The sequence below is a fragment of the Thiomicrorhabdus sp. genome, from assembly GCF_041583835.1.
Classification (GTDB): Bacteria; Pseudomonadota; Gammaproteobacteria; order Thiomicrospirales; family Thiomicrospiraceae; genus Thiomicrorhabdus.
The window spans coordinates 1-57,671 of record NZ_JBFHFC010000006.1 but is presented as its reverse complement, the minus strand read 5'-3'; the positions used below and the strand labels follow the sequence as shown (position 1 = coordinate 57,671).

Here is a 57,671-nt window from a genome sequence, read left to right as displayed (position 1 = left end):
GATGCGCAACGTCGATTCGGTAACGGTTATTGTTTGCCTGCCGGGCCATTGCGAGAACCGGCATCGAGATTGCAGCAGGTGGATTTCATCGTTTATAACGGAGACTTGCCTAAAACCATCGAGTATCCTCAAAAAAGCTTTGCAATGCAGCTGCAGCCGGTCTGTTTTCATCGCTTAAGCGATTATGAAGAGACTCTTCCGGCGGAGGCGTTTTCCGGACAGACGGTGAATGCACTTGCCGGAATAGGTAACCCCCAGCGGTTTTTTGATACTCTGAGCCGTTTACGGATTCACGTCGACGGGAAGGCTTTTGCCGATCATCATGCTTATCGTGCTTCGGACTTTGAGGGGTACGGCGATGAAAAACCTTTGCTTATGACCGAGAAAGATGCTGTAAAATGTAGCAAGTTCGCCCAAACCGGGCAAAAACAGAATTGGTGGTATTTGGAAGTGGCGCCGCAGGCTGATCAAGTTTTATTTGATTCGCTTTATGACAGAGTAAAATCGTTACGCCAAGCCCCGTAAAATAAGCGAAATTGAGAGAAGTATGGATCCTAAACTGTTAGAAATTCTAGTTTGCCCAGTCAGCAAAACCAAGTTGGTTTACGATAAAAAGAATCAGGAATTGATTTCAACGGCGGCGAATTTAGCTTATCCGGTTCGTGACGGAATTCCGATTTTATTGGAGGACGAGGCTCGCCAGATCAGTGCGGAAGAAGCGGAACAGTTCCGTGCTAAAAAGGCCTGATCGCCCAAACCGTTACAGTAACTTTGTATTAAATCTAGATTAAGAAAACATTTATGGCCTTTACCGTTATTATCCCTGCGCGTTTTGAATCGAGCCGTTTGCCCGGAAAACCTTTGATGGAGATCGAAGGTAAACCCATGATTGAATGGACCTGGTTACAGGCTAAGAAGTCGGGAGCGAACCGGGTGATCATCGCGACCGAATCGCGAGATGTACAGCATATTTGCGAAAGTTTCGGCGCTGAAGTTTGCTTAACGGCCGATCATCATCAATCGGGCACCGAACGCATTGCGGAAGTGATTGAAATTGCCGATATTCAAGGGGATGAGGTTATCGTCAACGTTCAGGGCGACGAGCCGATGTTGCCGCCGGAGTTGATTCATCAAGTAGCCGACGGACTGTTGGCGCATCCGGAAATTTCGATGGCGACGCTGTGCGAACCGATAGAAGATGTGGAGACGGTTTTCGATCCGAATGCAGTCAAGGTTAGCCGTGATGTCGCTAATCGAGCGATCAATTTCAGTCGGGCGCCGTTGCCATGGTCGAGAGATACCTTTTCACAAACAATCAAGACCCTTCCCGACAATCTGGCTTATAAGCGTCACATTGGATTGTATGCCTATCGTGCCGGTTTCGTAAAACAATATGTCTCATGGCCGGAATGCGCTTTGGAACAGGTTGAAAAACTCGAACAGTTGCGTGTCTTGTGGCATGGCGAGAAGATTCTGGTTTTAGATGCTTTTTGTGATGCCGGAGTCGGTGTCGATACCGAAGCAGACCTACAGCGAGTACGTTTGCTGATGCAACGCAAAAAATCGGCACTTTAAACGGTTTCGCCAATGCTGAAATATCTCACGCTCGCTGGAATCATTTATTTTTTTTACTGGCTAATCAAGTCTAAATTACGTGCCCGTAAATTAGCTCAGCAGGGAATTGTGATCGAGCAGAAAGGCTTGCGTCCAATCACGTTGCTGAGCATTGTGATGGTGGTTATGTACGGCGGTTACATGATTTATCATTTATTGACTCAGACTCATTAAGTTTTAATTTTTTATCTGCATTTTTTCGTGATCGGGGATGATGTTAAATCCTTGTCACTGTTCCGAACTTGTCTAGAATGTCGTTGAATCTCTTTTTAATCCTTGTTTTGGTTGGACATACGTCTTTAATTGCAAAAAATGGCATGGATTGGCCTAAACTTTCGTGTTCAAATGCCGTTTTTAGATTATATTAATCCTAGTTAATATAGATGAATGAACTACACCAATGAAAGCCGTTAACGCACCATTAAACATACTTTGTTTTTCTCACCAAGCGGCGGGTTGTTAAGCTATGCCGGGTACGCATTACGATAGTGATCACTCTTTTTTAGAGGCGTTGCCTTTCGAGTACAAGAAGATCGCGTATAAGATTCTGCGCAGCAGTTCGTTGGAAATTATGCTGATGGACTTGAGAAGTCAGTATTCCAAACACTTTGAAGAATTTAAAGTAACGGAACCGTTGGAAGTCGATTACATCGAAAAGACCATTTGCGCCTGTATCGTTGCAAAAATCACTTCATTTTCTAAAGGCCTCTATATTAATGAAATCCATTTCCAGTTTTTGTTGGAGGTGCTTTATAAGGCTCTGGGTGTTCTTGTCGAAAGACCGGGGGCAGAAAATAAGGTCATCGACGCAATTCTGGTCGATTCGCACCCGAAAACACTTCATTGGATTAATAAAGACAAAAGCGATCACGGCAAACATTCTTTAGCGATTCGCAGCCGTCGCGAGAATACACGCCGTTATTTCCGTTATCAAGCCAATATGAGTTACCACTTCATTCGTATCGGTAACCATGAAAAGGTTGAGGAATTACACGGGGACATCTATAGTTCCGGAGTCAAACACTTCAATAAAATCGTGAATGAAAAGCTCGATACCATTGTCGTTAACTACTCTAAAAACATTCAGGCATCCTTACAGGATAATTATCCGGAAGCCCACGATTTATTCATGGTGGTTTTGGAGAAGTTGGAATATCTTCGTGAAGTGCTTAACGGTATATCCAACGGGGTTTTGGATATTAAAACGGCGATGCGTTTTTTAACCGAAAATATCAATAACGAACTGGATTACGCTTCGTTAAACGGCAATATTCGAACCGAATCTATTTTGCGCGATTTTGAAGAGAAGCTTAACCAGATCAACCGCCATACCATCACGTTGTTGGAAAATTCGACGCCGCATAAGTTATACGAAGGGCCGGTACTGCAGAAGTTAAAGATCGATCACGATATTCGCGGTTATGTCGAAAAGAACAAAAAGAACGGCTCCAAGTTATTGAAAGCCTTTATTGATCTATATCACTACACCCTGCTGATGGAGAAGGTTTACAACAACATCTCCAGCAGTAACTACATCATTATCTTTCCTGAATATTGGTCACAGGAGTATCAAGATATTTCGCCCGGTGGTTTTGCTTTCTTGACGGAATTTCTGGTGGAGAAAAACGATATTCTTGAACTTTTCTTCAGAATTGACGTTTCCACTTCCAATGGTGTCGAGGATTTCGAAATTATTCACCAGAGAGCCAAGGTGGTGCGCATCGAACCCAGAGCGGATTTAGGCCGTTATTTAATCGCTTGCGAGTTTATGACTTGTCCTGAAGAGACGGTCATGTTGATTAGCCATGCGATTCAAGGTCAAGAGGTGAAAGACGCCTATAACTCTTCTGGACTGTTAGACGAAGACGATGCTTTCGGCATTTAAATAATCGTTAACAATCTATGTTTCACCGGCGGTTGTAAATCGCCTCGTACTTTGGATTTATTTGTCGTCGAAAACCGGAATTCGAGTGGTTAAACGTGCTTGATCGATCTTTTCGCATAGGCTATCCATGCTCTCAATCAAGCGAGCGGTCGCACGGTGAAAACGGTCGGCATTCAGTTGGTAAATTTGTCCGTTTTTTACGGCAGATAGCGTTTTCCATCTTTGCCAATTTTCGAACCATTGCTTTTGCATGGATTGCTCGCCCCCCATTAAAATCACTTGCGGATCACGCTGCAAAACCGCTTCGATATTTACTTCGGCCGCTAACAGTGGTAAATCCGAAAAAACATTTTCAGCACCGCAAAGCTGCATGGCCTGACTGATAAATTGTCGTTGGTTGACTGTCATAAGAGGGGCATCCCAGATTTGATAGAAGGCGCGGATTTTATGGCGGTCTTGGTAGGTTTGGCGCAATCGTTCAAGAATATTTCGTAAACGTTTGGCTTCTTTATCGGCAATGGTCTCGGTCTGCAACAGTTTGCCGAAACGTTCGATTTCATTAGGTATATCCGTCAGTATTTGAGATTCCGACAAAATTACGTTGAATCCCAGTTGCCGTAACCGTTCGATGTCGGCGGTACGCGTCCCCGATTGCCATGCGATGATGAGATCAGGATTAAGTTGAATGATTTTTTCGATGGCAATGGCGTTATAAGCACCGACTTCGGGAAGGCTGGTCGCTTGCGGAGGATAATCGGAGTAGCTGACGCGGCCGACCAGTTTGTCGCCTGCACCGGCACTGTAAATCAGTTCGGTCAGGTGGGGGGCTAAGCTGATGACTCGATGGTAAGTCGGGCTGGGTGTTTGTGACCAGACTTGTTGGAGAGGAAGCAGGAGAAAAATAGCCAGCAACCATGTTTTATTCGGCATTGAGAGTCCTATCGATATTAATTGAAAGTGTTCGAACGGCTTTGAATCAATCGGTTTGCATGAAGTTTAACCTTTAGATAATAAAAAAGGGCAAAGTTTTGTTTGCCCTTTTTTGTTTTTAGCGACTAATGATAATAGCGATTAAAATTCACCGCGTAATCCGAAGTAGTACTGTCTGCCGCCGTTGGCATAGACGTATTCCGGATCGTTGTTGGAATCGAAGCCGACGTATTGAGCGACCGCACGAGTGTAATCTTCATCGAACAGGTTGATCGCTTTGGCATACAAGCTAAGTTGTTTGTTTACCTGATAATTGAGAATCAAATCCGTGACGAAGTAATCGCCGATCTGCGCACCGCCTTGATTGGCTAGATCGTACATGGTGCCGACATACTGGGTTTGTACATCCACAACCAAATTTGCGAAGCCGTAATAGGACAAACCGATATTGGCTGTTTGTTCCGGACGGCGTGCCAGCCATTGGTCATTGTCGTCTTTGGCCGTACCTTGAGCGTAGTTGAAACTGAAATCGGTATCGATTGTTTTAAAGTCTCTTTGATAGGCAACTTCGATGCCTTCAAACGTCGAGGTGCCGTCTAGGTTTTCGTAATAGTCGTTCGGCCAAAAACCGGCATAGTTGATCAAGTCTTCGGTTTCGGTATGGTAGAAACTCAGACTGAAATTGTCGATACCGACTGTCAGGTCGTAGCCGTTAGTGGTTTCCGGTTTGAGATCGGCCGTGGCTCCGTAGGTTAATTCAAACAGAGTCGGGGCGTTATATGCCGTACCGTAGTTGGCGCTGAAGTAGATCGACGGTTGAATGTAATGTTTTACGCCGAATTTACCGGTGATTTTGTCTTCGAAATCGCTGTAGCGATCGCTGCGCAAGGATTCGGTCACCACCCAGGTTTTATCGGCAAATTGATTGGTATTGCTTAGCGCAAGAGCCTGGTTATCGTATCGATCCGAGCTGTTTCGTTTAATGAACTCTTTGTGAGTGGCTGCAAATCCTAACAATTGATCCGGGGCATAGGCATAACCGCCTTTGACACCCATTTCGGTGATGTTTGCCTGGTAGTATTGTTCGATCTCGTTATCGCTTAAAAATAGATCGACATTGAAGTTGGGCTGTTGAAAACGGTACTGAATTTTTTTCAGTGTATTGCGGTAATCGACGCTGGCAAAATCGGTTTGATCGGGGTTGTTGCTCCAATCGTAATCGGTGGTGCCGCTGGCGATTTTAACCAGTGTTTCAAGACGGTGCTCCGGAGTAAAGTTCACGCCTAATTTGAATAGGGCATCGGTCTGTGAAAAGCCGTCGCTTTCATAATCCTCAGCATCGCCATTGTATGCTTTCACCGCACTGAAACCGTCGGACTGAATGTCGGAAACGCTAAACAAAAAATCCGCTTGATCAGAGGCTGCGGAAAGGGTCGCGGAGAGTTTTTTTGTATTGAGGCTGCCACTTTCAATCGCTACTTTCGCCGATGGTTCGTAAGCTCTTTTGGTCAGAATGTTGATTACGCCCGCACTGGCGTTGGCACCCCATATTCCGGATTGAGGACCTTTGATGATTTCGATTCGGGCTACATCGGACAGTAATAGGTTTCCTAGTAAAGCGCCCCCGGTTCCCATCGGATTTGTCATTTCGACACCGTCGACCAATATCAATGTACTGCGGTTGCTTTGACCGCGCATATGGATGGAGGTGGTTTGACCAAGCCCGCCGTAGGTGACGAAATTGAATCCTGCCTCGTACTTTAAGGCGTCTTCCAAACTGGTATAACCTTTAGATTCAATCTCTTCTTGAGTGATGACTTGGAAATTGGAAGTGATCGCATGCGTCGTTTGTTGAGTATGATCGGCCGTGACCATAACCGTGTTCAACGAGCTGGATGACGAGTCTTCGGATTCGGCAAAAGCTTGAGTAGCGAAAGAGGAACTTAGGGCGCTAAGCAGTGCCAAAGTCAGTGGGTTGAGTTTCATGGTGTTTCCTTCAATTCATGTTGTCTATGAACGAAGGCAAATGGGTCGTTTGTTTGACAAGAGTTATAGCCGGATAGGGCGTCATACCTCCATGTGAAATTCACGCCGCATTGCCCTCCGCAATCGGTTTGAGGTGATATGCAAAAATCACCTGAATTTCTCTGGCCGGTATCCGGGCTTAAGAGCGATTTCAGATTGCCTTCTCGGAATACACCAATGGCATTTCAATCTGTCTTCTCTATCACCGTTGCGGGGGCAGCGGAGGAGTGGGTCCGGTAAAAGACTTCACCTCACTTCCCGTTTAACTCATTTAAATCTATGGAATGAGCACCAGAAAACGCGCATTGTAAGGGTTTAGCGACAAGCTTGCAAATGACAATGTGCAAACAGTTCCGGACAAGCATGTCGTGAATTTAATGGGTCATCAAGCCGTTATGAGTGTTTTTAATCGATTTTTCCTGAATGGCATCATGGAAGAAACGATAAGTATTACGCTGCTTTTTCGCGCAATACATGGCCATATCGGCTCGTTTAAGCAGGGTTTCGCTGTTTTCACCTTCTTCAGGGTAAAGAGCGATTCCTATACTGCATCCGATGTTGCGTTCATTGCCGTTCAGGTTGAATGGATCCGTGAGCGAATCGATGATTTTTTGTGCTACATTTGCCGCGCCTGAATTCGTTTTGATGTCGGTGATTACGACGGTGAATTCGTCACCGCCTATGCGTGCGACCGTGTCCATTTGGCGTACGCTGGCTTGTAGCCTTTTCGAGACTTCTTGAAGCAATAAGTCGCCCATGGCGTGTCCCAGGGTATCGTTGATTTCTTTGAAATGATCCAGATCGATGAATAGCAAAGCAAATTGGAGTTGTTCTCGTTTAGCTCGAGCGAGCTCCTGATTGAGGCGATCCAAAAATAACGCTCGGTTCGGCAAGTTGGTGAGCGTATCGTAGTGAGCCATATGCTGTATCTGAAGTTCGGCTTGCTTGCGTTCGGTAATATCCCGATCGATGCCGCGGTAGCCCATGAATGCACCGTCGGCATCGAAATAAGGCACACCGCTGGTTTCCAGAACTTTTAGTCTGCCGTCTTTATGAGTGTTGGTGTTTTCTAACATCTGAATCGGCTGAAGTTTTTCGACGACTTTTAAGAACTCCTTGCCTGCATTTTCAGCTTCTTGCGGCGGCATAAATTCCAACGGGGATTTTCCTAATACTTCCTGAGGCGTATAGCCAAGCAGGGATTCAACTTGAGGGCTGACGTAAGTATAGATGCCTTGGCGGTTTATTTCCCATATCCAGTCGCTCGTGGATTCGAGCAGGGTGCGGAATTTTTCTTCGCTTTGCCGTAATGATTCTTGGGTTTTTTTACTGTCGGTGATGTCGAAAATAACACCGTCAATGTAGAGGAGTTTGCCGTCTTCACCGAAAACCGGCATGCCTTTTTCCTGCATCCAGCGAATTTCGCCGGTTTTTTGTTTTAGCCTGTATTCAACGGTAAAAGGGCTTTTTTCTATGATCGATTTTTCGACCAGGTTCAATACAGTAGGGCGGTCTTCATCGACAATGAGCGGATCAATAGAGCAAACTTCGCCGTTTGTCAGTTCTTCTACGGAATAGCCGGTCATTTGAAGCGGTAAGTCGTTGTAGAATTCCATGTGATAATTTTCGCGCACGAATACGCGATAGACTAAGCCGGGTAAATTTTGTGTCAACGTTCGATAGGCGAGTTCGCTTTCTTTGAGCTTTTGTTCCGCGATTTTTTGATCTGTGATGTCGCGGGCAATGCTGATCATATAAGGCTTGTCGAGTGCAACGACCGAGGCACGGACTTCAACCGGAAAGGTTGAACCGTCTTTACGGCGGTGTACTGTTTCGAATTGGGCGCTTCCGTTCCTTTTGATTTGACTTTCGATTTCAATAACCGTTTCTTTATTGAGGTGATGATCAATTTCAAATACTTCCATGGAAAGCATTTCTTCGCGGCTATAGCCCAAGTTTTGACATTCGGTTTCATTGACGTCCAAGAAATGAAAGGACTCTGGGTCAAGTACTTCAATGGCATCGCTGCTATGGTCTATCAGCGTGCGAAACAGTTTAAAACGCTCTTCGTTTTGTTTGCGTTCGGTAATGTCTCGAAAAACACCTAAAACATACGTTTTGCCGGCAAGTTGTATGGGCGCGGTGTTAATATCAGTATAGAAGGTCGAACCGTCTTTGCGCTGAACAGGCATGTCCGCAGCAAGTTTAATTTCACCCCGGGCCTGTTTGTCGAACTGTTCAAATACATACGGCCAATCGGCCTTGGGGTGAATGTCATGAACCTTGAGAGAGGTCAATTCTTCATGAGTGTACCCAAGCATTTCGCAGATCGCTGTGTTTCCGTCTATCAGTTGTTTGGTGTCGCTATTGGCTATGAGGATGCCGTCGAGGACACTGTCGTAAATGGCACGATGCTTTTTTTCCGATTCCTGCAAAAGGATTTCTACTTGTTTTCGTTGCGTAATGTCTTGAACGATGCCGTTGGAACGTATTGGTTTTCCGGATGCATCGAACTGATGATTGCAGCGTTCTTCGACGTATTTTATGCGCCCGTCTTTAAATAATAAGCGGTGTTCGGTCTGATAGCCTGTGTGGTTCTCCAGGGAGTCTTTGTACGCTTTATCAACCGCATCGCGATCGTCCGGATGGATTGCGTTTATAAACGCTTCATAAGAGGCTTCGAATTGTTTTGGATCGATTTCGAAAATACGGAAAATTTCATCGGACCACCATAACTTGTTACTGTTTAAATCAAGTTCCCAGCTTCCTAGACTCGCTAGATTTTCAGAGGCGTTCATTCGAATTGTCGACACATTGTTGAAGGAACGGTAGTCGGTTTCAGAATCCTGACATATTCGCTCTAAAATGTACTTTTTTCCGTTTAAATGCACCTTGTCAAATAGGACTTGCCTGGAAAACGTTGATCCGTCGGAAGTTTCAAAAGTCCAATCAAAAGCTTCGCTGTCATGTTTAAGGGTTTGGGTTAAACGGTATTCAAAGCGTTCGGATGAGTGTTCTCCGTTAGGTTGATGTCGGGGAGAAAAATCGGTCAGTGATTTGCCGATGACGTCTTGGCTTGATGTGAGTGAATAGAGCTCAAGCGTAGCCGGATTGCAGTCGATGTATAGACCGGTTTTCGGGTCGATAAGTGAAAGTGGTTGCCGGGTACCGTGAAACAGGACGTCAGATAATGATTTCTGCTGGGACGTTTCTGCTTGTTTTGGCATAACCTATTCAATCCTTGTAGGTTTTTGTTCGATCCGAATCGAGGGTGGGTAACTTTGCACAACTAATTAATTGGTCACCGACGGATTTTTACAAGATAAAACGTTGTCTCTAAATGGATGGTTAAGCTTATTTTGCCTTAAAGTGGAAAAAGTGCAAACTGGTATTTTTAATAGATGGATTAAGCGGATATTTTGATTTGTATTGCCTTTGATGGTTCCGTTCGATTGTAAGCAAGTTTAAAACGAACGGAACTGAGCAGGTTAAAAGTCGTGAATTTGATCGCCTTGCTTAGGAAGACGGTGGTGTGCACTGCGCCAGAATAATAGCCCGACTAGCCACAGAGCTAGCATCGCAATTGCCATTTCGGGAACCGAGGCATGGACGAAAGGAACCACCAGGAAGGAGACAAGCGCCATCATTCCCATTTGCATTAAACTTTGTAAAGAAGCCGCCATGCCGCGTTTTTCGGGTAAACAATCCAAGGCGAGTATGGCAAGTACCGGTAAACCGAAAGACAGGGCAAAGGCGTATAGGCTGAGAGTAGGAATAACGGTTAATATCTGCGGTGCCGTAAATAGCGCCAGAATCAAATTTATTACGACAGCGACCGCTCCGATGCTAAAGGATAAATGGAGCATTTTAGTCGGGGTTTGACGGTTGGATACGCGGTGCGAATAAAAGGAACCTAGCATCATGCCGCCGACCATAGGAACAAATTGCACCCAGAAGTCTTCGGCCCCGAGGTGAAGGTGATCGTATATCAGACTGGCGGAGCCTGCTATGTAGACGAACACGCCTCCGAATACGAACGATTGAGCGAGAACCAAGCGGATGAAAGTCGGGTGCTTTAAACTGTGTACGTAAGACGCATACAGCTTTTTCGGGGCGATTGATTGAACGTGTTCGGTTGACTGGGTTTCTTTTAGAAACAATCCGATCAGTAAGAAGGTGACAATGCCGTATGCAGTTAGAAACCAGAAGATACTTTCCCAGTCGTAATGATGTTGCAGAAAGCCTCCAAGGATTGGAGCGATGGCTGGTGCAATCGCAAACACCATCATAATCATGGCCATTGCTTTTTGTGCTTCCTGCGGGGGAAAAGTATCGCGGATCATCGCCCGTCCTGCAATGATTACTCCGCCGGCCAATACCCCTTGAAGCACACGGAAAACCATAAAGTAGTCAAATGTCGGTGCAAGAGCGCATCCGGCCGAGGCCAGTGCAAAACCTACTAGCGAGGTGATGGCAATGGCTTTGCGACCGAACTTGTCCGCTAGAGGGCCCCATACTAGGGTGGTAAGCGCAAAGGCGGCTAGGTAAGCTCCCATTGACGTCGACATCATTTCCCGGGAAACATGGTAATAGTTTTCGATTGCCGGAAACGAAGGTAGGTAAGTGTCGATTGAAAAAGGCGCAATCATATTACCTAAAGCGGCGAATAAAATAAGCAAGGTTTTGGTGTTGGATTTCAAGCGAATGCATCCTGTGTCGTCTACGGCTAATTCGTAGAGTTTTTATAAGTGTAATAATAATTACATCTTTTGATTTTACCATGCCTATTTAAATATTTTTCGACAAAGAGCGATTAAAAATAGCTTGGTGAAAGAAAGTAAGAGGGATGAATTTTTAAAATTGTAAAGCGGTAAGGCGTGACAATGGTTTTGTTACTTTATTTGATTGGGAGTATGTGAAAAGTTAATAAGAAAGGGGGAGCAGACAGGTCTTTTTTAGACCTGTCTGAAATTGCTCATGACTTAATTCAAGGGTAATTAGTCATTGTCAGGCGAAGAAGCGAGATTAAAAATCACTCCATTCATTGGACGATGGCTCTTCCTGTTTTCTAGTCGGGGCTGGAGCAGATTGCGATTTAACCGGTTTAGCCAGTGTTAAGGTCTCCGGTTTTGTCTCAATCGGTCTTTTTGTAGGCTGACTTGATGATTGATGCAAAACAACTCCGGTATTAAAGAACGACATATCATTACGTAATCCCGTAGCTTGTTCGCTCATACTTTCGGAAGCGGCGGAGGTTTGCTCGACCAATGCAGCGTTCTGTTGAGTGACGTGGTCAATCTGACTGATGGCCTGGTGAACCTGGCTGACACCGCGTGCTTGTTCGGCTGAAGCGGAGGCGATTTGTGAAATCATTTCCGCTACCGACGTAATGGAGCTATTAATGGTGTTAAGCATATCGCCGGATTGCGAGGCCAATTCGGTTCCTTCTCCGATTCGCGTCACGCTCTCTTCGATGAGCGATTTAATGTCCTTCGCCGCTTCGGCCGACTTTTGCGCCAAGGCTCTTACTTCACTGGCCACCACGGCAAATCCACGGCCGTGCTCGCCAGCTCGTGCCGCTTCAACTGCGGCATTCAAAGCGAGTAGGTTGGTCTGGAACGCAATGCCGTCGATCAAACTGACTATCTCGGATATTTTATGGCTCGATTCCTGAATAGCATTCATCGCCTCGATGGTTTTTTGCATGACCTGCACACCTTGGTTGGCTTTTCCTTGAACGTCTTCCGACAAATTCGCGGCTTCGGTGGCGTTTTCGGTGTTGTTTTGCACGGCAGTGTTCATTTCATCCATCGTGGCGGAGGTTTCTTCAAGCGAAGCCGCTTGTTCCTGAACACGCTGGCTTAAGTCAAGCGCGCCTTTGGTGACTTCCTGCGCTGCGTTGCTAACGACGTCGGAAGTGCTGACGGCTTCGGAAACGACTTCGATCAATTTTTCCGCAGTCTGGTTGATCGCTTCTTTCAATACCTGTAATTCGCCTTGGTATTCGGCGGTGATTTTTTGCGTCAGGTCGCCGTTTGATTGTCCGACCATAATACGGGTAATGTCTTGGATGGCATTTTCCAAAGAGTCCATCGAGTTGTTGACGCCATTCTTGAGTTTAAGCAGATCACCTCTGGCTTCAACCGTGATACGGTGCTGGAATTGACCTTGCTGCATTTGATCCATGACTTCAATGATGCCATTGATGGTCTGATTGATCGCGCCCAGTGCATTTTCGGTACGGGCTCTAAATTCACCGGCGACTTTTGGATCCATTTGGGCAGTGAAGTTTCCGTTATAAAGCGCATCCATGATTTTTCCAAGTTCGCTCATCATGAAGTCGACGCTTTCTGCGCTGCCGTTGACGCCTTCTTTCAGGGTGTGTAAATCGCCCTTAAGATCTGTGGTGACACGTTTATCGAATTCGCCGTTTGCAATGGCGCTGACAACCGTATTGGCTTCTTCAATAGCTTGTTGTGAGTTGATCAATAATGCATTGAATGCTTCGGCCATTTCGCCTAGTTCATCCTTTTGATGGATTTCCACGCGGTGTCTGAATTCACCTGTATCCGAAACGCGTCGCATGACTTCTGCTAATCGATGGATTGGGTTAACAATCAATCCGGTGATATATAAGCTGAATGCGATGGCAATGATACCGATGAGTACGAAGATGGTGATCATTGTAGCTTCAAGTTCGGCCTTGATTTCTTCGCGTTGTTGTTTTTGATCCGCTCGAATAGCGACAGCTTGATCAACCGCAGTACGCGCTTTATCTTTCATGGTTGCCGACAGTTGAATGGATTTTTCACGCAAGTCGAAATATTCGAAAAATGCCTTTTTGTATGCATTTACGCTGGTAGCGATGTCATCCATCATCTGCTTGTTTTCCGGACGGCTGAAATCTGCCTTTAGGTTCATAGCCGTTTTGTTGATATTGCCAATGAGTTGATTAATTTCATCGACATATTTTTGGTCTTTTCTGCGGATATAATTCTTTTCGGCAATTCGCATGTCTTTCAAGTCTTTAACGATGCGATTGGTCAAAGAGGCTTTTTCCATTTTGTTGACGATTTGATCGAGAGGGGCGTTGGCCTCGATTAAAGCTTGTCGTTGTTTCTTTTGTTCATCTCTGGCTCGATTGGATAGGTCTTCGATAATGCGCGCCTGAGTGACCATATCTTCTTCTGATTTTATCGATTGCTCTCTTACTTCGGTATAGTCTTTAAAGGCTTGAGCATATTCGTCAATGGCTTTATGGGTATTTATAGCCTGTTGCTTATTGGCGGGATCAGAAAAACGTGTTTCCAGATCGTTCGTGATTTCAATGTTGGTTTTTGCGAAGTTTTCGACTTCGGCCACATATTGGGGATCTTTTCTTCTGACATAGTTTTTCTCTGAAATACGTGAATCCAACATGTTTTTGATGATTTTATTCGCGGCACTGGCTTTATAAGCTTTGTCATCCAGATTGGTCATGCCTGATGTGATGGTAATGTATAAGATAACTAGAGAAATGGCGACAATCACTGGGATGAGCATCATTTTGTATTTTAGTTTTATATTTTTCACTTTAGTTCCTGGATTCGATCTAGCTTGGAGTGAGTTGTTAGGCTCGGGATTCATAATTTAATAAGAGAAGTGGTGTTTATTAATCACTAAGCATTTTTATGGCTATTCTATCGCTTTTTGGATAGTCAGAAAAAATAAACGGGAGAGGGGCACTTCGCTATATATTTGGATAGAAGTATATATTTATACACGTAGCTTTTTATGATTTTTTTATTAAACATTTTTTAAATTGATTGAATTAGCAAAATAGATTGCTTTCGAAGCCGGTGCCCGGAATCCTTTTTTATGAACAATGCGGGTGGTTTTAGAGTTGAGTGGTTTTTTATCGTTTTTTGAGGCCCTGAAACCCCGTGAGTTATTCTTGTCCCGTGTGGCTTTAGTGCTATAATTTGCCCTATTTCAATAGAGCCGCTTTGATTGCCGATTGTCATTGGCCGAAGTGATGTGGCTTGTTTTTTAAATTCAGTAGGTTTTTCCCCAAATGAGCAAAGTTGAAGCAACTGATCGTCCCGTAAATTTCATTCGTAACATTATTGATGAGGATTTGGCTAACCATAAGTACGAGTCGGTGCGCACGCGTTTTCCGCCCGAGCCGAACGGTTATTTGCACATCGGTCACGCGAAGTCGATCTGTTTGAATTTCGGGGTTGCTGAAGATTACAACGGTGAATGTAACTTACGTTTTGATGATACCAATCCGGCCAAAGAGGATATGGAATATGTCGATTCCATTCAAAAAGACGTCGCTTGGTTAGGTTTTAGTTGGCCGGGTACACCACGTTATTCGTCCGGTTATTTTGATCAGTTTTATAAGTATGCGGTGGAGTTGATCGGCAAAGGGTTGGCTTACGTCTGTTTCTTGAATGCCGAAGAGACCCGTGAATACCGAGGTACTTTAACCGAGCCGGGCAAGAACAGTCCTTACCGGGATACGTCGGTTGAAGAGAATTTAGCTTTGTTCGAGAAGATGAAGAACGGCGAATTCAAAGAGGGTGAGTGCGTATTGCGTGCCAAGATCGATATGGCTTCCTCTTTTATGTGTATGCGTGATCCGACGCTTTACCGTATTCGTTTCGAACACCACCATCAAACGGGCGACAAATGGTGCATCTATCCGATGTATGACTTTGCCCACTGTCTATCGGACGGAATTGAAGGGGTGACACACTCTTTATGCACGTTGGAATTCCAGGACAACCGTAGATTGTATGACTGGGTTTTGGATAATCTGGAAGATTTCCAGAAACCGGATCGTCCGTTTCAATACGAGTTCTCGCGTTTGAACTTGGAATACACGGTGATGTCGAAACGCAAGTTGCACCAGTTGGTTGGCGATAAGTTAGTCGAAGGTTGGAACGATCCGCGTATGCCGACGATTTCCGGAATGCGTCGCCGCGGTTATACACCGGCTGCAATTCGTGATTTTGCAGATCGTATCGGTATTTCCAAAGTCGACAGCATGACCGAAATGAATATTCTGGAAGCGGCGATTCGCGATGATTTGAATAAGGTAGCACCTCGCAGCATGGCGGTTATCGATCCGGTTAAGGTGATTATCGAGAACTATCCGGAAGATCAGGTTGAAGCTTTGATGGCGCCGGTACACCCTCAGAATGAAGCCATGGGCAAGCGTGAGATCTTTTTCAGCCGTGAATTGTATATTGATCGTGCGGATTTTATGGAAGTGGCGCCGAACGGCAAGTATCAGCGTTTGGCAATCGACAAGGAAGTGCGTTTGCGTAATGCTTATGTGATTAAGGCATTGCGTGCAGAACAGGATGCCGAAGGTAATTTCACTACAATTTATTGTAGCTACGACCCGGAAACACTGGGTAAAAACCCGGCAGACGGGCGTAAAGTGAAAGGGGTGATTCATTTTGTAGAGGCGACCAAAGCCTTACCGGCCGAATTCAGAATCTATGATCGTCTGTTCACGGTTGCCAACCCGGCAAAAGAAGCGGATTTCGAAGCGGTTATTAACCCGGAATCATTGGTGGTTAAAAACGGTTTCGTTGAACCTGGGCTGTTGAATGCCGAGCCTGAAAAAGCGTATCAATTCGAACGAGAAGGGTATTTCTGTCGCGATAATCAATCTGGCGATGCCATGGTGTTTAACCGCACGGTTGCTTTACGCGAAACTTGGAGCAGTTAATTCCGTTCAGTTATATTCTTTGTTCCGATAGGATGATGAAGGATTGAATATTAAAAAAGGCGTGTAACCCTATGGTTTCACGCCTTTTTATTTTAAATAATGGCTTGTGCCATAGTTCAATTCGGTTTTGTCGATTGTTCTTTACAGGCTTTTCACTCTGTCCAGCATCGCCTGTGCATGTCCCTCCGGACTGACTCCGTATATGGCTTCTTCAAGGATGCCTTGCTTATTGATGATAAATGTTGAACGGACGATTCCCATTTTGGAAACGCCGTTTTTTTCCTTTAGCTGCCAGACGCCGTAGTCTTCACAAATTTTTCCGTCGGTGTCCGCCAAAAGGTCGACTTCCAATCCGAACTTATCAATAAAGGCCTGATGACTTTCACAGGAATCTTTACTAACGCCTATCACGACTGAGTCTGCTGCGGCGAATTCGCTTGCAAGTTGAGTGAATTCGTTGGCTTCGATCGTGCAGCCCGGCGTATCGTCTTTAGGATAGAAATAAAGGACGATGTTTTTTTGTCCACTGAAATCGGCCGACGAGACCGTTTGGTCGTTTTGATTTGGCGCACTGAACTCGGGTGCGATTTGTTGAGTTTGGAGCATGGCCGGATACCTTTTATAGAATAAAAAAACAATCATACCCAATTCTATAAAGCTTGCGTAGAGGCAGGATAGGTTTTTCTGCGGGTTTGTTTTGAATACGCTAAAATGATTTTTCCCCTAAAATTCATTTCATATCGTTTCTAAATTAAAAAGGAATTTTGTGTGTCCTGGATTCTATCCAATAGACAGATTTATTTTTTTGCATTCGTTGTGTTATCAATTGGGTTGTCAATCAATGGATTACGCTATAGCTACCAACAGGACAAGCAAGAAGAGATTTTTCAGGAGCAGTTTCAAAAGAATGTTAATCAGTTCTTTTGGGCGATTCAACGTGGTATGTATACAGAAGTAAAACGATCAGACAGTTTGGCTTCTGTGTTTGAGTTAAACGACCGTCTTTCCCGTTCCGAATTTGAAAATTACGCCCGTGTATTAACGTCTACAAAACATTCAATTCAGTCGTTGGCCTGGCTGCCATTAATTAAGCGCGATCAGAGAGAGGCTTTTGAAGCTTCGGTTCGATTACAAGGATTTGAAGATTTTCAAATTAAACGTTTGCACAATGGAGTTTTGCAGTCCGCGCCGGTGGCCGAAGATTATGTTCCGGTCAAATACGTCTATCCGCTTGAGCATAATCGTAAAGCTTTGGGATTGGACATCTCATCGATTGAGGTAGAACGCGTTGCTTTAGACGCGGCTAAAGCTTTGAATCATGCCGTGCTTACGGCTCCTATTAATTTGATTCAAGACGAAAAGATAAAAATAACGACCATTCTTTTTAATCCTGTTTATGACTCATCTTCCGTAAAAACGTTGAAAGGTTATGTTGCGTTGGTATTGCGCATGGAAGATTTTATGAGTTTTCTTAAAAGGGATTTTAATTTGAATCCCAATGTCAAATATGCCATTAAGGACGTCACTGCCGAACCGACTGTTTTGATTGATGAAATCCTCCAAGGTCATAACTCTCCCGATCAGTATTTTAAGGCGACACGTCGATTTTTTATTGCAGGAAGGGCATGGCAGTTGAGCGCTACCATGGATCGTAAGCATTTTGAGGATTTAAGTGTCAGTGCGACATTGCCGGTCAAGCATCCATTGATAAACGGCATGATGATCAGCTTCATGTTAGCCTTGTTGGTTTTTGGCATATTACGTTATAAGCGGGAAACTTTTCGTAACGAAAAGAAATTTCAATTACAGAAGTGGCGTTACCAGCAGTTGATAGAGCAAAGTTCGGAAGGATTTTTCTTGACCGATGCCAATGCCCGAATAATGGGGGTCAACGAGACATCTTGTAATATGCTCGGATATTCGAGAGATGAACTGTTGAATATGGATCTCTCAATGTTGGATGCGAAGTACTCCCTAGAAGCAATACAAGAGATGATTGCAAAATTCAAGATCGGTGAGAAATTGCTGATAGAAAGCGTTCATAAGAGAAAAGATGGTACGGAATTCCCCATTGAAGTCAGTTCCAGTAAGTTGTTCTTGGACGATCAATATGTCGTGGTTTCATTTGTACGTGATATTTCAGAACGCGTCACTTATCGCGCTTTGTCGAGCGATAATACTCAATTACAAGCTGAACTGGAAAAGTATACTCAAGAATTACAGGAGCAGAAAAATGCTTTTGAAACCGTTTTCGAAAAATCGACGGACGGTATTTTCCTGACCGAAGGGCGCCATGTTATCGATTGTAACGAAGCGACTTTAAAAACTTTTGGTTATAGCAGTAAGGAAGAGTTCATCAAGCGTCCCAACCATCTCCTATCCCCGCCTTTTCAGCCGGATGGTGAAAGCTCTATGGTCAAGGGAAATCGCATGTTAAAAATTTGTTTAGAGCAAGGTTCGAATAATTTCGAATGGCTTAATATACGTGCTAATGGTGAAGTTTTCTGGACGGATGTGGTTTTGACGCGCTTGGAACTTTACGGCAGAACCATCATTCATGTGGCTTTCCGCGATATTTCAAAACGCAAGCAGTTGGAAGCGGAGCTCATTCAGGCGAAAGATTTTGCCGAGCGAGCCAACCAAACCAAGTCGGAGTTTTTGGCTAACATGTCCCATGAGATACGTACGCCTCTACACGGTATTTTAAGTTATGCCAATATGGGGGAAAGCCGGGCGGAAAATGTTCCAAGGCAAAAGTTAACGCGCTACTTCGAAATGATTGAGCGAAGTGCACAACGTTTGATGCACCTGTTGAACGAATTGTTGGATTCCACTAAATTGGAAACCGGTAAGATGGATTTTAATTTTTCTCGCCAGGACTTATTGAGTGTCATTGAATTAGCCGTCTCAGAGCAAGAATCGACACTTCAAGATAGACAGCTCACAGTCAGTTTGTCTACTAAACAGCTGGAGGCCTATTTTGATCGCCAGCGAATTGCGCAGGTGCTGGCAAATTTGCTGTCTAATGCAATTAAGTTCTCGAATGCGGGAGGGGGCGTCATTATTGAGCATAAGCCTTATAATGATGGTTTTGTTATAGTAGCGGTTTCCGATCAGGGGCCGGGTATTCCGGAAGAGGAATTGCTGTCCGTATTCGATAAGTTTGTGCAAAGCCGTCAGCACGATTCGTCTATCACGGGAAGCGGTTTGGGACTGTCTATCTGTAAAGAGATTGTCGAGGCCCATGGTGGAGAAATTTGGGCAGAAAATTTACCGGAAGGCGGGGCTGTTTTTAAGTTTACGTTACCCGTTTCCGAAGTTGTAATGAAGAATAAAATCGAATAAATCGATGAGCTATCCGAATGAATGAAAAACCGTATTTATTGGCAGTGGACGATGAGTTAATCAACCGTTATGTGTTGGAAGACTTATTGGAAGAACACTACGAATTTAGCTTGTTGCAAAGTGGGCAGGCGTGTCTGGATGCCGTTCAGCAGCGTAAGCCGGATTTGATTCTATTGGACATCGATATGCCGGGAATGGATGGATTCGAGGTCTGTTATCGTTTGCAGAATAATCCGGAAACGTGTGATATTCCGGTTATTTTTCTGACGGCAAAAATCGAAGTGGCGGATCAAAAAAAAGGTTTCGAAATCGGTGCGGTGGATTATATTACGAAGCCGTTTACCGAACCTTTGTTGCTTGCCCGTATCCGCACGCATTTAAGTTTGTCACGTTCCAAGAAACTGCTGGCGAATCAAAATTCCGAATTGAACAAAGAGCATACCTATATTGAAGATATCCTCTTGAATATGCGGGATGATGCTCAGTTTGTACATGAAAATTTACAGTTATTAATGACGCCGTTAAAGCGCACTAATGGTGATTTAGTGCTTTCTACCCGTGCTCCTGGCGGCAATCGTTACCTGTTAATTGGTGATTTTACGGGGCATGCATTGCCGGCGGCACTCGGTGGGCCTTTGGTGTCGGCTCTGTTTTATACGTTGGCCGAACAAAAGGTTCCGCTTCAGCAAATTCTTCAAGAGATTAATAATCAGTTACAGAAAAAAATGCCGGTGGAATTATTCATGGCCGCTTTGGTTATGGAGTGGCAAGTTGAAGAGAATCGTATTTTGACTTGGAATTGCGGTATGTCCGAGTTGTTTCATTATCGTAACGGGCAATTGATCGATTCGGTTGAATCGTCGAACATGGCGCTGGGCATTCTAAAGCATTCGGAACCTTTACCGCCTTCGGCGATTTTGGAATTGCAAAAGGACGATCGTTTGTTTGCCTATTCCGACGGAGTCATAGAAGCACGTTCGCAGGACGGCGAGATGTTCGGTAAAGAACGCCTAAAGAAGCTTTTGCATGCATTGCAACTTGAAGGCGGGAGTTCACTGGATTTTATTTGTGAAGAACTGAACCAATTTGCCGGAGAGCAGGGCTTGCACGATGATGTGACTTTGATTGATTTGAAAATCTGATCAAATTTTTGCCTTTAATGTGCTTAATCAAGACGTGTAAATACCTTTTTTGCAAACATTCCTTTAAAATGAACGGCTTGCCGGTTATTTATTCAAATCTCCCCTCACTTTAGTATTGTTTTGTAAAGTTGGTCGGATTATTGCTTTAACCGCTTTAAAAATACTAAAACGAAACAACTGAGATGCGTCATACGCAAAAAATCATAGGAACACTTGGTGATGGTCAAATTTGATTTTAGAGAACCTAGTATATTAAGGAATCTGTTTTGGGCCTTTATGGCTTTCGGATTTGTTATGGGAATTGCCTTTCCATTTTTTGCGGATTTTTTCGTCGAATGGAAAGAGGGGATGCTAATCTGGTTTATATTGTCCTGTATCATCGCGGGAACCAGTATCGGATTGTTTAACTTTTGGCTGGTCAATAAAATGCTGTTGAGACGTTTGAAGCGTATCGCAGATGTCGCTAACGCCATTAGTAACAACGATATTTCCCATACTTGCGTGATGCAAAGTAATGATTTTATTGGAGATATGGCGAAGAGCTTTAATTTGATGTCCCATAACTTACGCACCATGATTACGCGTATCTCCGATGTGACTCAGCAGCTTAATAATGCCTCTGGCGAAATGGTAACGGTAACCCAATCCACCCAGAGCGGCGTAGAAAAACAGAAGCAGGATACCCAGAGTGTCGCTAATGCGATGGAAAGCATGAATGATGCGGTAATGGAGATGTCCAATCAGGCTCAGGCGGCATTAAATTCCGCAAGTGAAGCGAGTTCGGCAACGGCCAAAGGGACTAAAGTGGTCGGTGATACGGTTTCTTCTATCGGCATGTTGGCGCAAGAGGTCGAGCAGGCTGCCGGTGTCATTAAGCGCCTTGAGCAGGACAGCGAAACCATTGGTACCGTATTGGATGTGATTAAGGATATCGCCGAGCAGACCAACTTGTTGGCGTTGAATGCGGCAATCGAAGCGGCGCGTGCCGGCGAGCATGGTCGAGGCTTTGCCGTGGTGGCGGATGAAGTCCGAATTCTGGCTAGTCGTACTCAAGAATCCACTAAAGAGATCGAGTCGACGATCGAGCGTCTACAAGTGGCGTCCCGTGAAGCGGTCGGAGTAATGAATCGCGGCCGCGAGCAGGCACATAAGAGTGTCAGTCAAGCGAATGAGGCGGGGAATTCGTTAAAAGCGATCGATATTGCCGTAAATACCATTAACCAGATGAATAGTCACATTGCTTCGGCATCGGACAATCAACGTCGTCAAGCGGCTGTCGTTAATGAAAATGTTGAACATATCAGCGAAGTGGCTCAAGATGTTGCCGCCGGAGCGGCAAAAACGTACGATTGCAGTTCTCAGGTTGGCCAGTTAGCGGTACAGCTGAGTAAGCTGATCGGTCAATTCAAGACGAAATAAATGTAATCGATCTTCTCTGAACTGAAAAAAGGGAATCTATATAGATTCCCTTTTTTTATGTCTATTGAATCATGTCGATTAAATCATCTCGATGAAACGGAACCGTGGTGATTGTATAGATTCCCACTTTTAAATATAGCGAATACGAAAGGATCGGCCTTTGAGTTTGCCTTGCGCTAATTTATCCATTGCCGCTTTGACGGCATCGCGTCTGACGGCCACATAAGAACGGTTATCGAAGATCTGAATTTTGCCGACTTTGCTACCGGCAATGCCTTTCTCTCCGGTTAAGGCACCCAATATATCTCCCGGGCGCACTTTCTGTTTTTTCCCACCGTCAATTTGTAACGTCGCCATAAGCGGTTTGCTTGGAGGATTGCCTAAAATTTTATTTGAAGGCAACGCTTCCGGTTCGATTGACTGTCCCAGATACTCGCTCAGTAGCGCCATTTTATAGCTTTCCTTGTCACTGTACAGCGAGCAGGCAATTCCTTTGCTTCCGGCGCGTCCGGTACGACCGATACGGTGCACATGCACTTCGGTATCACGTGCGATATGGTAGTTGATCACCGCATCCAGGTTGTCGATGTCCAGGCCGCGTGCAGCCACATCGGTGGCGACCAGTATCGAGACACTCTTATTGGCAAACTGTACCAGAGTTTGATCGCGGTCTCTTTGTTCCAAGTCGCCATGCAAGGCAAGCGCACTGAAACCATAACCCACTAATTCATCCGCTACTTCTTGAGCTTCGCGTTTGGTGTTGCAGAAAATAACGCTGGATTCCGGAGTGTGATGTAAAAGCAGCAAGCGGATGGCCGTCATACGTTGTTCATCATCGTCTACTTTATAAAAGTGTTGGCGAATACTGGTGTTGTCGTGGGTGGACGCCGCTTGCGCCATGACCGGATCGTTCATGATGCGTTCGGAAATCGCCTGTATCTGTTCCGGATAAGTTGCGCTGAAGAGCAGCGTTTGGCGATTTTTCGGCGTGAGTTCGATAATGGCGTCCAGTGCCGATTGAAAGCCCATTTCCAACATACGATCGGCTTCATCCAATACCAACATGTTCAGGTTGTCTAGTTTCAATGTCCCTTTACGCAAATGCTCTTCAACGCGTCCGGGCGTACCGACAATAATATGGGCGCCGTGTTCCAGTGAGCCGATCTGAGGACCGAAAGGCATGCCGCCGCATAAGGTTAGTACCTTGATGTTGTGAATGGTTCGGGCAAGTCGACGGATCTCTTTAGCAACTTGGTCGGCGAGCTCCCGGGTAGGGCAGAGTACCAGTGACTGTACCTGGAAACGTTTGACATCCAATTTGGAGAGTAAGCCTAAAGAGAATGCGGCTGTTTTACCGGAACCTGTTTTTCCTTGAGCGATCACGTCTTTTCCCGCCAAAATGGGCGGTAGACTTTGAGCCTGAATCGGAGTCATGCTGTCATAACCCAAGGAAGTCAGGTTCTTAATCAGATCGGCATGCAGTTTAAGGGAAGAAAAAGCGTTATCGCTCATAGGGGAATCCTTGTGGTAACGGCTAACGTGCAATGAGCCGTAGAAACTATTTAGCGCTATTTTGTCATTTAAAAGCCCAGCGCAAAAGCACTAATAAAAAAGGCGAGACCAAAATGGCCTCGCCTTTTAAATTCCCTCAATCCCCGCAATGTGGTTGAGGCCGGCCTGTGATATCAGGCCAAATAGCGTCTTAAATTAAAGCGCTACGATGTTCTCTGCCTGAGGACCTTTTTGACCCTGAGTAACAGTGAATTCAACTTTTTGACCTTCAGTCAAAGTTTTGAATCCAGTACCAGTGATTGCATTGAAATGTGCAAAAACATCTGGTCCATTTTCTTGTTCGATGAAACCGAAACCTTTTGTTTCGTTGAACCATTTAACGGTGCCTGTAGTTGTATTAGACATAGTAGTATCCTATAAAAATTTTAAAAAGTAATTGGCCTTCAAAAAGGCTTACGGATGGAAATGTGGTTATTACTTATGAAGAACAGGACTAGACTAAAAAGACATCGAAATGGAACGCATAAATAGAAGACAAACTTCCAACTCGATTGACTATACTCTGATTCCCAATTAAGTCAAGGACTTTGTCAGATATAAAAGTTATTTATCGTGACGGTTCGTACGGCGTTCTAAAATTTGAGTAGCGCGTTCTTTAAATTAAACCGAACAAGACCGTTCGGTTTAATTATCGTTTTGTTTGTTCAGACGGTTGGTGTTAGATGTACCCCAGCAGGTCATGGAATATGGTGACCAGGATTTCGAATGCGATCAACCAGATAATGATCCACTCAAGCAGGGATGAGTGTTTATGTTTCTGTTCTTCGGCCATCATATCGAACAGTTCATGGATCGTTTCCAGTTTTTTACTGAGCACCTCAATCCGTTGTTTGATTTCCAGATAATCCGAAACCATAACGTATAAATGATCCAGTTCCGGATATTCCCAGAAGAAATCGGGAACGTCCAACAGGTCGTAGTTGAGCATGATGTTGCTTTTGGTGATAAACAAACGGCCTCTAAGTTTCGCTAATTGGTTTCCAGTGAGTTTGGATGCTCCGGTATCGGCGATGTTCTTGGGAATATAGGCGGTGTCGTTGATAGTTTGCTGAACCAGGTATTCGAACTGTGCCAGTTTAGTGGACTGGGCGATACCGTGTGAGATTGCCAAGCGCGTCATGGTTTCATCGTCGCATAACGAGATATGATCGTCTTTGATGGTAAGTTTTTCCGAGTTAAGCGAATAGGTGAACTCGTCTTCGACCAAGTAGTCCAATGTATTGACGGCGTAGGGTTCGAGTTTATGCAACAATGCCAAACGATCGGAGGCTTCCACGTTGAAAAAAACCACGACGCCGTAATCGAAAATGAAGACGTCTCCTTGTTTCCAGTCGATATTCAGTACTTTGCGATAAGCGGTGCAACGCAGGTTTTCAAGCAGGTGCTGTTGCAACGCTTCAAAATTGAAGTTGGCGCAGTAGCTTAAAGCGTAGATGTCGTGATTCACACTCATGTTTTGTATCCTTTGGATTTCATGGGTTGTGTTAGGTTAACGGCCTTTAGTTTCCAGGCGGCGTAAAAATTCTTTCATTATTTCGGTATACAGTTCATCGCCGAGGTATTTATCTTCGACGTCATATTCGATACTGGGGTTGTCGTTCACTTCAATAACGACCACTCGATCGCCGGACTGTTTCAGGTCGACGCCGTAAAAACCGTCTCCTATTAGTTTAGTCGCCTTTGAGGCGACGTCCAGTACTTGTTTAGGCGTTTCGAAAATCGGCAAGGTATCGAACATGCCGGATTGGGTATCCGCTTCGATGTCATGTTTATAAATTTGCCAATGATCGTCCACCATATAGTATCGACAGGCGTAAATAGGTCTGTTATTGAGTATGCCGATTCGCCAGTCGTATTGAGTGTACATGAACTCTTGCGCCAACAGCATGGCCGACTCTTTCAAAAGTTGCTTTGCCTGTTTCTCCAATTCTTCCGCCGTTTCTACTTTGATAACGCCGCGCGAAAAAGAACCGTCGGGAATCTTAAGCACCATCGGTAATCCGATCTTGGTTTGCAGGTTTAGTAAGGCGCTTTTACTCGGTTGGTTCAGAATTTCGGTTTTCGGCGTCGGGATATTATGGGTATTGAACAGATCCGCAAGATACACTTTATTCGTACAGCGAAGTATCGACGTCGGATCGTCAATCACCACCAAGCCTTCGGCCTCGCCTTTTTTAGCAAATTGATAGGTGTGATCGTCCACCGCCGTCGTTTCGCGAATAAACAAAGCATCGTATTCGGCCAGTCTCATATAGTCTTTGCGGGTGATGAATTCGGTGGCAATGCCCAATTTATGGGCGGCTTTGGTAAACAAACTTAATGCCTTGGCATCGCTTGGCGGCATGGCTTCGTCAGGGTTGACCAGAATCGCCATGTCGTAGCGGTAGGTTTTGTTCGATTTAGGTTTACGCCACATTTTAAGGCTGAATTTTTCAAACGCATTGGCAAACGCTTCTTGTTCCTGTACATCGGACAGAGCGCGCAATGAAATCGGTTTGACCTGTTTGATTTGCCACTGGTGTTTAAAGATCAGGGTGATTTCAAGTAACGGGCACGGAAACTTTTCGAAAATCATTTGCGCGAGTTTCGAATGGTTTTTATCCAATGTCTGGCCGAACCAACAACGGAAAGTCAGCGTATCGCCTTCTTCACCGTTCGGAATTCGTTTGATAGGTTTGTCGGTTTTTTCCAGTTGAATCGCCGATAAGGATTTGCGCCCCAAGTCATTGATCGTGGTGATCGACGGAAAGACGTGATGGCCGCGCGCTTCGGCTAAAAGCGAGCAGTAATACCCGGTTTTAAGGTAACGGTAATCACGGCAAAGGTTAATGATGCGTACACGTTTTTTGTCGGTGTTTTGGACACGCTGCAAGTAGTCGTCAAAGGTGATGACATCCTTGCTGGGATAGTAGGGCTGCCAGTCTTTAAGGTTCTCAACCACTACATAAAAGTTGCTCATTTTCGGCTCCGAAAAAATAGGATTTTCAAGTTGCTTTTTACAGCAGAAAAACCAAAAGCACAATACCCTCCGAATAATAAAAATGTTGCTTGTCAGCGGATAAAATTACGCGGTATGATTCAGCTTTCTTAATGGGGTTTTTGTATGTTAAACCTGTTGTCCGAAATGCACTTGAATTACTTCAAGCAATCCTATGGTTCGTGCCGAAATCAATTTCTAGAAAGTCTGAATAACGTCTCTGAAGCGTTGATTGTCGATCGTCAGGAATTTGCGCATCCTCTGGCAGGTCCGCAGGGCGAAGCGCTGTTTTGCGATGTTGTCTTTCTGGGACAAAAAGCCGATCCAGACAATGTGCTGGTGTTGATTTCCGGTACTCACGGCGTAGAAGGGTTTACCGGTTCGGCTGTGCAAACGGACAATTTGAGTTTACTGAGCGACGTTTTGCTTGAACAGCCCGATTTAGGTGTCGTGATGATTCATGCCATGAATCCGTGGGGGTTCGCTTGGGTGCGTCGTTGCGATCATGAAGGCATTGACCTAAACCGCAATTTCATCGATTTTAACGAGCCGTTGCCGATTCACGCAGGTTATGAATCTTTGAGTATGAAACTTGACGATTTGGATTTGCTGTCGCAAGAAGGTCTGGAAACCTTATGGGACGGGATGGACTTCAATGAATTTGTCGAACAGGCTACCCGGGGCCAGTATCAAGATGCGGCCGGGTTATTCTATGGTGGTTCGCAGCCATCCTGGTCGCGTCGGGTCTTGGAAGAGATTACCGAACACGGCTTTTTTAAAACCGCACAACGTATCTCCGTGATTGACGTACATACCGGTTTAGGGCCTTATGGCTATGGCGAAATCATAAACGATCATCAGCCTGATAGCGGCGGTTTTTATTGGGCGAAACACTTGTACGGTGACAACGCTTATTCGGCGCATCTGGGAGAGTCCTGTTCGGCACCCAAACTAGGGTTGTTGGACTACCACTGGCACGAGGTTGTCGGGGATCGAGGTTGTTTCGTGACTTTGGAATACGGCACCTATGCCGTAAAAGATTTGATTGCAGAGCTGCTCAAGGAGCAACTTTACCATCAGTCCTTGAAACCCGGGCAGACTCGGGATGTACAGTCGACTACGGTACAGAGTATGAAAGCGTTTTTTTATCCATTTGAACCCAGTTGGCAACAACAGGTTTTGTTCCGTGCCAGACAGGTGATTGCAATGGCTTTATCGGGAATGACCGAGTGAAATCTCCGACAATTAGAGCGGCCGGTTCTAAAGACATCCCTGCCTTATTGGAAATTGAAAAAATCAGTTTTAGCACTGACCGTTTATCGAGACGAAGTTTCCAAAACTTCATCAAACCCGGTTCGCACGATTTATGGGTATTGGGCGACGAGGAGGTGATCGGTTATGTATTGATCTTGTATCGTACCGGAACCAACTTGGGACGGCTTTATTCGATTGCCTTGTTGCCGGAGTTTCAAGGCAAAGGTTATGCCTTGCAATTGTTGGCGTTTGCGGAAAAAGCGGCGGCGGCCAAGCATTGTGTCTATATGCGTTTGGAAGTGAACGTAGACAATGCCGCAGCTAAGAAATTATATGAAAAGCAGGGCTATCGGGTAGTCGGTAATATCCGTGGCTACTACGAAGACGGTTCCGATGCTTTGCGCATGGAAAAACGCATTCACTCCAGTGCTGCCCAACTGAGCAAGCCTAAGCCTTATTATCAGCAAACAACCGAGTTCACCTGCGGCCCCGCTTCGTTAATGATGGCGATTAAAACCCTTAAGCCCGATTATGAAATGACTCGACGTGAGGAGCTGCAAATCTGGCGTGAGGCGACGACGATCTTCATGACTTCGGGGCACGGCGGTTGTTCTCCGCATGGCTTGGCATTGAGCGCGTGGCAAAGAGGCTTGCAGGTGAGTTTGTATATGAATCGCAGCGACGCGCCTTTTCTCGACGGTGTTAGAGACGAAGAGAAAAAAGCCGTTATTCAGCTTGTGCATCAGGATTTTCTGGCTCAGATCGAACAGACCGGCATACAGGTCTTTATACATGACTTGGAATCCGAAGAACTGGATGCGATTTTACAGACCGATCATCCGGTCATTGCGTTGATCAGTACTTGGCGGCTTAATCGCAATAAGGCACCGCATTGGATTTACGTGGCGTCTTCGGATGATCGATTTGTTTACATCAACGATCCGGAACCGATCGAAGATCCGCACTTGAGCCAGACGGACTTTCAGCAGATTCCGATAGATAAGAAAATGTTCCGTGAAATGGCCCGTTTTGGACAGAAGCGTTTGCGGGCGTTGCTGGTGATTTCCGACAGGAATGATCAAAGTAGATAGGTTGGTTGAAAGCGGGGAGTTTAAAGCGATTTTAAAAATGGGCGGCTCTGCCCATTTTTAAGAATCGATACACTTAAATCTGTTATTGATTCAACCTTCCGAATCGTCCCGGTTGTCGGGCGCTTTGTATTTGTCCACCAGGCTTTGAGTATAGCGAAACGAAAGCCAAAGCGCCGGAAAGGTCACCGCAAAGGTAAATAGGGCGGTGAAGATGCTTTTGCTAACCCCTTCGCCTTGATAGACCACAATTGCCCCAACCACCAAGCTGATGACAATACTGTTTCGCAAAGCACGTTTTACAGGTGACAATTCCATGTTGTTTTCCTTTTAAGTCGCTTTTTAAATATTTGATTATGGCGTTTTACCAACCGTTAAAGGTAAGCTCTTATCAATCCCGTACTCCTGCATGGAGCCGTCATACAGTTTAACGTTGGTATATCCCAAACTTTCCAGCATTGCCATACTGCGCGAGGCGCGGTGTCCCGAATTGCAGTAAACGATGATTGGTTGCTGTTTAGTAGAAATTCCTAGTGTATTCAATTGCTTAAGTAGGCTTTCTTGAGAGGCTTGTTTGTAACCGTTGTTAACATCCAGTGCCTGACTCCAGTCAAACCAAACGGCCGTCGGGATATGACCGGTGCGTTTTTGTTTACGGTCTCCGATGTATTCCGGCTCGCTACGGGCATCCAGTAGAGCGATGTTTGCGTTCTCAATCGCAGCTTGAATTTCTTTTTTGTCGGCGGTCAATCGATCCGTCGAGTCCTGTTCGGGAATCGGATAATGACTAATCGGCAAACGTTTAGGAATGCTTTGAGTGACCGGCTTACCTTGCAGAATCCAATCGACAATTCCACCGTCCATCATATTTACCTGGGCGTGATTGATTTTTTTCAGCTCCCAGTAGAGGCGGCTTGCATTGAGGTTGCCGATGTCGTCGTAGAGTACGATGTGATCTTCAGGTTTAATCCCGAGTTGCGAAAGCACCATTGCCATATATTTAGGGCCCCCGCTGAGTGCTAGACCGTTTTGAGGTCGAATCAACCAATCGTAATTAACCCAGAGCGCATTGGGTAGATGATATTTCTGATAAGCCTGTTGAGAACTTAAATCAATTAAAACCAGTTTATCTTGGTTTTTGCCGACCCAGTCGCTCGAGACAAAGACGTTGGATGTCGCCGTAGTTTCGGTATTGGCTTGAACCTGATTGAAAAACAATCCCGCCAGCATAAACGCTAACAGGAAAAAGCGGACAGGGGACCTTAAGTTGCAGGTGGTGCTTATTACGGAAGAAGTTCTCATCGGGCAGCTCGATTATACGGTTAGGTTAATTAGTTATTTAATCAGTAAGGTTTGTAAACAGCGTAAATAAGCCTGTTCGTCGGGTTCGATCTGGTCGCGTTGCGCAATCCATAAGGATTCCGCCAGACAGTCCATCATGGCGTGTTCAGTTGCTTGAACGTCGCCTAAACGTTGTCCGAGTTGTTCGTAGACGGCTCTGATGCCGTGGGGGCGATCCAGTGCCACTTGTTCCTGCAAGGCCAGATGCATGCCCATGTGCAGGAAAGGGTTGGTTTCGCCGTCTTCGGGTTTGTATTCGTTGCCCAGATGTTTTTCGTTGCTGAGCATGTTGTGGTATTCGGGGTGCATTTCAATGACTCGCGCCACCATTTGTTCCATCGCATCCATCGGCTGACCGGTGCGAGCTTTGTTCCAGGTGTCGGCGTAAAATTGGCGGAGTCGATCACGTTCGGAGGTATAAAACATAGCTAACGGGCCTACTGGTTTAAAGTTTATTCGGTTTTGTCTTTATATTCGCACAAGTCGTAGATACAACAGGCACCACAACGGGGTTTGCGTGCAGTGCAGGTATAACGGCCGTGTAAAATCAAGAGGTGATGCGCCGGAATCAGATACTGTTTGGGAACGAATTTAAGCAGGTTCTTTTCCACTTCCAAAACATTTTTGCCGGGTGCGAGCTTGGTGCGGTTAGACACGCGGAATATATGGGTATCGACCGCCATCGTCGGTTGGCCGAAGGCGGTATTGAGCACTACATTGGCGGTTTTTCGACCAACTCCCGGCAACGCTTCCAAGTCAGGACGGTTATCCGGTATCTGGGAACCGTGCAGATCGATCAACATCTTACAGGTTTTGATGATGTTTTCGGCTTTGGTGTTAAATAATCCGATGGTTTTGATGTACTCTTTGAGCCCGTCTACACCTAGTGCGTAAATCGCTTCCGGGGTATTGGCGACCGGAAACAGTTTGTCCGTAGCGATGTTGACGCCTTTATCGGTTGCCTGGGCGGACAGAATTACCGCGATCAATAATTCGAACGGCGTACTGTAGTTGAGTTCGGTTTCCGGTTCGGGAATCGCTTCACTGAGGCGTTCGAAGATTTCCAAGCGTTTTTGTTTATTCATAACTATTCGTTTTGCGTTGAGTCGCTATTTTTTACCGTCGTTCATTTTTATTTTGGCTGCATCGGCGTCGATACGGCTACTTGAATGCCAAGCTGGTTTTGTTGCTTGGTCACTTTTTTGGCATCCACATAGTTTTTGAATGCGATTAGCAACCCGAGTCCTATAAAGGCACCGGGCGGAAGAATGGCCAATAAGACGCCTTGATAGTCGCCGCCGAAATGAATCGTCCAGCTGCGTGCACTCTCGCCGAACATAAGGTATGCCTGGTCGAATAGAGTGCCGTTTCCGATCATTTCACGTAAGGCGCCTAACAGAACCAGAATGAACAGGAACCCGAGTCCCATGAAGAAAGCATCCAATGCGGCTTTGTCTAAGGAGTTCTTGGATGCATAGGCTTCGGCTCGTCCCAGAATGGCGCAGTTGGTGACGATTAGAGGGATGAAAATACCCAATATACCGTGCAGAGTATGGAAATAAGCGTTCATCAAAAGGTCGATGATGGTGACGGCCGTCGCGATAATGGCGATGAAAACCGGAATACGGATTTCGTCCGAGACATGCTTACGGATCAGGGAAACCAGAATGTTGGAAGTCATCAGTACCAGTAAGGTAGCCAAACCCAAGCCTAGGCCATTGACGGTGTTGTTGGAAACCGCCAATAGCGGACATAAACCGAGTAGGGCAACCAACGCCTGATTGTTTTTCCATAAACCGTTTTGGGCGATTAATTGATAATCCTGTAAGCGTGTTTTGGTTTTGTTTTCCATGGTTTCCGCTCCGGCGGTCACGGTGTTTGTGGAATCACTCATACAGTTTTTCCCCTTGTTGGTTGATCAGGCTAAGGGTTTTCTTGACGGCACCGACCACCGCTCTCGGCGTAATCGTTGCACCGGTGAATTGGTCGAAATCACCGCCGTCTTTTTTAACCGCCCAGCGCGGATCGTTATCGTCACGAAGATTGCGACCGTTGAATTCGAGAATCCACGAATGTTTGTTGACTTCGATCTTATCGCCCAGGCCGGGGGTTTCTTTATGTTTTAAAACCCGCACGCCTGAAATACGGCCGTCTGCCATCACGCCGATTAACAAATGAATATTACCGCTGTAACCGTTCGTTGCAATGGCCGTCAAAATCAAACCGGCCGGCTTGCCGTTTTTACGTGCACGGTAAACCGTAACCGGTTGTTCGCTTCCCAGTGCTTCCAGCAGGGTCGGATCGGTAATCGTTTTTGTGTCGGTCAGAGGTTGGTTGTCATACAGCGATTCCGGTAGAACCTGATTAAAGGTGTCCATTAAGGTCTGCTTTTCGGCTTTTTCAACCAGCGGGTCGGTGATGTATTTGATGCCCAATAATAAAATAATACTGACCAACACGAACAAGCTGAGCTTGCCGGCCGAACGCAGCATGGTTTGTATGAGTAATTTACCGTTGGATTCAATCATTTGGAACGACTCATCGTTTATGGCCAAAAACACGAGGCTGCGTGTATTGGTCGATTAATGGAACCGCAATGTTCATCAATAATATGGCAAAGGCGATGCCGTCCGGAAACGCGCCCCAGTTGCGAATAACGTAGACTAGAATTGCAATACCGGCCGCATAGATCAACTTTCCTTTGGGGGTGGTGCTGGCGGTTACCGGGTCGGTGATAATGAAGAAAGCGGCGAGCATGGTTCCGCCGGTGAGTAAGACGACATCCATCGGCGGATAAAGTCCGGGATCGATTAGGTTGAACATCATGCTGACGGCGGCGAGGGTGCCCAAGAAACCAACAGGATATTGCCAACTGATGACACCGGAGTAGAGCATCCAAAGACCGCCGATCAAAAAGGCGATATTGATCCATGCCCAGCTGTTCAGTCCCCACAGTGTCGTTTGCAGTTCTTTATTCAACGTGTCGTGGATTGAAACGCCTTGAGATAAACCGGTGCGCATTTCGTTCAATGGGGTCGCGCCCGTATACATGTCAATCGAAACCCCCGGGATATGGCCGTTGAAAATGTAGTGCGCCGATTGCATGAAATCGAGTGTACTTTGGGTAAATTCGACCGGCATGGTCCATTGTGTCATCTGAACCGGAAAGGAGATCAATAAAAATGCATAACCCAGCATGGCCGGATTGAACGGGTTGTAACCCAAACCACCGTACAGGTGTTTGCCGAAAATAAGGGCAAACGCACTGCCCGTCACCACAATCCACCAAGGGGCGTCGGGAGGGATGCAGAAAACCAAGCCGGTGATGGTGATTAATGCACTCATGTCGGTAATAAACGGCAAGACCGGACGTCCGCGTAATTTAAGCATGACGTATTCAACGACTAAGGCTGTTGTAAGCGCCAGCATCCATTGGATGACGATACCGTAACCGAATAGATAGATGTGTGCCATTAATGCCGGTAGAGCGGCAATTTGAACCTGCAACATGACTTTACGCACGTTTTGATTGTTGTGTGCATAGGGAGAGGAAGAGACGATGGGGTGACTCACTTTGAAATTCTCCTATTGCTCGTCGGCTTGTTGTTTGGCTTTTCGGGCGGCAGCACGTTTTTTCGCCGCCTCCATTGCTGCTTTAAGTTTATCGGCCGCATTGTCCGTTGACGTTGCTGAATCGGACTCTGATGGTTGAGAATCCGTCATTTCGTCAGCCGAATCGGTTTTTACGGTCTTTTCCTCTAGCGCTGCTTTTTCCGCCGCACGTTTTTTAGCGGCGGCCTTGGCGGCTTCCATTGCGGCTTTGCGTTTATCCACCGTGCCATCTTTAGGCGTTTTCCCGGGCGGTGGCGGATTGGGTTGGGTAATTTCTTCTTCGCCAATCGAATCGGTTTTGTCCGCTTTGGCCTCAGCACGTTTTTTGGCTGCTGCTCTGGCTGTTTGCATGGCCGCTTTGCGTGCGGATTCTTTTTCCGAAGCTTCGGTCGTTGCGGTTTCCTGAGTCAGGTCGGTCGTCTCGGCCGTTTGCTGTGCTTTTGCTTGAGCGCGCTTTTTAGCCGCCAGCATGGCCGCTTGTTTTGCAGCCGCTTTCGGATCCGGCTTAGCCATTGGTGCGGCGTCTTGCTTGGTATCCGTATCGGCATCGGAAGTTTCTCTTTTGACAGACTTCTGAGCGGCCAACTTAGCTGCTTCAATCGCTTTTAGGCGAGCGGAAGGCATTTTGGTTTCCGTTTGCTCTTCGGTAGAGGATGCCTGCTGGCCTTTGGCAGCGGCTCGTTTTGCGGCGGCGGCTTTCGCTGCAGCAGCTGCCGAACTCGTTTTTTTACCGGCACTTTCATCGGTAGGCGCTTTAGCAGCCTCTTTTTTAACCGCTTCTTTTTTAGCTTTCAGGCGCGCTTCGCGTTCCTGTTTTTCACGTTCGATGCGAGCCAGTCTGAATTCATGACGTTGTTTTGCCAATTCGACGGCTTCTTTTTCGGCGTGAATTTCTTTGATTTCGGATTTGGCGTGGCGGTAATACTGTACGAGTGGGATGTGGCTAGGGCACACGTAACTGCAGCATCCACATTCAATGCAGTCGAATACGTTTAATTTCTCAACTTTGTCGAACTCGTGTGCCTGGCTGTGCCAATACATCTGTTGCGGTAGCAGATTGACCGGGCAAGCATCCATGCAGTCACCACAGCGGATACAAGGCATTTGCATTTCGACCGGTTCGGGAGGGTTCGCTAGAATGCAGTTGGTGGTCTTGATAACCGGCACGTCGTTGTTTGCGACCTTGAAGCCCATCATGGGGCCGCCCATTACAAGAGGGTAATTAAGTTCGGTTTTGGGTTGTGCGGCCTGTGCCAACGTCGAAAACGGCGTACCGATCAAGACGTGCATGTTAAAGGGTTGATTCAAACCCAGTCCGGAAACCGTTACTAAACGCGAAGTCAGCGGTTCGCCGAAAGTGACGGCACGATAAATGGTGGTATAGGTGGCAACGTTCATCATGAGCATGCCGATATCGACCGCGTGTGCCTTGTGCGGCATTTCAACGCCGGTTAACTCTAGGGTGAGTTGTTTTTGACCGCCCATAGGATAGACGGTTTCAACAACTTTGATTTCCACACGGTTATTGGCCGCGGCTTTTTGCATGGCTTTGATCGCTGCCGGTTTGTTGGATTCGATTCCGCAGATGATACGTTCTGCCCCTAACGCTTCGGCTGTGATTAAAGCACCCTGAATAATGCTGTCGGCTTCGGTCTGCATCAATAAATCGTCGCAGGTAATGAACGGCTCGCATTCGGCGCCATTGATTAACAATGTATGAATTTTACCGCGCTGATTCGGGATTTTGGCGTAAGTCGGGAAGCCCGCACCGCCCATACCGACAATACCGGCATTCAGTAGAATCTCTTTAAGGGCGAGTGGTGACTCGGGTACGGTACCGTCTACACCAAGTATGTTATCCAATGCCTCGTCAAGACCGTCCGGTTCGAGAATGATCGCCTGATCTTCCAGGCCGGAAGGGTGCGGTAAGGTGATTGGCTGAATCGCGGTGATTGTTCCCGAAGTCGGCGCGTGTACCGGAACACTCAATGCTTTAAACGGATCTTTGGAAGGTTGTGCAAGTAGTTGATTTTTTTTGACTTTGTCGCCAACCTGTACTTTGACTTCAGGCGGCAAGCCGACCTGTTGTTGCAGCGGTAAAATCAACTGTTGTGGAATGAGCTTGGCTCGGATCGGCTGGCTGGCAGACAGTGATTTATTGTATTTGGGGAATACGCCGCCATTGAATTTGTGCATCAAACGTTTCGCGGAAGGGTGGGCTTTAGCCAATAGGTTGACTATCGGGGTAAACAAATTCATTGATCACCTCCTGATGCCTTATTGGGTTCGGGCCACTTCCAGTTTTTAGGCGTGACTTCGACCGGAATCATGTCGATACAGTCAACCGGACAGACCGGAACGCACTTCTCGCAACCGGTACATTCTTTCTGGATGACGGTATGCATCATTTTGGTGGCACCGAGAATGGCGTCGACCGGACACTCTTTAATGCACAAAACACAGCCGATGCAGAGGTCTTCGTTGATAAAGGCTGTTTCCTTAGGTTTGGGTTCCGTCGCGGCTTCATCCATGGCTTTAGGCTCGAGACCGGTGATTTCGGATATTTCAATCATCACCTCGGTGCCGCCAGGAATGCACAGGTTGACTTCCGCTTCACCATTGGCCAACGCTTCGGCATAGGGTTTGCAGCCTGGATAACCACACTGGCCGCACTGTGTTTGCGGTAGGATTTTGTCGATCTGTTCCGCCTGCGGATTACCTTCCACTTTGAATCGAATCGAGGCGTAACCCAATAAAATGCCGAATAGAGCGGCTAGGCCAAAGAAAATGAGGATTGCTTCGATCATTTAACTAAACCACCGAATCCCATAAACGCCATAGACATCAAACCGGCGGTAATCAATGCGATCGGGGCGCCTTTAAACGGAGCCGGAACGTCGGAAGCGTCAACACGTTCGCGAATGGATGCGAACAGAATCATGACTAATGTAAAGCCGACAGCGGCACCGAAACCGTAAACGGCGGATTCGATGAAGTTGTTTTTTTCACCGACATTCAGTAACGCAACCCCTAAAACCGCACAGTTTGTGGTAATCAGAGGTAGGTAGATACCGAGGACTTGATAAAGTGTCGGACTGGTTTTGTGGATGGCCATTTCGGTAAAGCCGACCACCGCCGCAATGGCAAGAATGAAGCCGATGGTCTGTAAATACTCCAATCCGAACGGGTGCAGAAGGTAAGTATAGATGATGTAGCTGAGTACCGATGAAAGCGTCATGACGAACGTTGTCGCTAATCCCATTCCCAATGCCGCATCGGTTTTCTTGGACACGCCCATGAAAGGGCAGAGGCCTAAGAATTTGACCAATACGAAATTGTTTACCAATACGGTACTGATTAAGATCAGGATATATTCTTGCATATCACGCTCGCCTTGATTCGGCCGGAATTACGCTCCGCCGTTCTTATTTCACTCGCATACCCGGTTGAGCACCTTCGTCAGGCGATAAAACGAATAGATCGCTGCCGCCCGGTCCTGCTGCCAATACCATGCCTTCGGAAAGACCGAAACGCATTTTACGAGGTTTTAGGTTGGCGACCATGACGGTTAATTTACCAATCAGTTGTTCCGGTTCATAGGCCGATTTAATCCCGGCAAAGACCTGGCGCTGTTCAAAACCGATATCCAGCGTCAATTTTAGTAACTTATTAGCTTCCGGAACGGCTTCGGCATTGATGATTTTGGCAACGCGTAAATCGACTTTTGCAAAATCTTCGATTGAAATCTCTTCCGCCAGAGGATCAAAATCCTGCGTCGCTTGTGGCGCAGGTGCAGCAGCCGGTTTTTGGTTGGTTGCCGTCAGGCTTTGTTGTGAATCGTCGATCATTTTTTGAATCTGTTCCATTTCCAAACGGGTCAGCAGGGCTTTGAACTTGTTGATGGCGTGGCCTTTAAGCGGCGTAGCGACATCCTGCCAGCGCCAGTCGTCAATGTTCAAAAACGCTTTTGCCTGATCGGCGGTGGCCGGAATAACCGGGGCCAAATAAGTCATCAATACACGGAACAGGTTGATTCCGACGCTGACCGATTCATGCAGTTCCTTTTCCTTGCCTTCTTCTTTGGCAAGTACCCAAGGCGCGGTTTCCGCGATGTATTCGTTGGCTCTGTCCGCCAGTGCCATGATCTCGCGCATGGCTTGTCCGTAGTCGCGTTTTTCGTAAAGTTCGGCGATCATTTCGGATTCGTTGGCGAAACTGTCGTACAGGGCCTGAGCATCGGCACTCCATTCGCTACTTAGTTTGCCATCGAATTTCTTGACGACGAATCCGGCGCAACGGCTGGCGATATTGACAACCTTTCCGACTAGGTCGGAGTTGACTCTTTGGGCAAAGTCTTCCAGGTTTAAGTCAATGTCGTCAATGCGGCTATTCAGTTTAGCGGCAAAGTAATAACGCAGGTATTCCGGATTCAAATGATCCAGATACGTTCTGGCCATAATGAATGTACCGCGGGACTTGGACATTTTTTGTCCGTCAACCGTTAGGAATCCGTGTGCAAAGATGGCATCCGGCGTACGGAATCCGGCACCGGATAACATCGCCGGCCAGAATAGGGCGTGGAAGTAGATGATGTCTTTACCGATGAAATGATAAAGTTCCGCGTCGCTGTCCGCTTTCCAGTATTCGTCGAAGTTAAGCCCCGATTTTTCGCAATAGGCTTTAAAGCTTGCCATGTAACCGACCGGTGCATCCAGCCAAACATAGAAAAACTTATCTTTTTCGCCCGGAATCTGGAAGCCGAAATAAGGGGCGTCACGGGAAATATCCCAGCCGCGAAGTCCGGATTCGAACCATTCATCCAATTTGTTGGCGATTTGCGTTTGCAGATGTCCTTTGTGAGTCCAGTTTTTCAACATCTCTTCAAAGTGCGCCAATTCGAAGAAGAGGTGATCGGTCTCCTTTTCGACCGGCGTGGCGCCGGAAACCACTGATTTCGGGTTCAGAAGTTCGGTTGGGCTGTAAGTCGCACCACACACTTCGCAGTTGTCGCCGTACTGGTCTTCGGCCTTACACTTCGGGCAGGTCCCTTTAATGAAACGATCGGGAAGGAACATCTCTTTTTCAGGGTCGTAGAACTGGGTGATCGTTTTACGGCTGATGTGTCCCTGTTCTTTAAGTTGGGTGTAGATATAACCGGCTAACTCTTCGTTTTCAGGAGAGTTGGTGCTGTGATAGTGGTCGAATGCGATATTGAACCCGGCAAAATCCGCCTGATGTTCTTCGGAAGATTTGGCGATTAATTGTTCCGGGGTAATGCCTTCGGCCTGGGCGCGTAGCATAATCGGTGTTCCATGTGCGTCGTCGGCGCAGACATAGGTACACTGATGTCCGCGCATTTTCTGGAAACGCGCCCAGATGTCTGTTTGGATGTATTCAACTAAATGCCCCAAATGAATTGGTCCATTTGCATAAGGTAATGCGCTGGTGATTAGGATTTTTCTTGGGGATTGCTTTGCAGTAGAAGAATTCGGTTTTTCAGACATCTTAAAAGAATCCATTTTCGGTTATAGGTTGAATAAGGTTTAGTCGAATGGGACGGCTCGGATTTCGCTTGAGCAATCCAATCAAAAGTAACCGAATATTATAGCCATTTTGATGGCTGCGTTGTGTGTTTGTTGCATATTTTATATGGTCTGAAAAACCCTAGTTCACAATTTATTTGGGGTTTTATACGTGTTTTTGCAGATAGTGTTTGAATAGAGGGTGGCTGTCATTTATTATGATGTTTTAATTCTATTGTCTTTTACTTGAGGAATGGTTCTGTGGGGGTTGAATGTAAGGTTTTAAATGATGACGTCATTATTTCAATAATCGGAAGTTTTGACGTTAGTTGTTACGATGACTTTAATGATTCCTACAGAGCTTACCTTTCGTCCCCCGATTCTGTTTTCTATATCGATATGAAAAATACCACTTATCTGGATAGTTCGGCATTGGGTATGCTGCTTTTATTGAGAGAGAGAACCGGCGGCGATAAAAAAAGAATCCAGATTGTCAATGTTACCGAGCAGGTCATGGAGATATTGAGAGTGGCGCATTTTGACCAGTTGTTTTCAATTAAAAGTCTGCATTGATCGAATATCGGTTTCGTTAAACAAAAAAAAGCACGTTTTATACGTGCTTTTTTATTGGATGAATTTAAGGTTTTTCGGTTAGTCGATCTTATGTATTTTGAATGACGATTTCCGGGAATAGGTTGCCGTAATTGCGTTTGGTGATGCCGATCTTGGCACTGACTTGGTGTGCCATGTCGCGATATTTGTGGGCTATGGAGCTGTTGGGTTCTGCCGTGACCGTCGGTTTACCCATGTCGGCTTCTTCACGGATGCGTTTATCCAGTGGTAAAGATCCCAGGAAATCCACGTGGTAGGTTTCGGCCAGCTTTTGGCCGCCATGTTCACCGAATACGGCTTCTTCATGGCCGCAGTTGCTGCAAATGTGGGTCGACATGTTTTCGATGATTCCCAGTATCGGAATTTCGACTTTTTCGAACATCTTCAAACCTTTTTTTGCATCGATTAACGACACTTGTTGCGGAGTCGTGACGATGATTGAACCGGTGACCGGAATTTGTTGTGCCAAGGTGAGTTGGACGTCGCCCGTTCCCGGAGGAAGGTCGATAATTAGATAATCCAGATCTTTCCAATCGGTCTCTTTAAGTAATTGGGTTAAGGTTTGGGTGACGATCGGACCGCGCCAAATCATCGGGGAGTCTTCTTCGATCAAAACTCCGATTGACATAACTTGTAAGCCGTATGCTTCAAGCGGTTTCATGGTTTTGCCATTTTCCGACTGTGGTTTGTCGTTGATGCCGAGCATGGTCGGAATGCTCGGACCGTAAATATCTGCGTCAAGAATGCCGACTTGGGCGCCTTCCTGTTGCAGAGCCAGGGCAAGGTTGACGCTGGTGGTGGATTTGCCGACGCCGCCTTTGCCGGACGCTACGGCAATGATGTTTTTGATGTTGGGCAGCGGGGAGGTTCCCTTTTGGACGTCATGGGAAACGATGGCAGTTTCAAACTTGATGCTGACCGACTCGATTTCGGGAATCTGTTTTAGGTTGTGGCTGGCGTTCTGTTCGATAGTCGGCCACAGGCTTTTGCACGGGTAGGGCATTTTGATTTCGAGTTCGAGGTGACCCTTTTTGAACTGCATGCCACTCAACGCTTTCAGCTCAACCAGGCTTTTTTCGCTGGTTGGGTCTAATGTCTGCTTTAATTGCTTTTCGATTTCAGCCTGTAAAGTTTCTGAAATGCCGTTACCGAATAGTTTGTTTAAAATTCCCACTGAGAACCTCTTTGATTGTTGGGTTTGCGCGAATGATCGCGCTCAATTTAATTACCCGCTATTTTATCAGGTGTTCATGGGATTAAAAAACGGAGTCTGAAAGTGGTTATTGTTTATAAGCTGTCTCTTTCGTCTTGCCTTATCCGGTTTTAGGCCTTGCTGTAGTGATTTTCGGTGGTGGAACCGGAGTTATTGAGGCCGTAATATTGAGATCGAAATAAATTATTCCGATAGCAGGTGATATAATTTCGGCTGCAGCGGCTACATGCCGTTTTATCGACCTTTTTGAAATCAAAGCATAGAAGTGGATTAATTTTGAGTTCTTCGAATACAACTTCCCGGTTAACCGATACTGAGTCGCCTTCCTTTTTGCGTCCTGAGATTACACAATTGCCGTCGCATTTGGCCGACCAGATTGCTGCGGGTGAAGTGGTCGAGCGTCCGGCTTCCGTTGTGAAGGAGTTGTTGGAAAACGCTTTGGATTCGGGGGCTACCCAGATCGATATTCATATTGAGCAGGGTGGCGAGAAGTCGATTCAGGTGGTCGATAACGGTTACGGAATTCCAAAGGATGAATTGATGCTGGCGGTCAGCCGTCATGCAACCAGTAAAATCAAGACGGTGAAGGATTTGGCCGCAGTGGCAACGCTTGGTTTTCGAGGTGAGGCGTTGGCGAGTATCAGTTCGGTTTCCCGATTTGAAATTATCAGTAAAAACGACGAACGCGGGGCCGCATGGCGCTTAAGTGCGGAAGGCGAAGGTGCTTGGGGTGAGTTGGCACCGGTGGCCGGCACCTTGGGGACTCAGGTGACGGTTGAGGATCTGTTTTTTAATACGCCGGCGCGTAAGCGTTTCTTGCGCTCGCAGCAAACGGAATTTTCCCATATTGATCAATTGGTTAAGCGGGTTATGTTGAGTCGGCCTGAAGTCGGGTTTAAGTTGGTTCATAACGGGAAAGTGTCCCGTCATGTGCTGCCGGTGGTAGATGAGGCGACTCTAAAGAAACGTTTGTCGCAATTAATGGGGCAGCCGTTCGTTCAGCAGAGTCTTGCGGTGGAATTTGAAGCTCAGGACATTAAGGTCAGCGGTTGGGTAGGCTTGCCGACATTTAATCGTAGCCAGACCGATATGCAGTATCTGTTTGTGAACGGGAGAATTGTTCGTGATCGCTTGCTTTCCTATGCGGTTAAACAAGCGTATGCTGATGTGCTTTATCACGGCCGTCATCCGGCTTATTTACTCTTCTTGGAAGTGCCGCACGAGATGGTGGATGTCAATGTGCATCCCGCCAAGTATGAGGTGCGTTTTGCCAACGGGCGTTGGGTTTACGATTTTTTACGTCGCTCTGTACGTGAAGCTGTCAGTCGTCCGGTCAGTGCCGAGCAGGGAAGTGGTAAGAGTTTATCCGGCTTTCAGTCGGGTGGGTTTTCAAATCAGCAGCCATTGCAATCTTCAATGCAGTTTCAAGCGCCGACGAATCCTTCGTTATCCGGTACATCGTCTCTTGGATTTCAGTATTCGGGACAGGGCGCTCCGGCAAACCCGGAAGTTGCCGAAGCACTGAGAGAGTATTCAATTTCCAATCCGGCTTTGGCCGGTCGTGTCGATCATGATTTCGAAGCGGATCAAGATTTCAAACTTGGATTTGCCAAAATGCAGCTTCACGGCGTATTTATTCTGGCGGAGAATAAACACGGACTTGTCTTGGTGGATATGCATGCGGCCCATGAAAGGGTCGTGTACGAACGTTTAAAAAATCAGTGGCAGAATCAGTCTCTAGTGAGTCAGCCTTTATTGGTGCCGATGGTTTTAGCGTTGGAAAGCTCGCAGATTTCGGTTTGGCAAGAGTATCAAGCTTGGTTTGAGAAGCTCGGTTTTGAATTAGAGCCGATGGGGCCGGAGCAGTTGAAGGTGAGTTCCGTCCCGGCCTTGTTGAGTAAGAGTGATATTGCGGGGCTGGTAAACGATATGTTGGCTGACTTGGCGGTTGCCGGGCAAACCCAGCAGGTTGAAGAGCGTATTAACGAAATTCTTTCTACGATGGCGTGCCATGGTTCGGTAAGAGCGAACCGCCAGTTGACGGTGCAGGAAATGAATGCGTTGTTACGTGAAATGGAGCAGACGGAACGTTCCGACCAGTGTAATCACGGCCGTCCTACCTGGGTTCAATTGTCGATGGAACAGTTGGACGGCCTGTTTATGCGCGGTCAATAGAAGAGAGTGGTTTTAAAGGAAAGTAATGTCTGTACAAAATATGATTAAAAATCGACAGTGTTTGGCGTTGATGGGGCCGACCGCTTCTGGAAAAAGCCAGCTTTCTATGGATTTGGCGGAAAAGTATCCGATTGAAATTATTAGCGTCGATTCCGCGTTGATTTATCGTGATATGGATATTGGCACTGCAAAACCGAGTGACGATGAATTGGCGGCGGTACCGCACCATCTTATTAATACGCACGATGCATCTCAGACTTATTCCGCTTCAGAATTTGTGGAAGACGTTCAGCGATTGGTGGAAGAGATTTTTTCCCGTAATCGATTGCCGGTGTTGGTTGGCGGAACCATGATGTATTTCAATGCTCTGCAGCAAGGGATGTCGGATTTGCCGTCCGCCGATGAGGCGGTTCGTATTAAATTGCAGGGTTTATGGGATAGTGAGCCCGAGGCGTTGCATCGACGTTTACAAGAGATCGACCCGGAATCCGCCGAACGAATTCATCCAAACGATCCTCAAAGATTGATTCGCGCTTTAGAGGTCTATGAGGTTTCGGGTAAAACCTTGACCGAATTGAGAGCACAGCCGAAATCGAACCTGCCTAAATTCGGTATATTGAAGGTCGCTTTGATTCCCGAAGATCGTGCCCGATTGCATCAACAGATCGGCGAGCGTTTTCAATCGATGTTGGCTGCCGGTTTTTTGCAGGAAGTAAAGTCATTGATGGCGCGAGGCGACCTGAATCCGGAGATGACGTCTATTCGTAGCGTCGGATACCGACAGGCTTGGTCATTTTTGGCCGGTGATTACGACTACGATACGTTTGTGGAAAAAGGTTTGGTGGCCACCCGTCAGTTAGCCAAGCGTCAGTTGACCTGGCTCAGGAAAGAAAAAGATATGATTGTATTGGATCCGTTTGAGGTTTCCAGGGAGCAGCGTTTGCAAGCGGTCAGCGAGTTGATCGAGTCGGTTTGAAGTTGTGTCGGATTTTTTAGAATCTAATGCAATATTTCGATATTTTCAGTGTTTGAATAAAATCGATTGATAAAACTAAGCAAATTACTGTGATATTCTTTGCGTTATAGCTTGAATTTATCGTTTTAGATACTATAGTTCTAATATGTTTGTGCAAGTTGCGACAATGTAAGGCCTAGATAACAAAAAAATAGCTGCTAGGTATAATAAAAAAACAAAATAATAAAATAGGAAATAATCATGGAGAGTAAGAAGGTGGCAAAAGCTTTACCTATTCAAGATCCTTATTTAAATGCGCTACGTAAAGAGAAAATCAGCGTATCGATCTATTTGGTGAATGGTGTTAAGTTGCAGGGGCGAGTAGATTCGTTCGATCAGTTTGTAGTCTTGTTGAGAAGCAATGTCACTCAAATGGTGTATAAGCATGCCATCTCTACTATCGTGCCAATGCGCGATCCTAAGCCTTACGAAGTCGGTGCGGAAGAGAACAGTTCAGTAGATGCGTAGTCTGTTTGAAGATGTTGAGCGGCCGTTGGTTTGTCAGGTTATTAGGGTCGCTTTAGGAAGCTGTACTGTTTAATGGAATTATTTGATCGTCTTGATCGACGTGAACTGGATCGTGCTATTCTTGTTCATGTCGATTTTCATAATGAAGCGGACCGTGAAGAATTAGATGAGTTTTATGAACTTGTTGATTCAGCCGGAGCCGAAATTTGTCAGTTAATCACAACGAAACGTCAAACTCCGGACTCTAAATACTTTATCGGTAAAGGTAAGGCAGAAGAGGTCAAGGATGCGGTTATTTTGCATGACGCCGATGTGGTTATCGTTAACCATGCCTTATCTCCCGCCCAGGAAAGAAATTTGTCGACCTATCTTGATTGCCAGGTGCTTGACCGGGTCGGTCTGATTCTGGACATCTTTGCCCAAAGAGCGCGTTCGCATGAGGGTAAGTTGCAGGTTGAGCTTGCACAGCTCAAGCGTATGTCTACCCGTTTGGTTAAAGGTTGGTCGCACTTGGATCGCCAGGGCGGTATCGGGGCAAGAGGGCCGGGTGAAACCCAGCTGGAAACGGATAGACGTTTAGTTCAGGCACGTATCAAGCAGCTTGAATCCCGAATCGACAAGGTTCGTAAACAGCGTAACCTCGGACGAAGGGCGCGTAAGAAGTCGGAACTGCCGACCATTACGATTGTCGGTTATACCAATGCCGGGAAGTCTACCTTGTTCAATCACATGACTATGGCTGGGGTTTATGCGGAAGATCGATTGTTCGCGACGTTGGATTCAACCTTGCGTCGAGTGCATCTGCCTGGGGCGGGTCCGGTTATTTTTGCAGACACGGTTGGTTTCATTCGTCATATCCCTCATGATCTGGTCACGGCATTCCGCTCGACGCTTGAAGAGACACGTGAAGCCAGTTTGTTGATTCACTTGGTCGATGCTGCGGATCCGCATCGTGAAGAAAAAATGCAGGATGTGGCCGAGGTAATTGAAGAAGTCGGTGCCCAGGACGTACCGCAATTGGTGGTGTTTAATAAGATCGATATTCTGGAACCCGCGGTTGAGCCTAAAGTGGATTTTAATGATGAAGGCCAGCCGGAAAGGGTTTGGGTTTCCGCTAAAAGCGGACAGGGTATCGATTTGTTGATGGATGCCGTCGCTTCTTTCTTTAAGGGTGCGTTCTATACCGTTTCCTTGACGCTTGACGTTAAGGCGGGCAAGCGAAGAGCCGAACTGTACCAGTTGGGTACGATTCTTGAAGAGGGCTTTGACGATGCAGGAAATAGTTTGTTTAAAATGCATCTGACTAGTCAGGAGTGGGATGTCGTCCGCAACTGGGATGAGTTGTTAGAAGCGAAAGTCTTATCGGAAGAGGTCTCATAAGTCTCTTTTTAGAGTTTACGGATAGGAAACAAGGCCGTCTCGTAAACCGATCAATAAAAAATTTTAATGGGTGACATTTAGGTGCTTTGACACTAAAATGTACCCTATTTCGTGTCCTCAGAAAATGATGCGTCTCATAGGCCAATTATATGGAGAGAGATTGATGGCTTGGAACGAACCAGGTAAACCAGATCAAGATCCTTGGGGGAACCCAGGGAATCAAGGCGGCCAGAACAAGCCGCCTAAAAGAAAGAATGATGATCAAGACATTGATGCATTATTGAAAAAAGCGCAGAGCCTGTTTGGCGGTGCGGGAGATAAATTCAATAGTGGCGGCTTAGGCGGCATCGGTGGAAGCATCATTTTAGGTGTGATTCTGGTGGTTTGGTTGCTTTCGGGTATCTATATCGTCGATCCTGCGGAACGTGGCGTTGTTACTCGTTTTGGTGCATTTGTAGAAGAGACCAAAGCCGGACCGCATTGGCATTTGCCGTATCCGATCGAGACAGTCCGTATCGTCAATGTCGATCAGATTCGTACTGCTGAAATCGGATATCGTTCTGATTCTAGAAGCAGCCGTTCAGGCGACGTGCCGAATGAATCGTTGATGTTGACCAAAGACGAAAACATCGTTGACCTAAAAATTGCCGTTCAGTACAAAATCGAAAGTGCCAATCAGTACCTATTTGAAGTTTCCGATCCTGATATGACATTGAGATCGGTAACGGAAAGTGCGTTACGTGAAGTGGTCGGTCAAAATACGATGGATTTCGTGTTGACAGAAGGTCGTAACGAAGTGGTATCGAAAGTTCAGGAACTTGCTCAAGCAAACTTGAACGATTATCGTACCGGTTTGATGATTACCAGCGTCAACTTGCAGGATGCTCAACCTCCAGAGCAGGTTCAGTCTGCCTTTGCGGATGTGGTTAAAGCGCGTGAAGATAGAGAGCGTGTCATTAACGAAGCAGAAGCTTACTCAAACGATATTTTACCTAAGGCGCGCGGTAAAGCGGCTAGACAGTTGGAAGAAGCCAGTGCTTATCATGACCAAGTGATTGCTCAGGCAACGGGTGAGGCGGCACGTTTTACCAGTATCGTGGCAGAGTATGAAAAAGCGCCTGAAGTCACTCGTCAACGTCTTTATATCGATGCAGTTTCAAATGTTTTAGAAAATACCAGCAAAGTATTTGTTGGTTCTGAAAGCGGTAATAATTTACTGTATCTTCCTTTAGATAAGATGATTGGCGGCCAGCAGGCTGTACCATTCAAGCCAGCCGAAACGATGGCTTCGCCACTATCATCTTCAAGCAGCACAACGACACGTAATAATGCTTCAAGCGGTTCGAAGCAGTCCAATATTCGTGAATATCTAAAGAATAGGGAGTTACGTTAATGAAATCCGTATTGTCCATTTTAGTGGCGGCCGTTCTTTTTATCGGCAGTAGTTCCGTGTTTGTTGTAAACCAATGGGAAACGGCGGTGGTTTTACGTTTGGGTGAGATCGTTAAAACCGATGTTAAGCCTGGTTTGCATTTTAAGACGCCTTTTATCAACAATGTGCGCACGTTCGATGCGCGTATTCAAACATTGGATTCCGCGCCGGAGCGTTTCCTGACCAGTGAAAAGAAAAACCTGGAAGTGGATTCGTTTGTTAAATGGCGTATTAGCGATGTCGAAAAGTTTTATACGACAATGAACGGGGATAACCGTTTGGCGGGACTGCGTTTAGGTCAGATCGTTAAGGATGGCTTAAGAGCCGAATTCGGTAACCGTACCGTAAAAGAAGTTATTTCCGGTGAACGTGTCGAAATTGCACAAAAAATTAAAGATACCACGGCTAAAGCGGCAAATGAATTCGGTATCGAAATCTCAGACGTTCGAATCAAGCGTATTGATCTGGCTAAGGATGTAAGCGAATCCGTTTACCGTCGTATGGAAGCGGAGCGTAATCGTGTCGCGAAAGACTTACGTTCGAAAGGGGCCGAAGCGGCAGAGAGAATCCGTGCGGATGCCGATCGTCAACGTGTCGTTATTTTGGCGGAAGCTTATAGTGAAGCTGAAATTTTACGCGGGCAAGGTGATGCGAAAGCTGCAGAAATCTATGCTAAAGCCTATAACAAGGATGCCGAGTTCTACTCGTTCTATCACAGTTTGAATGCTTATCAGAAATCGTTTAAAGATAAGTCGGACATATTGTTGGTTGATCCGAATTCGGACTTCTTCAAATATTTTAATGGTTCCGTTAAGTAATTAAGGAATCGTTCAAGAGTGTAAAAGGTGGGGTAACCCACCTTTTTTATGGAAGCATGTTAGAAAATACATTATTGGCCGCGATAGCGTTGCTGTTTATTCTGGAAGGCCTTTTGCCTTTCGTGTTTCCTGAGTTTTGGCGGAAAATTATGGCCGAAGCCGTGCAGCTGCCTGAAAAACAACTCCGTATTATGGGGTTTGTCAGTTTGAGTATCGGTTTGGCACTATTGTTATTGTTTAGTTAAAAGCGACGATTTGATTTAAAATAAGTCGGTTAAATTGAATTAGACCTAATTTACAAAGAAAAAGAAGTTAAAGATGCAACAATCCACGTGGTTTACCCCGGAAGGTCTGGAAGATCTATTACCACCTCAAGCCCAAAAACTGGAATTCTATCGTCGTAAGTTGATCGATGGTTTTCATCTGTCAGGTTACGATCTGGTTTTGCCTCCTATTGCCGAGTTTACGGATTCCCTTTTAACGGGAACCGGGCGTCACCGTGCCACGGACACCTGTCGTTTTACGGATCAGGAAAGTGGACGAATGATGGGTGTGCGCTCCGATATGACTCCGCAGGTGGCACGTATTGTCAGTAACCGTCTTAAAGCGTCGCAAGGTATTTCCCGTCTTTGTTATGTCGGGGAAGTACTGAAAACCCGTAACAATAAAGCGAAAGGTTCTCGCAGTCCTATTCAGGTCGGTGCAGAGTTATTTGGCGATCAAGGCGTTGAAAGCGATATCGAAGTGATCGAGTTGATGCTTGAGAGCCTAAGCCTGATTTCGTTGCCTCAATTACAGTTGAGTTTGGGGCATGTCGGTGTGGTGGACGAGTTGATGTCGTTGGCCGGACTAACCGATGCTCAGCGCGCGGATCTTTTGAATATTCTAAAACGTAAAGCGGTTCCTGAGTTCAATGAATGGTTGGCATCGGCCGGTTTGTCGCCGCAAATCCATGCTGTATTTTCCGGCATGCTTGGCCTGGTGGGTGAGGCGCAATCGGTTATCAATGAGGCCAAGCAGTTGTTTGCCGGACTGAATAGTACCGTGCTGGATTCCGCATTGACTCGTTTGGAGCAAATAGTCAGTCATATCCTAACGACTCAGGATGTCGGTATTCATTTGGATTTGGCTGATATTCGCGGTTATCACTATCATACGGGTGTGATTTTCGGTTGTTACAGCACCGGGCGTCAATTGCAGTTAATTGCAAAGGGCGGTCGCTACGACGGTATCGGTGCGGACTTTGGATTATCTTTGCCGGCAACCGGCTTTAGTCTGGATTTAAGAACGGCATTGGATCTTTTACAGCCTGTTGAAGATATTGTGAAAGGCCCTGTGTATGCACCGGTTGCAGCAGATAAAAACCTGAAAGCCAAAATTTCGGAATTGAAAAACGAAGGTTATCAGGTGATAAACGTCTATGACGGCAACCCAATGGAAGAGGGTGCCGCCTGTTTGGTGTTTGAATCAGGTCAATGGATTGTTAAGTAATTGGTTAAATTCACCGAGTGTGAGTTTTTTAAAAAGAATCGTTAATCTTAAGAAGTAAATTATGTCAAAGCGTAATATTGTTGTTGTTGGTACCCAATGGGGAGATGAAGGTAAGGGTAAGATCGTTGACTTGCTAACTGATCGCGTTGCTGCGGTAGTTCGTTTTCAAGGTGGGCACAATGCAGGCCATACTCTTGTGATCGATGGCAAGAAAACTGTTTTGCACCTGATCCCTTCGGGTATTTTGCGCGAGCATGTTGAGTGTTTTATTGGTAATGGTGTGGTTTTAGCACCTGATGCACTTGAAAAAGAGGTCTCTCAGCTAGAGGAAACCGGGCTTGATGTGAAAAGCCGTCTTAAAATCAGTGATGCCTGTCCGTTGATTTTGGATTATCACGTTGCAATTGACCAAGCACGAGAAATCGCCCGAGGAAATAAGGCAATCGGTACAACCGGTCGTGGGATCGGGCCGGCTTATGAAGATAAAGTTGCCCGCCGTGGCTTAAGAGCCGGTGACTTAAGAGATATGGCTCAGTTTAAAGAAAAATTAGCTGAAATCCTTTCTTACCATAATTACATGTTGGAAAATTTTTATAAAGTCGAGCCGGTTTCTTTTGACGATTTGTGGCTTAAGTGTCAAAAGTACAGCGAGATGATCGTGCCAATGTTGGCTGACATCCCTAACTTGATTGACGGTTACAACCGTGAAGGTAAAAACTTGATGTTTGAAGGGGCGCAAGGAACCTTGCTAGACATCGATCAGGGAACTTACCCTTATGTGACTTCATCAAATACTACGGCGGGTGGCGCTGCGCCGGGTGCGGGAATCGGACCAACTCAGCTTGATTATGTTTTGGGGATTACTAAAGCGTATGCGACGCGTGTCGGTGGCGGTCCTTTCCCGACCGAGTTGGTTTATGATGTAGCAACCGACGAAGGTGATGAAATCGGTAAGGAATTAGGTACGCGCGGCCGTGAATTCGGTGCAACTACCGGGCGTCAAAGACGTTGTGGTTGGTTTGACGCGGTTGCCTTGAGACGTTCTGCTCAAATTAACGGTTTGAGCGGTATGTGTTTGACTAAGTTGGACGTCATGGACGAGTTGGCTGAAGTTAAGATTTGCGTGTCTTATTCCAAAGACGGTAAAACGTTAATGTTGCCGCCAAGCAGTGCGGACGACTATGAAGCTTGCGAGCCGAATTACGTGACCATGCCGGGTTGGCAGACTTCAACGGTTGGAATCGATTCTTGGGATGCATTGCCGGAAGCGGCTAAGAATTACATTCAATTCCTCGAGAAGGAAGTCGGAGTTCCCGTTTCGATCTTGTCTACCGGTCCGGATCGTGCCGAGACATTGGTTTTGGACGACCCGTTCAAGTAATTCGTTTAATTGCTATGATCACCGGAGGCAAATTGCTTGTCGGTATTAAAAAAGGCCTGAGTAATGGATTTACTCAGGCCTTTTTCTTTTGGCCCACGAAAATTTGTACGGTAATGCAGTAATGGTGTGTCAACTGAACTTTACGGCGTTAATTTCTCAATGACTTGAATCAATTTTGCCGGGTCGAAAGGTTTTGTGATCCAGCCGGTTGCCCCCAGGCGTTTACCGAGTTGCTTCATCTCGTCATCCGCTTCGGTCGTCATCATTAATATTGGTGTGATTTGATACAAAGGTAGTGTGCGGATTGTTTTTAAAAAGTCGAATCCGTTCATGTTCGGCATGTTGATGTCGGATATGATGATATCGAATTGATGATGATTTAAGGCTTCAATACCCTGTAAACCATCTTCGGCCAATGTAATTTCATAGTGGCCGTCGAGTACCAGTTCTACCAAACGGCGCATTGATTTGGCGTCATCCACATACAATAGTTTTTTCATCGAGCACTCGCTTTCCGCTGATAAGCGGTGAAATTTCTCGTTACATTACCGAGTGTAAGTGTTTGTGTCGTGAAGGTAAATTTTAATTAGATTAAATTTATGCGAAATTATCGGAAATTCGCTATAAAGAAGATGAAACCCCCCTATGAGATTGGTATCATAGACGCTATTTTATAGATTGTTATCAGTAAAGGACAAAGCATGTTACAAACCATCAGAGATAAAGCGCAAGGCTGGATAGCTTGGGTGATTGTTGGTCTAATTATCTTAACGTTCGCGTTATTTGGAATTGATCAGTATGCACGCGGCGATAAGGTAGTTGTGGTTGCTCAGGTCAATGGTGAAGACATTAGTGCCCGTGATTTCCTGATGTTATATAACCGCCAAAAATCTCGTTTGGAGAAGCAGTTTGGCGATATGTACGACCAGGTAGTTAAAGATGATGAGTTGCGCGATCAGGTTTTACAGGCCTTGATCGAATCCGAAGTGATTCGTCAGTGGGCGAACGATAATAATATGATAATCAGCGATGCGCAGCTCGCAGGTACAATCCATGCGGCGGAAGTCTTTCAGCAAGACGGCAAGTTTTCACAAAAGGTATATGAAGAGTTGCTGATGCGTAACGGGATGAACGTGGCGCGTTTTGAATACGAGCAACGTCAGTTTTTGTTGGAAAACCAGTATCGTTCTTTAAGCTTGGCGTCATCGTTTGCAACGAATTCCGAAGTCGAGCAGTTGGCGCAACTGCAAGCGCAACAGAGAAATATCAATTATCTGCGTATCGATCAGCGTCCATTCCTGAAGACGGTTGAAGTTACTCAAGACCAAGTTGCCGATTATTATGCAAAAAACAAGTCGGCATTTGTTGAACCGGAGAAGGTTGAAATTCAATATATCGATATTTCTAAGGAAGCATTGGCAAAACAGATTCCGGCTCCGGAGGAGGCTTTAAAGGCTTATTACGAAGACAATAAATTATTGTTCACGTTGCCTGAAAAGCGACATGCCAAGCATATTTTGATCGCTCTTGAAGCCGATTCAAAAGAGGCTGACGACAAAGCCAAGCAGACTATTGCAGAAGTTCAGAAAAAGCTTGAAGCAGGCGAGTCATTCGAAGAGTTGGCTAAAACCTACTCCCAGGATCCAGGTTCGGCACAATCAGGTGGTGACTTGGGGACTTTTGAACAAGGTATGATGGTTCCTGCTTTCGATGAGGCGGTGTTCTCGATGAAGGTTGGTGAAGTCAGTCAACCGGTGAAAACCGATTTTGGCTACCACTTGATTAAGTTGGAAGGTATCGAGCCTAAAAAAGTCGAGGATTTTGCGACGGTCAAAGATCAGGTTAAGCAACAGTATCAACTACAAGAAGCCGAAAAACAGTATTTCGATCTACTTGAAAAGTTGAATGCGGTGGCTTACGAGCAGTCAGACAGTTTGGAACCGGCTGCAGAAGCGACTGGGCTTGAAATTAAGACCTCTCCTGCTTTCAGCCGAGAAGGTGGCGCCGGGCCAATCTTGTCTAACGGCAAGGTCATTAATACCGCTTTTTCGGAAGAGGTCTTGAAATCACGCCTTAACAGTTCTTCCATTGAGTTAGCACCGGATCATTCTGTGGTGATTCGAGTTAAAGATTTCTTTGAAGCGCATCAGAAGCCACTAGAGGAAGTAGAATCCTCAATTAAAGAGAATTTGGTTCGTAAAGCGGCCATTGATGAAGCGGCTAAACTAGCGAAAAGCTTGTTGGCTAAGGTGGAATCCGGCGAAAATCCCGAGTCTCTAATGAAAGACGGTATTGAATGGAATACAGTAGGTTGGATTGATCGCAATAACCGTCGTATCCTTCCACAGATGACCGCAGAAGCGTTTAAAGCGATCAAACCGAAAGAGGGTAAACCGACGTGGCGTTCTTATCAGCTGACAACCGGTGACACCGTGCTTATCCAGTTGACGGATGTGAAAAACGGAGAAGTGAACGCGGATCAGAAAACTCAGTTGAGTTCGGCTATGACTGAGTTGATGGGAAGTACCGAAGTTGAAGCACGCTTGAAAGAGATTCTTGCTCAAGCGGATGTTGTGAAAAAACAAAACTACAAAACACTTAAATAACAACCGAACGTTATAAAAACGGCCTCTTGAATTACCGGGAGGTCTGTTTTTCGGTTAAAGTGTTCCATTAAAAAAGCCAATCGAATAGAGATGTTCGATTGGCTTTTTTATTTATATGCGATGGTTTAAAGCTGTTTAGAACACTGGAGGCAGTAGACTGGAAGAAAGCTTAAGGTCTGAAGAATCTGCCCTAGAACAGTAACCTTATCTGAATAGGTAGTGTTTGCGAATGGGTTGGGTGATGTTCCAGTGGCAATTCATTCCTTGAGGAAAAGTAACTAGGTCTCCGGCTTTAACCGTCACCGCATTGCCGAATTCCGGCTGTACCGTCACTTCACCTTCGAGGATATAACAGATTTCTTCGGCATCGTAAGTCCAAGGAAAGTAATACAGTAAACAGATATATCTATAGACATGGTCTTAATCCTTTGTAAGTAAAGGGATTGGCCTGGAGTTGCTAATGTCTATACTTCTTGCTAAATTTTTAATGATTTTCTCTATATTCTTGTCTATGGTTTTTTAATCAAATTTCTGAAACTAGTAACATCATTACTACGTTCATTCGAAGCCTGATACATTTTAGTACTCAACTAATATTCGATTTGTTAAAACGTATCTCTAAATCTTAAATAAAACAGATTTACAAACTCACTCACCTAAAATGATAAAAAATGTAAAAAAAACAATATGTTGTAGTTTTAATAATAAAATTTTCATGATATAACAAAAAGGGATTTTACTTATGGGATAAATAGTTTCACTATGTGAAAAATTACTGGCGCATTTAAATTTTCAACGGAGGGTCATACAAATGAAAGTTTTATTGATGGTTTTTAGTCTTTTATTACTGTCTGGGTGTAATAACTTTTATGGATTTAAAAAGTCTGATTACAGCGGCATAAAAGACTCACAGGTTGATTCAGAATTAATTGGATCTAATAGGAATTTCAATCTTTTAGATTCCTCGGATGAATTTTTAACAAAATTACAGGAAAACTGTCTTGATGATTCACAAATAGCTGACATTCAAAAGAAAAGTGGCTTCATTGCCCCAATATTAGCTACCGCTATAAAATACACTTTTGATAGCTACATAGATGAAAAAACGAAAGAAATTGAAGAGATCAAAAAAGCTGCGGTACGAACATATTCAAGTACAATTTTATTAAACTCTAGTGATTTAAGTGAAGGCAAATGTATCCAAATTATTAGACACAAAGATAAAAGTACTGGTTTTATTGCTTTATTAAAAATTGAACATATCCCCAAAACTTCTAACGCTCCTAACAACAAACAGCAAGCTGTCTTAAAGGATTCTTGGTACTTCAAGCCTATTTACGTAAAAGCAAACAATTCTGTCGCTTGGGCTAGTGAAAAGATTGATCCTGATAAACCTGCCCCACCAAAAATCAAGGTTTCCATTGCCATGTCTTTAAAAGCTATTAAAGAAGAAAGCAATGGTTGGAAGTCACTTCAACCAGTGGGACAATCTGTGGTTAGCATCCCTTATAAACTTGTCATTGGTAAAAGCAGTACTGCCAAGTGCATTAAGAATGATGAAAATTGTAATAAATCAGATTTAATTGCAACATACCCTGATCCAAATAAAAGCATCTCTCTAACCATTAGTGTAACTGAAACTGGTGTAACTGGAATTGATACGGATCTAAGAATATCCGAATTAAAAGCGCTCAAAGCAGCATTTGGACCTGTAATCAAAGATACGATTAAAGACGGAATCTGACTTAAGAGTAATTACATTGGCCTAAAATAAGACATTTTAGGTTAATGTAAGTTTCAGTAAATAAGAACCTTAATTTGAGTCGTGAACATAGTAAACAACTAAAAACTATGTTTAAACTCGAAATGGATAGCACTCATATCTTTATTTCCGTTAGAATAAATATATGGGTGCGATCCACATAGTTTTCTATGACACCCGGTTACTTGAATTTTCAAGTCGTGGCAAAGCCGGTAAGGACCATGGAATGTTGTTAGGACTGATTACAGCTATCAGCCGAGCCCGCAAGTGGAATTTCTGCTTGCGGGCTTTGTTATTTATATCAATTTACTTTCAAATCAATCCAAAGCTTTCCCAAGGGAAATCTGAAAAAACACTTAAGTTTCCCCGGGGAAACCTAGTATTTTTATGCTCCCACTTGAACCATTTGTTAAGCGAACTTCAACCTGTCTATTTTTTTTGAAATAAATACATTGGATGTAACTTACCAAATATGATGTATTGTATTATGGAGACAATTGCAATCGCTCCAAGCCCAATAGCTACATTACCTAAAAGGTGACTTTGGTCTAGGAAAATAGATAACGGTAGCATAGCTATCGCAAACGTCATTGCAAGAAACATTAAAACTTTCATTATTCTTTCCAGCATACTAACTCCTGATTATTACTTAGCACCACTTAATGATTAGTATAATGAATGTTAGCCTATATGCACGGTATTTAATTTTAAATCTGGAATTAATACCGCAGTATCGGGTTGATACTCAATTTGTAAGGAAAGGCGGTATTTCTTTTTTATTTTGCTAATTCTTACGCGCATTCCTGAATGCGACAACAATGAATTGGTATAGGAGGCGTTCTTAAGTGAGATATCTGACGCTATTATTAGCGCTAATAATTTCTAGCTCTGCATTCAGTGGACCATACTCATATGCATGCAAAATAGCAGGAGAGTATCGCGTTGAGAGCAAAGATGGCAAGTTAACTACACCTAAGCCAAATGCAAAATTATACGAAGGCAAAGACTTTAATGTAGATAGAAAGTCGGGAGTGGTTTTAGGTGCAATTGATAACAGTTCTTATGAAAAGAAAGTTGTATTAGACAGGGGTAGCAAACAACAGTCGTTTAAGCTTATCTGGTATTCATATACAGGATTCGGAGCTGCTGCTAACTATCTTACTATCAGGGAATATGAGGAGAGTGAAAAAAAGCCATTTTCCGCAATTATTGATTGGGAAGTGCTGTCAGGAACTTGCCAATAAGGAGTTAAACATGGATGCATTTTTAAGGGGTATTGTAGGCGGCGCCGCTATTTTAGTTATTGGCCTACTAGGTATCAAGCTGATTTCTCTGGTTTTAGACCGACGCCCTAAAAAAGAAGAATAAAATGTCGATCGTGAAGTCATCGATTATAGAACTGACTAACAGGTTTAAAAATCGTTCTGGTAGTCGCACACAAGGAGAGCGGATGCTTAGATAAGTTTTTCTATGCTACTCAATTAGTGGAGATTCTTCTCATTGATGGTTTCTGCGACATACATCCTCCATTCTTTCACCGGTGAAACTTAGTATCTTTTTTTACTAGCGTTTGCCATATTATTTTCTTTAGCAGTTCAGCAAAACTTATCCCTCGGCAAAACAAATAAGCAAAAAACTCTTGTTTTTATAAAATAGTTTTAAAAAAAAAGTGTTTTCAAAAATAGCACTTAAAGCACAATAAAAACTATAGTAGAATTAATTGGGCATGAATCGCCACTAATTTACTAGACACTTCTTAGCCATTTTATAATGGTCAAAAAAGAGGTGTTAAATGAGCAGTAAACGCTACCCTGAAGAATTCAAAATTGAAGCCGTAAAACAGATAACCGAACGAGGTTATCCGGTAT

Annotated in this window: 50 protein-coding genes and 1 riboswitch (1 of these 51 running past the window's edge); of the genes, 25 read left to right on the top strand and 25 right to left on the bottom strand. The window is 45.4% G+C overall.

The annotated features are described in order from the left end of the window. The 5 genes from lpxK to ABY044_RS04880 all read left to right on the top strand — a co-directional run. Window positions 1-525: the 3' portion of a tetraacyldisaccharide 4'-kinase gene (lpxK, locus tag ABY044_RS04900; protein WP_373018757.1), read on the top strand. It extends 489 nt beyond the left edge of the window; 525 of the gene's 1,014 nt are visible here — the last part of the coding sequence; its start codon lies beyond the left edge, outside the window; the stop codon is at window positions 523-525. Window positions 526-547: 22 nt separating this feature from the next. Continuing rightward, window positions 548-748, top strand: coding sequence for a Trm112 family protein (locus tag ABY044_RS04895; protein ID WP_373018755.1), 201 nt, complete (start codon window positions 548-550; stop codon window positions 746-748). Window positions 749-801: 53 nt separating this feature from the next. Further along, window positions 802-1,575, top strand: coding sequence for a 3-deoxy-manno-octulosonate cytidylyltransferase (gene kdsB / locus ABY044_RS04890; protein ID WP_373018753.1), 774 nt, complete (start codon window positions 802-804; stop codon window positions 1,573-1,575). Window positions 1,576-1,587: 12 nt separating this feature from the next. Further along, on the top strand, window positions 1,588-1,788 hold the full coding sequence (locus tag ABY044_RS04885) for a hypothetical protein (RefSeq protein ID WP_373018751.1): 201 nt from the start codon (window positions 1,588-1,590) through the stop codon (window positions 1,786-1,788). Between the two features lie 292 nt (window positions 1,789-2,080). After that, complete coding sequence (locus ABY044_RS04880) at window positions 2,081-3,499, top strand: PilZ domain-containing protein (RefSeq protein ID WP_373018749.1); 1,419 nt, start codon at window positions 2,081-2,083, stop codon at window positions 3,497-3,499. Between the two features lie 57 nt (window positions 3,500-3,556). Here ABY044_RS04880 and ABY044_RS04875 read toward each other — a convergent pair whose 3' ends face one another. The 5 genes from ABY044_RS04875 to ABY044_RS04855 form a co-directional block, all read right to left on the bottom strand. After that, window positions 3,557-4,429 (bottom strand): cobalamin-binding protein, encoded by an 873-nt coding sequence (locus ABY044_RS04875; protein ID WP_373018747.1) that lies wholly within the window; start codon window positions 4,427-4,429, stop codon window positions 3,557-3,559. Window positions 4,430-4,570: 141 nt separating this feature from the next. Beyond that, window positions 4,571-6,415: a TonB-dependent receptor plug domain-containing protein gene (locus tag ABY044_RS04870; protein ID WP_373018745.1), complete on the bottom strand. Its 1,845-nt coding sequence runs from the start codon at window positions 6,413-6,415 to the stop codon at window positions 4,571-4,573. A 145-nt stretch (window positions 6,416-6,560) separates the two neighbouring features. Continuing rightward, window positions 6,561-6,765, bottom strand: a riboswitch (cobalamin riboswitch). A gap of 63 nt (window positions 6,766-6,828) precedes the next feature. Beyond that, window positions 6,829-9,681 carry a PAS domain S-box protein gene (locus ABY044_RS04865; RefSeq protein WP_373018743.1) on the bottom strand — a complete coding sequence of 951 codons (2,853 nt, stop codon included), beginning with the start codon at window positions 9,679-9,681 and terminating at the stop codon, window positions 6,829-6,831. A 261-nt stretch (window positions 9,682-9,942) separates the two neighbouring features. After that, complete coding sequence (locus tag ABY044_RS04860; protein ID WP_373018741.1) at window positions 9,943-11,154, bottom strand: multidrug effflux MFS transporter; 1,212 nt, start codon at window positions 11,152-11,154, stop codon at window positions 9,943-9,945. Window positions 11,155-11,479: 325 nt separating this feature from the next. After that, window positions 11,480-14,026 (bottom strand): methyl-accepting chemotaxis protein, encoded by a 2,547-nt coding sequence (locus ABY044_RS04855; protein ID WP_373018739.1) that lies wholly within the window; start codon window positions 14,024-14,026, stop codon window positions 11,480-11,482. A 481-nt stretch (window positions 14,027-14,507) separates the two neighbouring features. Here ABY044_RS04855 and glnS point away from each other — a divergent pair, with 481 nt between their 5' ends. Further along, window positions 14,508-16,178, top strand: coding sequence for a glutamine--tRNA ligase (glnS, locus tag ABY044_RS04850; RefSeq protein WP_373018737.1), 1,671 nt, complete (start codon window positions 14,508-14,510; stop codon window positions 16,176-16,178). A gap of 141 nt (window positions 16,179-16,319) precedes the next feature. Here glnS and ABY044_RS04845 read toward each other — a convergent pair whose 3' ends face one another. Then, window positions 16,320-16,784 (bottom strand): peroxiredoxin, encoded by a 465-nt coding sequence (locus tag ABY044_RS04845; protein WP_373018735.1) that lies wholly within the window; start codon window positions 16,782-16,784, stop codon window positions 16,320-16,322. Between the two features lie 162 nt (window positions 16,785-16,946). On the opposite strand from ABY044_RS04845, the gene ABY044_RS04840 reads away from it, so the two are divergent. The 3 genes from ABY044_RS04840 to ABY044_RS04830 all read left to right on the top strand — a co-directional run bounded on the left by ABY044_RS04840 (window position 16,947) and on the right by ABY044_RS04830 (window position 22,084). Further along, on the top strand, window positions 16,947-19,523 hold the full coding sequence (locus ABY044_RS04840; protein ID WP_373018733.1) for a CHASE domain-containing protein: 2,577 nt from the start codon (window positions 16,947-16,949) through the stop codon (window positions 19,521-19,523). Window positions 19,524-19,540: 17 nt separating this feature from the next. Further along, window positions 19,541-20,665 carry a PP2C family protein-serine/threonine phosphatase gene (locus tag ABY044_RS04835; protein ID WP_373018731.1) on the top strand — a complete coding sequence of 375 codons (1,125 nt, stop codon included), beginning with the start codon at window positions 19,541-19,543 and terminating at the stop codon, window positions 20,663-20,665. A gap of 294 nt (window positions 20,666-20,959) precedes the next feature. Further along, window positions 20,960-22,084, top strand: a complete 1,125-nt coding sequence (locus tag ABY044_RS04830) for a methyl-accepting chemotaxis protein (protein WP_373018729.1) — start codon at window positions 20,960-20,962, stop codon at window positions 22,082-22,084. Between the two features lie 129 nt (window positions 22,085-22,213). Here the strand turns inward: ABY044_RS04830 and dbpA are convergent, their stop codons facing one another. From dbpA to ABY044_RS04810, 4 genes are all read right to left on the bottom strand, one after another. Then, entirely contained in the window at window positions 22,214-23,596 is a 1,383-nt protein-coding gene (dbpA, locus tag ABY044_RS04825; protein ID WP_373018727.1) for an ATP-dependent RNA helicase DbpA, read from the bottom strand. Window positions 23,597-23,791: 195 nt separating this feature from the next. Then, window positions 23,792-24,001 (bottom strand): cold-shock protein, encoded by a 210-nt coding sequence (locus ABY044_RS04820; protein WP_373018725.1) that lies wholly within the window; start codon window positions 23,999-24,001, stop codon window positions 23,792-23,794. Window positions 24,002-24,314: 313 nt separating this feature from the next. Continuing rightward, a complete protein-coding gene (locus tag ABY044_RS04815) occupies window positions 24,315-25,109 on the bottom strand; it encodes an RMD1 family protein (protein WP_373018723.1) in 795 nt (264 codons plus the stop codon). Window positions 25,110-25,145: 36 nt separating this feature from the next. After that, entirely contained in the window at window positions 25,146-26,615 is a 1,470-nt protein-coding gene (locus tag ABY044_RS04810; protein WP_373018721.1) for a RimK family protein, read from the bottom strand. 144 nt (window positions 26,616-26,759) lie between these two features. Here ABY044_RS04810 and ABY044_RS04805 point away from each other — a divergent pair, with 144 nt between their 5' ends. Beyond that, window positions 26,760-27,866 (top strand): DUF2817 domain-containing protein, encoded by a 1,107-nt coding sequence (locus tag ABY044_RS04805; protein WP_373018719.1) that lies wholly within the window; start codon window positions 26,760-26,762, stop codon window positions 27,864-27,866. Further along, window positions 27,863-28,978, top strand: a complete 1,116-nt coding sequence (locus ABY044_RS04800) for a peptidase C39 family protein (protein ID WP_373018717.1) — start codon at window positions 27,863-27,865, stop codon at window positions 28,976-28,978. The genes ABY044_RS04805 and ABY044_RS04800 overlap by 4 nt, the downstream gene beginning before the upstream one ends. Before the next feature lie 90 nt (window positions 28,979-29,068). Here the strand turns inward: ABY044_RS04800 and ABY044_RS04795 are convergent, their stop codons facing one another. The 11 genes from ABY044_RS04795 to metG are packed head-to-tail and all read right to left on the bottom strand — an operon-like array spanning window position 29,069 to window position 39,432. Beyond that, on the bottom strand, window positions 29,069-29,293 hold the full coding sequence (locus ABY044_RS04795; RefSeq protein ID WP_373018715.1) for a hypothetical protein: 225 nt from the start codon (window positions 29,291-29,293) through the stop codon (window positions 29,069-29,071). Between the two features lie 36 nt (window positions 29,294-29,329). Further along, a complete protein-coding gene (locus ABY044_RS04790) occupies window positions 29,330-30,277 on the bottom strand; it encodes a sulfurtransferase (protein WP_373018713.1) in 948 nt (315 codons plus the stop codon). A 33-nt stretch (window positions 30,278-30,310) separates the two neighbouring features. Beyond that, the gene (locus ABY044_RS04785; RefSeq protein ID WP_373018711.1) at window positions 30,311-30,742 is read right to left on the bottom strand and encodes a DUF1841 family protein; all 432 of its coding nucleotides are present in this window, start codon (window positions 30,740-30,742) and stop codon (window positions 30,311-30,313) included. A 26-nt stretch (window positions 30,743-30,768) separates the two neighbouring features. Then, window positions 30,769-31,401: an endonuclease III gene (gene nth, locus ABY044_RS04780; RefSeq protein ID WP_373018709.1), complete on the bottom strand. Its 633-nt coding sequence runs from the start codon at window positions 31,399-31,401 to the stop codon at window positions 30,769-30,771. A gap of 47 nt (window positions 31,402-31,448) precedes the next feature. Beyond that, complete coding sequence (locus ABY044_RS04775) at window positions 31,449-32,168, bottom strand: electron transport complex subunit E (protein WP_373018917.1); 720 nt, start codon at window positions 32,166-32,168, stop codon at window positions 31,449-31,451. A 34-nt stretch (window positions 32,169-32,202) separates the two neighbouring features. Then, entirely contained in the window at window positions 32,203-32,844 is a 642-nt protein-coding gene (gene rsxG, locus ABY044_RS04770) for an electron transport complex subunit RsxG (protein ID WP_373018707.1), read from the bottom strand. A 10-nt stretch (window positions 32,845-32,854) separates the two neighbouring features. Next, window positions 32,855-33,889: an RnfABCDGE type electron transport complex subunit D gene (locus ABY044_RS04765; RefSeq protein WP_373018705.1), complete on the bottom strand. Its 1,035-nt coding sequence runs from the start codon at window positions 33,887-33,889 to the stop codon at window positions 32,855-32,857. A gap of 12 nt (window positions 33,890-33,901) precedes the next feature. Beyond that, window positions 33,902-36,187, bottom strand: coding sequence for an electron transport complex subunit RsxC (rsxC, locus tag ABY044_RS04760; protein WP_373018703.1), 2,286 nt, complete (start codon window positions 36,185-36,187; stop codon window positions 33,902-33,904). After that, window positions 36,184-36,735 (bottom strand): electron transport complex subunit RsxB, encoded by a 552-nt coding sequence (gene rsxB / locus ABY044_RS04755; protein WP_373018701.1) that lies wholly within the window; start codon window positions 36,733-36,735, stop codon window positions 36,184-36,186. The genes rsxC and rsxB overlap by 4 nt, the downstream gene beginning before the upstream one ends. Beyond that, on the bottom strand, window positions 36,732-37,310 hold the full coding sequence (gene rsxA, locus ABY044_RS04750) for an electron transport complex subunit RsxA (protein ID WP_373018699.1): 579 nt from the start codon (window positions 37,308-37,310) through the stop codon (window positions 36,732-36,734). Before rsxA ends, rsxB begins: the two co-directional genes overlap by 4 nt. A gap of 43 nt (window positions 37,311-37,353) precedes the next feature. Continuing rightward, window positions 37,354-39,432 (bottom strand): methionine--tRNA ligase, encoded by a 2,079-nt coding sequence (gene metG / locus ABY044_RS04745; RefSeq protein ID WP_373018697.1) that lies wholly within the window; start codon window positions 39,430-39,432, stop codon window positions 37,354-37,356. 279 nt (window positions 39,433-39,711) lie between these two features. Here metG and ABY044_RS04740 point away from each other — a divergent pair, with 279 nt between their 5' ends. Continuing rightward, on the top strand, window positions 39,712-40,023 hold the full coding sequence (locus tag ABY044_RS04740; RefSeq protein WP_373018695.1) for an STAS domain-containing protein: 312 nt from the start codon (window positions 39,712-39,714) through the stop codon (window positions 40,021-40,023). 88 nt (window positions 40,024-40,111) lie between these two features. Here the strand turns inward: ABY044_RS04740 and apbC are convergent, their stop codons facing one another. After that, the gene (apbC, locus tag ABY044_RS04735) at window positions 40,112-41,236 is read right to left on the bottom strand and encodes an iron-sulfur cluster carrier protein ApbC (protein ID WP_373018693.1); all 1,125 of its coding nucleotides are present in this window, start codon (window positions 41,234-41,236) and stop codon (window positions 40,112-40,114) included. A gap of 315 nt (window positions 41,237-41,551) precedes the next feature. Here apbC and mutL point away from each other — a divergent pair, with 315 nt between their 5' ends. The 9 genes from mutL (at window position 41,552) to ABY044_RS04690 (ending at window position 51,435) form a co-directional block, all read left to right on the top strand. Beyond that, window positions 41,552-43,450, top strand: coding sequence for a DNA mismatch repair endonuclease MutL (mutL, locus tag ABY044_RS04730; protein WP_373018691.1), 1,899 nt, complete (start codon window positions 41,552-41,554; stop codon window positions 43,448-43,450). Between the two features lie 25 nt (window positions 43,451-43,475). Continuing rightward, window positions 43,476-44,426 (top strand): tRNA (adenosine(37)-N6)-dimethylallyltransferase MiaA, encoded by a 951-nt coding sequence (gene miaA, locus ABY044_RS04725; RefSeq protein WP_373018689.1) that lies wholly within the window; start codon window positions 43,476-43,478, stop codon window positions 44,424-44,426. Between the two features lie 240 nt (window positions 44,427-44,666). Beyond that, window positions 44,667-44,933, top strand: a complete 267-nt coding sequence (hfq, locus tag ABY044_RS04720) for an RNA chaperone Hfq (RefSeq protein WP_373018687.1) — start codon at window positions 44,667-44,669, stop codon at window positions 44,931-44,933. Window positions 44,934-45,005: 72 nt separating this feature from the next. After that, window positions 45,006-46,313, top strand: a complete 1,308-nt coding sequence (gene hflX, locus ABY044_RS04715) for a ribosome rescue GTPase HflX (RefSeq protein WP_373018685.1) — start codon at window positions 45,006-45,008, stop codon at window positions 46,311-46,313. 163 nt (window positions 46,314-46,476) lie between these two features. Further along, window positions 46,477-47,706, top strand: coding sequence for an FtsH protease activity modulator HflK (gene hflK / locus ABY044_RS04710; protein WP_373018683.1), 1,230 nt, complete (start codon window positions 46,477-46,479; stop codon window positions 47,704-47,706). Then, the gene (gene hflC, locus ABY044_RS04705; protein WP_373018681.1) at window positions 47,706-48,563 is read left to right on the top strand and encodes a protease modulator HflC; all 858 of its coding nucleotides are present in this window, start codon (window positions 47,706-47,708) and stop codon (window positions 48,561-48,563) included. Before hflK ends, hflC begins: the two co-directional genes overlap by 1 nt. Window positions 48,564-48,619: 56 nt before the next feature. Further along, entirely contained in the window at window positions 48,620-48,808 is a 189-nt protein-coding gene (locus tag ABY044_RS04700) for a DUF2065 domain-containing protein (protein ID WP_373018679.1), read from the top strand. 73 nt (window positions 48,809-48,881) lie between these two features. Next, window positions 48,882-50,054 (top strand): ATP phosphoribosyltransferase regulatory subunit, encoded by a 1,173-nt coding sequence (locus tag ABY044_RS04695; RefSeq protein ID WP_373018677.1) that lies wholly within the window; start codon window positions 48,882-48,884, stop codon window positions 50,052-50,054. Between the two features lie 61 nt (window positions 50,055-50,115). Continuing rightward, entirely contained in the window at window positions 50,116-51,435 is a 1,320-nt protein-coding gene (locus tag ABY044_RS04690; RefSeq protein WP_373018675.1) for an adenylosuccinate synthase, read from the top strand. A 140-nt stretch (window positions 51,436-51,575) separates the two neighbouring features. On the opposite strand, the gene ABY044_RS04685 is transcribed toward ABY044_RS04690, so the two are convergent. Beyond that, window positions 51,576-51,935: a response regulator gene (locus tag ABY044_RS04685; protein ID WP_373018673.1), complete on the bottom strand. Its 360-nt coding sequence runs from the start codon at window positions 51,933-51,935 to the stop codon at window positions 51,576-51,578. Between the two features lie 201 nt (window positions 51,936-52,136). Between ABY044_RS04685 and ABY044_RS04680 the strand changes: the two genes are divergently transcribed. Continuing rightward, a complete protein-coding gene (locus ABY044_RS04680) occupies window positions 52,137-54,041 on the top strand; it encodes a SurA N-terminal domain-containing protein (protein ID WP_373018671.1) in 1,905 nt (634 codons plus the stop codon). A 204-nt stretch (window positions 54,042-54,245) separates the two neighbouring features. Here ABY044_RS04680 and ABY044_RS04675 read toward each other — a convergent pair whose 3' ends face one another. Continuing rightward, on the bottom strand, window positions 54,246-54,434 hold the full coding sequence (locus ABY044_RS04675) for a cupin domain-containing protein (protein ID WP_373018915.1): 189 nt from the start codon (window positions 54,432-54,434) through the stop codon (window positions 54,246-54,248). 418 nt (window positions 54,435-54,852) lie between these two features. On the opposite strand from ABY044_RS04675, the gene ABY044_RS04670 reads away from it, so the two are divergent. Continuing rightward, window positions 54,853-55,785, top strand: coding sequence for a hypothetical protein (locus ABY044_RS04670; RefSeq protein WP_373018669.1), 933 nt, complete (start codon window positions 54,853-54,855; stop codon window positions 55,783-55,785). Between the two features lie 447 nt (window positions 55,786-56,232). On the opposite strand, the gene ABY044_RS04665 is transcribed toward ABY044_RS04670, so the two are convergent. Then, window positions 56,233-56,433, bottom strand: coding sequence for a hypothetical protein (locus ABY044_RS04665; protein ID WP_373018667.1), 201 nt, complete (start codon window positions 56,431-56,433; stop codon window positions 56,233-56,235). A gap of 215 nt (window positions 56,434-56,648) precedes the next feature. Between ABY044_RS04665 and ABY044_RS04660 the strand changes: the two genes are divergently transcribed. Continuing rightward, on the top strand, window positions 56,649-57,047 hold the full coding sequence (locus ABY044_RS04660; protein ID WP_373018665.1) for a hypothetical protein: 399 nt from the start codon (window positions 56,649-56,651) through the stop codon (window positions 57,045-57,047). Between the two features lie 548 nt (window positions 57,048-57,595). Next, on the top strand, window positions 57,596-57,671 hold a 76-nt coding region (locus ABY044_RS04655), incomplete at its 3' end, for a transposase (protein WP_373018913.1).

Coding starts and splice junctions, on each gene's coding strand:
- ABY044_RS04665 (WP_373018667.1), bottom strand. CDS start 56,433: ATGCTGGAAAGAATAATGAAAGTTTTAATGTTTCTTGCAATGACGTTT.
- hflX (WP_373018685.1), top strand. CDS start 45,006: ATGGAATTATTTGATCGTCTTGATCGACGTGAACTGGATCGTGCTATT.
- ABY044_RS04700 (WP_373018679.1), top strand. CDS start 48,620: ATGTTAGAAAATACATTATTGGCCGCGATAGCGTTGCTGTTTATTCTG.
- ABY044_RS04685 (WP_373018673.1), bottom strand. CDS start 51,935: ATGAAAAAACTATTGTATGTGGATGACGCCAAATCAATGCGCCGTTTG.
- metG (WP_373018697.1), bottom strand. CDS start 39,432: ATGTCTGAAAAACCGAATTCTTCTACTGCAAAGCAATCCCCAAGAAAA.
- ABY044_RS04785 (WP_373018711.1), bottom strand. CDS start 30,742: ATGTTTTATACCTCCGAACGTGATCGACTCCGCCAATTTTACGCCGAC.
- ABY044_RS04835 (WP_373018731.1), top strand. CDS start 19,541: ATGAATGAAAAACCGTATTTATTGGCAGTGGACGATGAGTTAATCAAC.
- ABY044_RS04670 (WP_373018669.1), top strand. CDS start 54,853: ATGAAAGTTTTATTGATGGTTTTTAGTCTTTTATTACTGTCTGGGTGT.
- hflK (WP_373018683.1), top strand. CDS start 46,477: ATGGCTTGGAACGAACCAGGTAAACCAGATCAAGATCCTTGGGGGAAC.
- ABY044_RS04870 (WP_373018745.1), bottom strand. CDS start 6,415: ATGAAACTCAACCCACTGACTTTGGCACTGCTTAGCGCCCTAAGTTCC.
- rsxG (WP_373018707.1), bottom strand. CDS start 32,844: ATGATTGAATCCAACGGTAAATTACTCATACAAACCATGCTGCGTTCG.
- glnS (WP_373018737.1), top strand. CDS start 14,508: ATGAGCAAAGTTGAAGCAACTGATCGTCCCGTAAATTTCATTCGTAAC.
- ABY044_RS04775 (WP_373018917.1), bottom strand. CDS start 32,168: ATGGAAAACAAAACCAAAACACGCTTACAGGATTATCAATTAATCGCC.
- hfq (WP_373018687.1), top strand. CDS start 44,667: ATGGAGAGTAAGAAGGTGGCAAAAGCTTTACCTATTCAAGATCCTTAT.
- nth (WP_373018709.1), bottom strand. CDS start 31,401: ATGAATAAACAAAAACGCTTGGAAATCTTCGAACGCCTCAGTGAAGCG.
- ABY044_RS04885 (WP_373018751.1), top strand. CDS start 1,588: ATGCTGAAATATCTCACGCTCGCTGGAATCATTTATTTTTTTTACTGG.
- ABY044_RS04875 (WP_373018747.1), bottom strand. CDS start 4,429: ATGCCGAATAAAACATGGTTGCTGGCTATTTTTCTCCTGCTTCCTCTC.
- ABY044_RS04815 (WP_373018723.1), bottom strand. CDS start 25,109: ATGAGTGTGAATCACGACATCTACGCTTTAAGCTACTGCGCCAACTTC.
- ABY044_RS04790 (WP_373018713.1), bottom strand. CDS start 30,277: ATGAGAACTTCTTCCGTAATAAGCACCACCTGCAACTTAAGGTCCCCT.
- ABY044_RS04810 (WP_373018721.1), bottom strand. CDS start 26,615: ATGAGCAACTTTTATGTAGTGGTTGAGAACCTTAAAGACTGGCAGCCC.
- ABY044_RS04845 (WP_373018735.1), bottom strand. CDS start 16,784: ATGCTCCAAACTCAACAAATCGCACCCGAGTTCAGTGCGCCAAATCAA.
- ABY044_RS04830 (WP_373018729.1), top strand. CDS start 20,960: ATGGGAATTGCCTTTCCATTTTTTGCGGATTTTTTCGTCGAATGGAAA.
- ABY044_RS04795 (WP_373018715.1), bottom strand. CDS start 29,293: ATGGAATTGTCACCTGTAAAACGTGCTTTGCGAAACAGTATTGTCATC.
- kdsB (WP_373018753.1), top strand. CDS start 802: ATGGCCTTTACCGTTATTATCCCTGCGCGTTTTGAATCGAGCCGTTTG.
- ABY044_RS04820 (WP_373018725.1), bottom strand. CDS start 24,001: ATGTCTAATACAACTACAGGCACCGTTAAATGGTTCAACGAAACAAAA.
- ABY044_RS04805 (WP_373018719.1), top strand. CDS start 26,760: ATGTTAAACCTGTTGTCCGAAATGCACTTGAATTACTTCAAGCAATCC.
- rsxC (WP_373018703.1), bottom strand. CDS start 36,187: ATGAATTTGTTTACCCCGATAGTCAACCTATTGGCTAAAGCCCACCCT.
- ABY044_RS04680 (WP_373018671.1), top strand. CDS start 52,137: ATGTTACAAACCATCAGAGATAAAGCGCAAGGCTGGATAGCTTGGGTG.
- ABY044_RS04895 (WP_373018755.1), top strand. CDS start 548: ATGGATCCTAAACTGTTAGAAATTCTAGTTTGCCCAGTCAGCAAAACC.
- dbpA (WP_373018727.1), bottom strand. CDS start 23,596: ATGAGCGATAACGCTTTTTCTTCCCTTAAACTGCATGCCGATCTGATT.
- ABY044_RS04865 (WP_373018743.1), bottom strand. CDS start 9,681: ATGCCAAAACAAGCAGAAACGTCCCAGCAGAAATCATTATCTGACGTC.
- miaA (WP_373018689.1), top strand. CDS start 43,476: ATGTCTGTACAAAATATGATTAAAAATCGACAGTGTTTGGCGTTGATG.
- rsxA (WP_373018699.1), bottom strand. CDS start 37,310: ATGCAAGAATATATCCTGATCTTAATCAGTACCGTATTGGTAAACAAT.
- ABY044_RS04880 (WP_373018749.1), top strand. CDS start 2,081: ATGCCGGGTACGCATTACGATAGTGATCACTCTTTTTTAGAGGCGTTG.
- hflC (WP_373018681.1), top strand. CDS start 47,706: ATGAAATCCGTATTGTCCATTTTAGTGGCGGCCGTTCTTTTTATCGGC.
- ABY044_RS04695 (WP_373018677.1), top strand. CDS start 48,882: ATGCAACAATCCACGTGGTTTACCCCGGAAGGTCTGGAAGATCTATTA.
- ABY044_RS04690 (WP_373018675.1), top strand. CDS start 50,116: ATGTCAAAGCGTAATATTGTTGTTGTTGGTACCCAATGGGGAGATGAA.
- rsxB (WP_373018701.1), bottom strand. CDS start 36,735: ATGATCGAAGCAATCCTCATTTTCTTTGGCCTAGCCGCTCTATTCGGC.